The sequence below is a fragment of the Rhodococcus sp. OK519 genome (genome assembly GCF_003051005.1).
Classification (GTDB): Bacteria; Actinomycetota; Actinomycetes; order Mycobacteriales; family Mycobacteriaceae; genus Prescottella.
On the sequence record NZ_QAOW01000001.1, the window covers coordinates 566,963 to 622,752 of the forward strand.

Here is a 55,790-nt window from a genome sequence, read left to right on the forward strand (position 1 = left end):
AGACGTGACCCGAGCGGTTCCCGAACGAGAGCACGACTACGCTCGATGACCGTGCAGCTCACCGAGACGACGGTCACCCGCAGCGGTCACACGATTGCCTACCGCGACAGTGGCAGTTCATCTGGGGCACATCAGGTTCCGGTGATCCTGGTCCATGGGATGGGCGGCGACAGCCGCACGTGGGATCGGTTCGCACGGGCCGTCGCCGCGCAGGACCGGCGCGTGCTGGCGGTGGATCTGCGCGGTCACGGCCGCAGCGCACGTGCCGAGTCGTACCTGTTCGGTGAGTTCGGTGACGACATCCTGGGCCTGTGCGAGGACCTGGCCTTCGATCAGGTGGACCTGGTGGGGCACTCGCTCGGCGGGCACGCCGCCTCGCGGGTGGCGCAGCAGCGGCCGGATCTGGTGCGCCGCCTCGTGCTCGAGGAGGCGCCGCTGCCGCTGCGTCCGGGCGACCCGATCCCGAACTTCGGCGGACGCCTGCCGTCGCTCGTCGAACTGTGGCACGCGACCACCAGCATGCTGCGCAGCCCCCGGGCGGTGTGGGCGTTCGACAGGTCGATGACCGCGTCCGCGCTCACCCAGTTCCACGAGCCCGATCCGTCGTGGTGGGAACGACTTCCGAACATCGAGGCCACGACGCTGATCCTGCGAGGCGGCCCCGCCGGCATGGTCGATCCGGTGCTGCTCGAGGCGGCCGTGGCCGCGATCCGCGACTGCGAGGTGCGGTCGTTCACGAGTGGGCACAGCATTCACCGCGACCGCTATCGGGACTTCGAGGCCGCGGTGTTGCCGTTCCTGAACGCGCGCTGACGTCGGTCCCGCGTGGCAGTATGCGGGACATGGCATGTGCGCGTGCAGATCGGAAACTCATCGCGTGGTCCGCGGTCTTCGTGGTGTCACAGGTCAACATCCTGCGAGACGCAGACGGCGCCGTCGGCGCGGGCGTACACCGCCGTCCTCGACGGCATGGACGACGGCGAGATCGCGCGCTACCGGAGCCACTTCCATCCCGACTTCGTGCACCCGGCCATCTACGCGACGGCCCTGCGGGTCGGGGTCCGGCGCCTCGACGAACTGTCGCCGCTGTCGCCGGCCACCAGGCGGGTACTGCTCGCCGCGCCCGTCGTGTCGGCGGCCGGCGACTACATCGAGAACGTCGCGGGCCTGTACCTGCTCGATCATCGTGACCGCATCGGCGACGGCGTCATCCGGGCGACCACCGCTGTCAGCACCACCAAGTGGGTGCTCGGACTCGGCACGTTCGCATACCTCGCGCAGGGCTTCGTTCGGGCGTGGCGGGGGCGCTGACCAGGGCGCCCCGAGCGGAACAAGTGCTGCGCAAGCATTTCGAGTTCAGAATCGACGGCGGCCGATGAAACCTATTCTCACCGATGGGTTTTCTCGATCAGCAGGATACGTGCCGCGGGGCAGCGCCGGCTTCTCTACGTTCGATCGGTATGAACGTTGAGCGTAGCGAGTGGTCCGATCGCCAGCAGATCCACGACGTCGTAATGCGGTACTGCCGCGGTATCGATCGACTGGATTTCGACCTCGTCAGGTCGGCCTACCATCCGGACGGCGTCGACCATCACACCGGCTTCGAGGGCACCTTGGACGAGTACATCGCCTGGGTCGAGCCCAAGTTGCGGGCCCGGCGCGGCGGGACCATGCACATCCTCGGCAACCATCTGGTCGAACTGCTCGGCGATACCGCGATCAGCGAGACGTACGGGACATCGGTCCACTGGGGAGAACCCGCCGATGACGCCCGAGCGAACTTCACCAGCGGCGTGCGATTCATCGACCACATGGCGTGGCGGGACGGCCGGTGGGCGATCGCCGAGCGGTGGGCCGCCCGGGAGTGGACCAGGTCGGACGCCGGCCGACTGATGCCCAAGGAGGGCGCGGGGCCGTCCGGGAGCAGGGACAGTGACGATCCGCTGATTCGGCTCCAGCGGACGCTGCGCGCAACGGAGGCAGAGGCATGAAGGTTGGAATCAGTTCGCCGATCGTGGCGCTGGCAGGCAAGCGTCCCGACTGGGAGGCCGCGGCGGGTACTGCCGAACTCGTCCGGGTGGCACAGGCAGCCGACCGACTCGGATTCGAGTACATGACGTGTGGGGACCACGTGGCCGTACCGCCGGGATTGCCACGCGGAGAACGCTTCTACGACCCACTCGCTACCTTCTCGTTCCTGGCGGGGCAGACGCGCCGACTCCGGTTTCTGCCGTACGTGCTGGTACTGCCCTTCTATCATCCGTTGGAGATCGCCAAGCGGTACGGGACGCTCGACCATCTCAGCGGCGGGCGACTGATCCTCGGGTTCGGGGTGGGGAATCTCAAGGAGGAGTTCGACATGCTCGGCGCCCCCTTCGAGGACCGTGGGCCGCGCGCCGACGACGCTCTCCGGGCGCTACGGGCGGCGCTGTCGGGGCGCATGGTGTCGTACCAGGGCCCGTACTACTCGTTTCAGGACATGGTGGTCGACCCGCACGCAGTGCAGCCTCGCGTGCCGATGTGGATCGGTGGACACAGTGAGCGCGCTCTGCGCCGCGCGGTCACCCTCGCCGACGGCTGGGCCCCGGCGCCGCAGGCGTTCCGCGGACCCAGCCCCGAGTTGATGCGGCAGATGCTCGACCGGCATGACCTGCCGGAGGGCTTCGACGTCGTCTTCTCCCCGGGTGAACGATTGGACCCCGTCAACGAGCCCGGTCAGGTGGCCGAGGTCATCGACACGGCGGAGAAGGCGGGCGCCACCCGGATCAACCTGAACGTCCGGCACGAATCGCTCGCCCACTACCTGGAGCAGCTCGAGGCATTCGCGGACATTGCGGGACTCGACCTCCAATCGGACTGAGCGAACCCCGGCCGCCAGGTTCCGCAACCTGCCGCCGGTACACAATGACGGGGTGAGTGAATCGGTACCGCAGGCTGGCCCCACGACGTGTTCCGTGCTGTCCGCGGACGAACCACTGCCCGGGACTGCCGCGCAGGTCGCGGGCTGGGTGTGCATCGAGTACCCGGGCGCGTGGGGTCGCGACGTCCTCGACGGGACGGCGCTGGGCGCTGACCTGGCGGGTGTGCTGTCGGAACGAGCCGATGCCGCCGGTGTCCGGATCATGTTCATCCGCCGCCCGGGGCGCAGCGAGCAACTGGGCGGCACCCGGACGGTCCTGCTGGCCAACTCGCACCCCGACCACGCGTGGTGCGAGCGACTCGAGATCGGCGACGTCACCGATCTGCTCGACGTCGATCTCACGAAGATCGCGGGCCCCGCACCGGGATTGGGGGAGCGCGTCGACGAACAGGTGGTGCTGGTGTGCGCGCACGGCAAGCGTGACCAGTGCTGCGCGGTCCTGGGCCGGCCCGTGGCAGCGGCGCTCGCGGACCAGTTCGGCGACGCCGTGTGGGAGTGCTCGCACACCGGCGGACATCGCTTCGCGCCGTCGATGATCCTGCTGCCCAGCGGCAACACCTACGGCCGGCTCACGCCCGCCGAGAGTGTGCTCGCAGTGCGCGCGGCGGCCGACGGCGACGTCTATCTGCCGGGTCTGCGTGGACGCAGCATCTGGGGGCCGCGCGGACAGGTGGCGGAGGTGGCGGTCCGTCAGGTGACGACGGCCGGGACGAACGAGCTGACGGTGGACGAGCACGGTCCCGAACCCGTTGTCGCGCATCGGGACGGTCGACGGTGGCAGGTGTCGGTCGAGCAGCGCGAGCTGTCGGCGCGGCCCGCCAGTTGCGGCGCGGATCCCAAGTCCGTCCGTCCTGTCGTGGCCGTGAACGTGCGCGAACTCCCCGCCGAGGTTCCGGCGGGGAGTTCGATGTAGCTGTCCGTCAGCCCGATTCGGCTACGCGCGCCGCCGGCCGGGCATGCGGCGCCCCGATCGGGATCACCTTGCGCGGCGAGCGGGCGGGGGCCGGCGTTTCGATTCCGAAGTCGTTGTCGAGGAACGATTCCGCCGAATCGTCGAGGATATTCATCCACTCGTCGTGCAGCGGGGGTGCCACGGACCCGGTCAGCGTCGAAACGTAACTGCAGTTCCGGTAGCCCATGATGTCGCTCTTCTTGTCCTTCTTCCACTGCTTGAAAAGCTCGCCCTGCTTCTCGACATGGAATTCGGGATAGTCGGTTCGATCCACCAGGTCGCGAATATAGGCCGCCTGGAAATCGATCTCCTCGGTAGCGGTCCGGAGTTTCTCCTCGCGGCTACGCCACTCGTCGATGTCGCGTTCACGGGTTTCCATGTCCGGCAATTCGATTCGGTTCAAAATGACGTCGCGCACGTACCAGGCCTGTGCGTCGAACATGTTGAACGTGAAGTACTGGTCTTGCATGCCGAGGAAGAACAACTGCGAATTCGCCTGTGAGACGACGCCTTTGTAGATGTCGCGCGGGTACAGGCGGTTGTTCGTGCGCAGGGCCAACTCGTCCGGCAGGAACGGGAAGTGGTGCTGGTATCCCGTGCACAGGACGATCGCATCCACCTCTCGGGTGCTGCCGTCCTGGAAGTGGACGGTGTTACCGCCGATCTCGGTGAGCAGCGGCACCTCGGAGAAGCCCTCGGGCCAGTCGTGTCCCAGCGGCGCCGACCGGTAGCTGAAGGTGACCTCGGCGGCACCGTACTTGAAGCACTGCGTTCCGATGTCCTCGGCGGAGTAGCTGCTGCCGATGAGCAGAAGACGCTTGCCTGTGAATTCCCGCGCGTCGCGGAAGTCGTGCGCGTGCAACACGCGCCCCGGGAAGTCCTCGATGCCCTCGAAATGCGGCACGTTCGGCGTCGAGAAATGTCCCGTCGCAACAATCACGTGGTCGAACAGCTCGGTCTCGAGCGAGCCCGACCGATGGTCGGCGACGGTCACCGCGAACCGGCCTGGCCCGTCGTCCGACGGGATGTGCTCGACCCGCCGGACGGCGGTGTCGAAGCGGATGTACTTGCGGACGTCGTCCTGGTCCACGCGGCCCAAGATGTAGTCGTGCAGCACGGCGCGGGGCGGATACGAAGGAATTGGTCGGCCGAAATGTTCCTCGAAAGAATAATCGGCGAATTCGAGGCATTCCTTCGGTCCGTTGGACCAGAGGAATCGGTACATGCTTCCGTGTACCGGTTCGCCGTGTTGATCGAGACCCGTGCGCCACGTGTAGTTCCACATGCCGCCGAGATCGCTCTGCTTTTCGTAACAAACAATTTCGGGCATCGACCCAAGACCTGATTTACGTGCCGACTCGAACGCCCTCAACTGCGCGAGGCCGCTCGGACCGGCTCCCAAAATCGCGATCCTTGGCGTCAAAGTTCTCTCCCTATTTTCGTCGATCCCTCTATCTTGCTTAGCACAGCGAAAGAAGGTTTGGCCAACTCGAAGAGGCCCCCCGAATCGAAATTCTGTGCGATTCGTGGGGCGAAATACCCGCGGTTACCAGTACAAACGCGTCACCAGTGGGTGCCGGGGATCAGTCGGGTCAGACGGCGGGCGAACCGGGCCGCGGAAGCGGTCGGACCGGTCGGTTGTGGGGCGCGATCGGACGGCTGTGGCGGGAGTTCCGGTACCGGTCCGGCCTCCCCGCGCGCCGCCGGCGAGTCGGGGAACGCGTGATACATCTGCGACAGCGCACGGTCCTTGAGTCGCGGCGCGAAGATACCGCCGAATTCGGCGAGGGTGCCGACCGGAACGTCGATGCGCTTCGGCTTTTCGATCAGCGCTCGCACCACCATTGCGGCGGCCTTCTCGGCGCTCACGGCACGGCCCGCGTTGTACCGGCCGGTCGGTGCAATCATCGGCGTCTCCACCAGTGGCATGTGAATGGTCGTGAAGGTGATGCCGTCCGACAGCGTCTCGATCGCGGCGACGTCCGCGAAGGCATCGAGGGCGGCCTTGCTCGCCACGTATGCCGCGAAGCGCGGTGTCCGAGCCTGTACGCCCGCAGTGCTGATGTCGACGACGTGGCCGAAGCGGCGCTCACGCATGTGTGGAAGCAGTGCCAGCACCATGCGGACCGCTCCGAAGTAGTTGACGGCCATGGTGCGCTCGAAGTCGTGCAGGCGGTCGGTCGAGTGGTACAGGCCACGGCGGATCGAGCGGCCCGCGTTGTTGACCAGCATGTCGACGTGATCATGATCGGCCAGAATCGATTTGACGGTGCGTTCGACGGCCTCGCTGTCGGTGATGTCGCACTGATAGGCGTGCGCGGATCCGCCGGCCTCGTGGATCTGTGACACCACGGCATCGAGTTCGTCGACACGGCGCGCGAGCAGCAGCACCGTCCCGCCCTTCGACGCGGTCGCGATCGCGGCCGCGCGTCCGATGCCGGAGGAGGCCCCGGTGATGACGACGTTCCGGTTCACCAGCGGTCCTGCAGGGTCGTTGCGGCGAGCGCGGTCGGGGTCGAGATTCTCGCGCCAGTACGACCACAGCTTCGCCGCGTACGACGGGAAGGGGGGCACTGAGATTCCGCTGTCCTGCAGGGCCTCTCGCGTTCGGTCGGTCGTGAACCGGGTCGGCAGGGTGAGATGGTCCAGGATGACCGGGGGGATGCCCATTCGGCGCAGGGCGACGTCGCGAACGCCGCGCACACGAGTGGGTGGTTCGACCAGAGGCCGGGCCAGGGCGCCGGGCAGGTCGGCGACCGGGGTGGGCGCGTGAGCGGCCTTCGCGAGCGCCGCGTAGATCGCGCGGACGGGCTGGGCGTCGGGGGAGACGAGATGAAACGTCCGCCCGTCGAGCCCGGGGCGCAGCATCAACTCGACGATCGCGGCGGAAACGAAGTCCACCGGAACCACGTTGGTGTAGCCCAGTTTCGGGACCGCGACCGGCAGCGCGGACGGCAGTTTCGCGAGCGCGGCGAGGGCGGGGAACAGGTAGTAGGGGCCGTCGATCTTGTCCATCTCGCCGGTGACCGAACTCCCGACCACCGCCGCGGGGCGGTACACCCGCCACGGCACGTCCGACGTCCGCACCAGGCGTTCGGCCTCGAACTTGGTGCGGTGGTACGGGGTCAAGAAGTGCTGACCCAGATCGAAGTCGTCCTCGGTGAAACGGCCACGATGATCGCCGGCCACCGCGATCGACGAGACGTGGTGCAAGGTCGCGCCCACTCGGGCTGCGAGGTCGATCACCGCCCGGGTGCCGTCGATATTGGTCGACGCCTGCTCCTCTCCGGCGGTGAGGTCGTAGATCGCGCCGAGGTGCAGGACATGCTCGGCCGCGGGCGGGGCGGCCTCGAGTCCCAGGCCGGGCTCGGTGAGGTCGCCGACGAGAGCGTGGACCCGGTCGCCGGAGTTCCAGGTTCGGGCCAGACGTTCGAGCTTCGACAGCGATCCGGGGCGCACCAGGACGTGGACCTGCGCGGACGGATCCCGCTCGAGTAGCCGTTCGATCGTGTGCCTGCCGAGGAACCCGGTGCCGCCCGTGACGATGTACGTGGCCATACCCCGGAACTTACTCCGAAGTAAGGAGCGTCACCAGGGGCGGACGAAATCTCAGTGTCCGAGGCCGACGCGTTCGTGCACGCGGCGCATCCACTTCGGTGCCCACCAGTTGGCCTCACCCATGAGTTTGACCACGGACGGCACCAGCAGCATCCGCACGACGGTGGCGTCGATGATGAGCGCGAGGATCATGCCCACGCCGAGGAACCGCATGATCGACAACCCCGACACCGTGAACGCACCGGTCACTACGATCAGCAGCATCGCGGCGGCGGTGACGACCCGGCCGGTGCGTTCGGCGCCGATCCGTACGGCCTCCTCGGTGGTGGCGCCGGCGGCCCGGGCCTCCACCATGCGCGACATCAGGAACACCTCGTAGTCGGTGGACAGCCCGAACACGACCGCGAGGATGAGCACCACGAATGTCGCCTCGAGTGGTGCCGGTGTCACCCCGAGTAGTTCCGCGCCGTGGCCCTCCTGGAACACCCAGGTGAGGACGCCGAACGTCGCGGCGAGGCTCAGGCCGGCCATCGCCACCGCCTTGATCGGCAGCACCACCGACCCGAATGCGAGGAACATCAGCACCAGCGTGGAGCCCACCATGATCGCGATCATCGCGGGCAGCCACTTCACGATCGAGGCGTTGCCGTCGTCGACGGTTGCCCGGCCGCCGCCGACCAGCAGTTCGGTGCCCGATGGCGCATCGATCGCCCGCAGCCCCTGCACGGCGTCCCCGGCCGCGGCGCCCTCGACGCCTTCCGCATAGAGCGCCTGGATCGCGGTGACGTCGTTCTCCGTCGCGAGCACGACGGCCTGTGCGATCCCGTCCACCTGCTTCGCCGCCGCGACGACCTTGGACAGATCACCCGGCGAGGCCGGTGCGCCGTCGGGGCCGCGCAGCACCAGCGTCGCGCCCTCGCCGGTGGACGGGAACTCGGTGGCAAGGGTCTCGGTCGCGATGCGCGCCGAGTCGTCGACGGGCAGTGCGGTGTAGGTGATCTCGCCGAGCGTCGCCTTCGTCAGCGGCGCCGCGAGCACCAGCAGGCCGGCGGTGATGCCCACCGCGACGACTGCCGGACGGCGCATGACGCGCGTGACGACCCCGCCCCAGAATTGCCGGGCGCGTTCCTCTCCGCGCTGCGCCGCCCCCTTCCGCCACGACAGCGCGTCGATGCGGTGCCCGAGGATTGCCAGCAGCGCCGGCACGACGGTCAGCGACAGCACGGCTGCGCCCGTCACGGCGGCGATCGCGCCGAAGCCGAGCGAGCGGATCACGGCCTGCGGGAACACGAGCATGCCCGCGAACGCGCACGCCAGCAGTAGACCCGAGAACAGCACGGTGCGCCCGGCGGTGAGCACGGTCCGGCGGGCCGCGTCGGCGGGTTCGGACCCGTTGGCGAGTTCCTCGCGGAAGCGGCTGACGATGAACAGGCCGTAGTCGATCGCGAGGCCCAAGCCGATCAGTGATGCGACGTTGAGGGCGAACGAACTGACCTCGGTGACCTCGGTGAGCAGACGCAGGATGCCGAGTGAACTGAGCACCGAGAGCAGGCCCACGAACACCGGGACCGAGGCCGCGACCAGGCCGCCGAAGACGAACACCAACAGCACCAGCGTGATCGGGATCGCGATCGCCTCGGCCCGGATGAGGTCGGCCTGCAGCCGATTGCTGAGTGAGACGCCGACCACGGACCCGCCCGCGAATTCGGATTCCACGCCGTCGATTTCGAGTTTCGGCAGCAGATCCGCGAAGTTGGCCACCGTCACGTGTGCGTCGGGTGAGAGCACGATGGACGCGGCCACCTTGGCGCCGTCGCTCGACAGCAGCAACTGTTTCGCCGGTGGAACCGCGGACCAGTACGAGGTCACCGACTGCGTCGGCACCTCGGCGCGGAATCGATCGAGCGTCTCGGTGACGGCCGGCTCCAGGTCGGCGAGCGTCTTGCCGGTCGGCACCGTGTAGATCGCGACGATGTCGGGGTCCTGCCGGCCGAAGGTGTCGTCGACGATCCGCGACACCTCCGCCGACTCGCTGCCCGGGTCGGTGTACCCGCCAGAGCTGAGCTTGGAGAACACGCCGGCGCCCCACACTCCCGCGACGATCACGGCGATCAGAACCACCGCCACTACCCACCACTTGCGTGCAACGACGATCGAGGCCCAGCGTGTCATTCCCGCGACTCTAGCGACATGTGCTGGCGGTCACTTCGATCCGGATCGGACCGAGGCGCCGGCACTCGGCCTGGCCGTCCATTCCGCGGGCGTCGCGGCAGGATCCCGTCGCACTGGTTGAAGAGTGGGCGCTGAGGCTCGATCTCGTGTTGCCGGCACCATCGTGCGCATGGATGGTGACGTGCGGGTGTGCTTCGTCGGCGATTCTTTCGTTGCAGGGGTGGGTGATTCCGACTTCCTGGGCTGGGCGGGCAGGGTCGCGGCGGCAACATCGGGGGATGTGGCGCTGACGGTGTACAACCTCGGGGTGCGACGTCAGACGTCGAGCGAGATCCGCTCCCGCTGGCTCGCCGAGTGCGTTCAGCGACTCCCCGAGGAGAGCGATGGCCGGGTGGTGTTCTCGTTCGGCACCAACGACACGACCGTGGAACATGGTGCGCCGCGTGTCGATCCGGACGTGTCCGTGCAGAACCTCGTCGTGATGCTGCGGGAGTGCGCGGCGATCGGGTGGCCGGTGCTGGTCGTCGGGCCGCCGCCGATCGGTGACATCGAGCAGAACGCGCGCACGGCCGAGTTGTCGGCGCGGTTCGCCGACGTCTGCGCGTCGGTCGGCGTCGAGTATGTTCCGGTATTCGACGCGCTGGCCGCCGACGCGGTCTGGATGCAGCAGGTGCGTGATGGAGACGGTGCCCACCCGGACCGCGGCGGGTATCGGGCGTTGGCTGCGCTGGTGCGGCCTGTGTGGGAGCGGTGGACACCGGCGCGCTGATACCTATGCTGGGCCGATGACGCGGACGCCGAGCATCGCTTCGCCCGAGGTCGTGACGTACGACGGACTGCCCGCGTCCGCCGGCGGTGCGCACTCGCTGCGCGCCAAGCGTCCCGACAAGGCGTTCGGGCATCTGCAGGGCTTCATGGGTGCCTGCATCGAACCGGTGTCGTCGCCGTCGTGGGTGTTCGAGATCGCTGCCGGGGGAGAGGCTGCCCCGACGGCGTCATTGGTGGGGCTCGCGTCCGAGCGCTTCGGCGGACCTCGCCATCGCTCTCGGACACACACGGAATGGAACGTTCGACCCGATGTGGTCAACGACGCGCTCGAGGTGCTCGCCGCCGCCGGACCCGACGCGGTCACGACGCACGGCCGTTCCCTCGCTGCGCTGACCTGCAGCACGCCGGTGCGTCTCGTCGACCCGGATGTGGGGGCGCCTTATCCCGACATCACTCCCGACGCCTTCGGATGTTTCGTGGTGGACGGGTATGGCCGGATTCTGGGCGACTCAGGGATCCGTGCCACCCTCGGCACCGCGGGATCCTCGCTGTCGCTGTGGCTGAACCTGCCCGCGGACGAACGGTTGGCCGCCGGCGCACGTCATCTGCAGGACAATCTCCCGTTCCGGCTGTCGGCCAAGCACTGGCGAGTCTGGCGCCCGACCCGATCCGGCGACTCCTATCGCTCCACCAGGATTCCCTCACCCCTGTAGTCCCGGGTCCGCGTTGACCCCGCGCGGCGCACGTGCCAAACTCGAACATGAGTTCGAAAGATGCGTCTTCCCCTCCGCATCTTCCCGTGCACGCAGGCCTGTGTCCTGCGGGAAGGTGACAGCTGAATGGGTTGGGGAAACGGTCCGCCGACGTGGGCGGAGATGGAACGGGTGCTGTCGGGGCGGCCGCGCCACGAGTCGCAGTTCCCGGGCGACGGCAGCGACAGTCCGGCGTGGTCCCGCAAGCGCGGCGAGTATCGCGGTGAGACGTCGCGGCCAGTCGGCGCCACCGTGCCCTACGCCGAACTGCACACCCACTCCGCATTCAGCTTCCTCGACGGCGCCAGCCCGCCCGAGGAGCTCGTGGAGGAGGCGGTGCGCCTCGGCCTGGACGCCATCGCCCTCACTGACCACGACGGGATGTACGGCGTGGTCCGGTTCGCGGAGGCGGCCAAGGAACTGGGCATGCGGACGGTCTTCGGGGCCGAACTGTCCCTGGATGCCACCCCGCGCACCGGCACCCCCGACCCGGACGGCACGCACCTGCTGGTGCTGGCCCGCGGACAGGAGGGATACAGGCGGTTGTCGCGGCAGATCGCGGCCGCGCACCTGGCCGGCGGGGAGAAGGGCAAGCTCCGCTACGACTACGACGCGCTCACCGAGGCGGCCGGCGGACACTGGCAGATCCTCACCGGTTGCAGGAAGGGGCACGTGCGCAGCGCGCTCGCCGCGGGCGGACCCGACGCCGCGGAGACAGCGCTGGCCGATCTCGTCGACCGGTTCGGCGTCGACCGGGTCACCGTCGAGCTCACCCACCGCGGACTGCCCGAGGACGACGAGGTCAACGCGCAGCTCGCGGAAATCGCGGCGCGACAGTCGCTTTCCGTGATCGCCTCCACTGCCGCGCACTTCGCGGGCCCGTCCCGGCGCCGGCTCGCGATGGCGATGGCCGCGGTGCGGGCCCGCCAGAGCCTCGACGAGGCCGCGGGCTGGCTCGCGCCCACCGGGGGCGCGCACCTGCGGTCCGGGGCCGAGATGGCGCGGCTGTTCGCGCGCTACCCCCGGGCCGTCGCGGGGGCTGCCGAGTTGGGGCTCGAGTGCGCGTTCGACCTGCGGCTCATCGCGCCGAAACTGCCGCCGTTCGACGTCCCGGACGGGCACACCGAGGCGAGTTGGCTACGCGAGCTGACCATGCAGGGCGCACGGCGGCGCTACGGTCCGCCGTCGTCGGACCCGGCGGCGTACGCGCAGATCGAACACGAACTCGGGATCATCGAGCGGCTCACCTTCCCGGGCTACTTCCTCGTGGTCCACGACATCGTCTCGTTCTGCAGGGAGAACGACATCCTCTGTCAGGGAAGAGGGTCGGCCGCCAACTCGGCGGTCTGCTACGCGATCGGCATCACCAACGTCGACCCCGTGCGCAATCAGTTGCTGTTCGAGCGGTTTCTCTCACCCGCGCGCGACGGTCCGCCCGACATCGACGTCGACATCGAATCCGACCGCCGCGAGGAGGCCATCCAGCACGTCTACGCCAAGTACGGTCGCGAGTACGCCGCGCAGGTCGCCAACGTCATCACCTACCGCGGCAAGTCGTCGGTGCGGGACATGGCGCGGGCGCTCGGCTTCTCGCAGGGACAGCAGGATGCGTGGAGCAAACAGGTCAGCCGCTGGAGCGGCGTCGGTCAGGAGACCGACACCGACATCCCGCCGGCGGTGCTGGAACTGGCCGCGCAGATCGAGGGCTTCCCCCGGCACCTCGGCATCCACTCCGGCGGCATGGTGATCTGCGACCGGCCCATCGCCGACGTGTGCCCGGTCGAGTGGGCGCGCATGGAGGATCGCAGCGTTCTGCAGTGGGACAAGGACGACTGCGCCGCAGTGGGATTGGTGAAGTTCGACCTGCTGGGCCTCGGCATGCTCTCGGCCCTGCACTACATGATCGACCTGGTCGCCGAGCACAAGGGACTCGAGGTGGACCTGGCGAGACTCGATCTGTCCGAGCAGGCGGTCTACGAGATGCTGCAGCGGGCAGACTCGGTGGGCGTGTTCCAGGTGGAGTCGCGCGCGCAGATGGCGACGCTGCCGCGGCTGAAGCCCCGCAACTTCTACGACCTCGTCGTCGAGGTCGCGCTCATCCGGCCCGGGCCGATCCAGGGCGGTTCGGTGCACCCCTACATCCGTCGCCGCAACGGCCGCGAACCCGTCGTCTACGACCATCCGTGCCTCGAGAAGGCGCTCAGTCGCACGCTGGGGGTGCCGCTGTTCCAGGAGCAACTCATGCAGATGGCGGTCGATGCCGCCGGATTCACCGCCGTGGAGGCCGACCAGTTGCGGCGCGCGATGGGCTCCAAGCGGTCGCCCGAGAAGATGGAGCGGCTGCGCGGACGACTCTACGACGGCATGCGGGAGTTGCACGGCATCACCGGCGACGTGGCCGACCGCATCTACGAGAAGCTGTACGCATTCGCGAACTTCGGTTTCCCCGAAAGTCATTCGCAGAGTTTCGCGTCGCTCGTCTTCTATTCGTCGTGGTTCAAACTGCATCATCCGGCGGCCTTCTGCGCGGGACTGCTGCGGGCCCAGCCGATGGGCTTCTATTCGCCGCAGTCGCTGGTCGCCGACGCCCGACGGCACGGCGTGCGGGTGCACGGGGCGGATGTGAACGCGAGCCTCGCGCACGCGACGCTGGAAGCGGGCGGCACCGAGGTCCGGTTGGGGCTGGGGGAGGTGCGCGGCATCGGCGCCCCGCTCGCCGAACGCATCGCCGCGGCCCGAGCGGAGGACGGGCAGTTCACGTCGATCCTGGACCTGACCGGACGGATCGAGTTGACCACCGCGCAGGTCGAATCCCTCGCGACCGCCGGTGCTCTCGGCTGTTTCGGTCACTCCCGGCGCGAGGCGTTGTGGGCGGCCGGCGCAGCGGCGGGGGAACGCCCGGACCGGCTGCCGGGGATGGGGGCATCCACTCGGGCGCCCGCGCTGCCCGGCATGAGCGACCTCGAACTCGCTGCCGCCGACGTGTGGGCCACCGGGGTCTCGCCGGACAGCTATCCGACGGAGTTCCTGCGCCCGCAACTCGATGCGCTGGGAGTGCTCCCGGCGTCGCGACTGCTGGACGTCCCGGACGGGGACCGAGTGCTGGTCGGAGGAGCGGTGACGCACCGGCAGCGGCCGGCGACTGCGGCCGGGGTGACCTTCGTCAACCTCGAGGACGAAACCGGAATGGTCAACGTCGTGTGCTCGGTTGGACTGTGGGCGAAATATCGCAAGCTCGCGACCAGCGCACCGGCGCTGCTGGTGCGCGGGCGGGTGCAGAACGCGGAGGGTGCGGTGACGATCGTCGCGGACCATCTCCAGCTCATGGACCTGCGGATGTCGAGCAGATCGCGGGACTTCCGCTGAGAGCAGCCTCACAGCGCGAGGCGTCCGATCGGATACCCCCTGGGGTATAGTTGATCGCAACATCGAGGAGGTAGATCGTGAAGGTTGTCATCGTCGGGGGTGTCGCCGGCGGAATGTCTGCGGCCACTCGCATGCGTCGGCTGGACGAGTCGGCGGAGATCGTCGTCTTCGAGCGCGGTGCGCACGTGTCGTTCGCGAACTGCGGCCTGCCGTACTACGCCGGTGGCGTCATCGAGGACCGTGACGAGCTACTGCTGCAGACGCCGGAGAGTCTCGGCGCCCGCTTCCGTCTCGACGTCCGTGTTCGCAGCGAGGTCGTCGCGATCGACGCGGACGCCCGCACCGTCACGGTTCGCAACCTCGAATCGGGGGACACCTACGTCGAGAGCTACGACGAACTGGTCCTGAGCACCGGCGCCAGCCCCATCGTGCCGCCGTTGCCCGGCGTCGAACGCGCCCTGATCCTGCGTGATGTCGAGGACGTCGACCGGCTGGTGGCGCAGATCGAGTCAGCGCAGACGTCCGGGGCGCCCAGCGCTGTCATCGTCGGCGCCGGATTCATCGGCGTCGAACTGGCCGAGAACCTGCGTCACCGCAATCTCGACGTCACAGTCGTCGAGCTTGCCGATCAGGTGCTGGCCCCGCTCGACCCGGAGATGGCGGCTCCCGTCGCCGATCGCATGCGCGAGAACGGGGTGCGCCTCGAACTCGGCACCCAGCTCACCTCGATCGGTGCGACCACCGCCGAACTGGCGGATGGGCGCACCGTCCCCGCCGACGTCGTCGTCATGGCGATCGGCGTCCGGCCCGAGACCGCGCTCGCCACGATGGCCGGGCTGACGGTCGGGGAGCGAGGCGGCGTCGTGGTCGACGACCAGATGCGCACCTCCGTCCCGCACATCTTCGCGGTCGGCGACGCCGTCGAGAAGCGTGACGCGGTCGGCGGTGGCGTCGCGATGATCCCGCTCGCCAACCCGGCGAACCGGCAGGGTCGTCTCGTTGCCGACGTCATCGCCGGACGTCCGGTGCGTGCGACGGCGTCGTCGGGCACCGCGGTCGTCGGGGTGTTCGGACTGATCGTCACGGCCACCGGCTGGAACGAGAAGCGACTGCGCGCCGCGGGCCGTCCCTACCGGGCGATTCACACGCATCCGCAGTCGCACGCCGGGTACTACCCGGGCGCCCAGCAGATGGCGATCAAGCTGCTCGTCGATCCCGAGTCCGACGCCATCCTCGGCGCCCAGGCCGTCGGCGGCGAGGGCGTGGACAAGCGCATCGACATCATCGCCACAGCGATGGCCGGTGGGCTCACCGCGTCGGACCTGGCCGACCTCGAACTGGCGTACGCGCCGCAGTTCGGTTCGGCCAAGGATCCGGTGAACATGCTCGGCTACATCGCCGACAACCTGCGCACCGACTCCACCCGCACGGTCCAGTGGCACGAACTCGATACCCTGGTCGCCGGTGGTGCGTCGCTCGTCGACGTCCGCACCGCCGACGAGTTCGCGGCCGGCGCCATCCCCGGCGCCGTGAACGTCCCGCTCGATGAGCTCAGGGATCGGGTCGGCGAACTGCCGGCCGGTGACCTGATCGTGCACTGCCAGGTGGGCCAGCGCGGCCACACTGCGGCACGCCTGCTCGGACAGTTGGGGCGCCCTGCGGCCAACCTCGACGGCGGCTACAAGACGTGGGATGCGGGTCTGCGCGCGAACGCGCCGGTCGGCGTCTCCTGAACACAGAATCTCCGGAAGGAACCCCATGCGCGAAATTGACGTGACCGAACTCGAAGCGGTGCTCGCCACCGGCGCCCCGCTCGTCGACGTCCGCGAGGCGGACGAGTTCGCCGAGGCGCGGGTGCCCGGCGCGGTCTCGATCCCGCTCAGCGAGTTCGTCGCTCGCGTCGACGAGGTTCCGGCCGACGGCACCGTGTACATGATCTGCGCGGCCGGTGGACGCAGCGCCCAGGCCGCGCAGTACCTCGAGGCCCGTGGCGTCGACGCCGTCAACGTCGCCGGCGGCACCATGGCCTGGCTGCAGTCCGGCCGCGCTGTCGAGTCCGGCAACTAGCTCCACCCGAACCCGGTCGAAACCGAGTGGTTCTCGACCGGGTTCTCTTTTCACTTCCATATACCCCCTCCCGTATTTCCCCTTCGCGCGTTCTGCGCACTTATCGCGCGAATCCCGCCCCGGAAACCGCGACAAGTGCGCAAAACGCGGGGGAGTCGGACCAGAAGAAACACGACTACGAAAGGCATCTCCCATGACCACCACCGGACAGCGGCAGGACTCCCCGCCGCCACCCACCGAGTCCGTCGGCGGACCACTCGCCCGACTCGGTGCCGCGATGGCCGACAACTTCAAATGGGTGATCACCGCGTGGCTCGTGCTCGTCGTCGCCCTCGGTGCCGCGGCACCGTCGGTGTTCAGCTCGCTGGCCGGTGCCGGCTGGCAGGCCAACGGCTCCGAGTCGGTGCAGGTGCGCGAACTCGCGCAGGAGCACTTCGGCGGCAACGCGTCGTCGGCGATCCAGGTCGTCGTCCACTCGGACGACAAGCCACTGGACGACCCGGCCGTGCAGCAGGTGCTCGGCGAGGCGACGTCGGTGCTCACGGCCGACGCCCGCATCGGCGAGGTGATCCCGCCGCAGCCAGGCATGACCATCAGCCCCGACGGGCACACCGGCATCCTCATCGCCGGCGCGAACGCGAACACCGATGACATGGTGCGTGCGGTCGACGATCTCGGCGGTGATCTGACGGCACTCTCGGGTGACGGCATCGACGTCTACCCGACCGGCGCTTCGGCGCTGTGGAGCGACTTCAACAAGGCGAACCACGACGCGATGATCAAGGCCGAGATGATGTCGTGGCCCGTCACGCTCGGCGTCATGGTCCTCGCGTTCGGATCCCTCGTCGCCGCGGGGCTGCCGCTGCTGCTGACCCTCGCCGGTCTGGTCGCGTCCGCAGGCGGTCTGGTGCTGCTCAACGAGATCACTCCGATCTCGGTGTGGGCCATGAATTTCGCGATGATGTTCGCGCTGGCACTCGGTATCGACTACGCGCTGTTCCTCGTCGTCCGCTTCAGGGATGCGCTGCGCAAGACTGCGAATGCGCGCCTCGCGGTCGCCGAGACGATGGACACTGCCGGTAAGGCCGTGCTGCTGTCGGGTCTGACGGTGCTGGTGAGTCTGTCTGCCGTGCTGCTGGTGCCCGCACCCGCAGTCCGGACGATGGCTGTCGGCATCATGCTCGCGGTCGCGTTCGTCCTGGCGGCGACGCTGACACTGTTGCCCGCGGTCCTGGCCAAGCTGGGCCGCAAGGTCAACGCCGGTTCGCTGCCGTACGCCAAGAAGCAGCAGAACGAGACCGACGGCTCGCCGCTGTTCACCAAGTGGGGCAAGCTGCTCGACCGGCACCCGTGGCCGTTCGCGGTCGGTGCCGTCGCGATCCTGATCGGACTCGCGATCCCGGTGCTCGGGCTGAAGGTCGCGATGCCGTCCATCCAGGTGGTGCCCGAGGACGCCGCCGTGCGCCAGGGATACGAACTGGTGCAGGAGCAGATGGGCATCGGCGCACCGGGCGCACTGCAGATCGTCGTCCCGGCCGCCGATGCGCAGGCCGCAGCCGAGGCCGCGGCAACCGTCGACGGTGTGGCCGCGGTGACCCCCGCGATGCCGGCGTCGGACGGCTCGGACCTGGTGATGCTGCAGGCGCTGCCGACGGTCGACCCGTCGGATCCGGCGCTCGGCGGAACGCTCGACACGCTGCGCGGCGAACTGCCCGACAGCGCCCTGATCGGCGGTGCACCGGCGGAGAACCTCGATCTGCAGCAGGCGCTGAACGACTACCTGCCGATCGTGATCGTCGTGATCCTGCTGCTCGGCTTCCTGTTGCTGCTCGTGGCGCTGCAGGCCCCGCTGGTCTCGCTGATCGGCACCGTCGTGAGCCTGCTCTCGACCGCCGCGGCGTTCGGTGCGTCGAAGCTGATCTTCCAGGACGGGCACCTGTCCGACCTGCTCGGCTTCACCCCGCAGGGCTTCCTCGACGGCTGGGGTCCGGTGTTCTTCTTCGCGATGATCTTCGCGATCGCGATGGACTACACCGTGTTCCTGCTCTCGACCGTCAAAGAGCAGTACGAGAAGACCGGTAGTGCGCGCGGCGCCCAGATATCTGGCATGGCGCACTCCGGACGGGTCATCTTCGCGGCCGCGGCCGTCATGGTGGGCGTGTTCTTCAGCTTCGCGCTGGCCGAACCGCTGCCGCCGAAGGAGATGGGCATCCTGCTCGGCATCGCCGTCCTGCTCGACGCCGTCCTGATCCGCCTCGTGCTGCTGCCGGCCCTGCTGCGGTTGACCGGCAACGCGGCCTGGTGGTCGCCGAACTGGCTGCGCAAGGCGCTGCCGAACATCACGTTCTCGCACGGGTGATTCCGGTGCCGGATCCGGCTGATGATCGTGGTCACAGCCGGATCCGGTCGGATACCCCTGCGGGTAATCTGGAAGTAGAACTAGGAGGTCTCATGACCGGAGACGAAGAGAGCATCGCGTTGGTGCTCAACCGACTGCGCCGCGCGCAGGGACAGCTGGCGGGCGTCATCTCGATGATCGAGAGCGGCCGCGACTGCAAGGACGTCGTCACGCAGTTGGCGGCGGTGTCCCGGGCCCTCGACCGGGCCGGTTTCAAGATCGTCGCGACCGGCCTGCGTGAATGCCTGGCCGGGGATGGCACGGCGTCCGAGCCGCTCACCGAGGCCGAGTTGGAGAAGCTGTTCCTGGCGCTTGCCTGAGCGCCGGGCCGAACACCGGTAAACCGAACGGACAACCGTAAGGAGTCACTGATGGAACTGGGAATCTCGACGCGTCTGAACACCGAGTTCGACGACGCCATCGCCAAGACACGGGCCGCCTTGCAGGAGCAGGGTTTCGGTGTCCTCACCGAGATCGACATGCAGGCGACGCTGAAGGCGAAGATCGGCGCCGAGATGGAGCAGTACGTCATCCTCGGTGCCTGCAATCCCCAGCTCGCGCACCGCGCCGTCGGCGTCGACCGGCAGATCGGTCTGCTGCTGCCGTGCAATGTCGTCGTCCGCGCCGACGGTGACGGCGTCGTCGTCGAGGCCATGAACCCGGCGCTCATGGTCGAGGTGACCAAGGAGCCCGGGCTCGAGGCGGTCGCCGCCGAGGCGACTACCCGCCTCCAGGCCGCGATCGACGCCCTGTCCTGAGATTCGCGGGTCCGATCGATTCCGGCTCAGGCCGGAGCAGGCAGCGCCCTGGTACGAACCCGGCGTGCGGTGTGCACCGCGACCACACACCAGGCGACTACCAGGGCGCACAGCAGTCCGGCCGACAGCAGACGCGGAATCTCGAAGTCGCCCGCGACACCGAATGCCCCCATCCCGACCGCGCAGGCGCCGACCGGGAAGGTGAAGCTCCACCAGCTCATGGTGAACGTCAGCCCGCTGCGGAACGCGCGCACCGTGACGACACCGACCGCGGTGAGGGCGACGATCATGATCGTTCCCATGAACAGTCCGTAGCCCAGGCCGAACACGTGCAGGGTGTGCGCGACGCCGCCGCCGACGGCGTGCTGCGCCGCGGTGCCGAGCAGGTTCGCTGCCGCGACGGACTGACCCACGATGCCGAGCGGAATCCACATCGTCGGCAGAGCCTGCAGCGGCGGCAGCCCGCTCTCGCTGATCTCCCGCGTGACCATCGCGACGATGAACAGCGCGAACACCAGTGCGAGCGTGAACAGCGCATAGCAGCCGGTCAGCATCGCGACCCGCGGCCAACCCTCGGGCAGATGGTTCACCAGCGCGGCACCGGTCGCGGCCGACACCATCGGCGGGACCACCGGCATCAGCCAGGCAGGGGTCGGGTTGCCGCGATCGGCGACGGCACGCAGTCGCATCCCCATCACCGCTGCGGTCAGCAGGCCGGCGGCGGTGCCGATCGCCCACAGGGCTCCCGCGATCCCGAACGCGAGACTCGGTGCGATGACGGTCGAGCCCACCGCGGCGGTGCCGGCGCCGACGGTGAGCACCGCCATCGGCAGCGCTCCGTAGAACGGGAACATCGTGACGCTGCGCGCGTACCCGCGGGCGTGCTCGGTGTGCCGGATCCAGTGGACGGCGAACGCGGCCACGAGCACCGCGAGCAGGGCCACCGCGAGAATCCAGAACGTGAGCGCGATTCCGCGTCGCCCCGGCAGATTCACCGGAAGCGACGACGTGGCGACGGCGATGATGCCGGTACCCATCACGACGGCGAACCAGTTGGGTGTGAGGTGGGCGAGACGTGGAGCGGTAAGCATGAATACAACTCTTGTATTTTTACGTCTTTCCCGGTAGGAGTCTTGGCCTGGATGGGGTACAAACACCGTTTGTGGGTCTAGCCTTGGTGGTATGCCGCTTTCGAACCGCGTACCCGAACTCGCCGCGCTGGATGTGCTGGTCGCAGTGGGCAGGCTCGGCAGCATGGGGGCGGCGGGACGCGAGCACGGACTGAGTCAGCAGGCCGTCAGCGCTCGGGTGCGATCCGCCGAACGGCAGCTCGGGATCCGGGTGTTCGATCGCGGTGCGGGCGGTGTCCAGCCCACCTCCGAGGGGGCACTGATTCTGGAGTGGGCGTCGGCGATCCTCGACTCCGCCGAGGAACTGGCGTCCGGGGTGGCCGCCCTGCGCGGCGAGCGGGACGCCAATCTCACCGTGGCCGCGAGCATGACGATCGCCGAATACCTCGTTCCGGGCTGGACGGTCGCGATGCGCCGCAAACACCCCACCGTCGTCACATCGGTGCGACTGCTGAACTCCACCGACGTCGCCGCCCAGGTGCGGGCCGGTGAGGCCGATCTCGGATTCGTCGAAGGGCCGGTCGCCCCGGACGGTCTCCGATCCGTCGAAGTCGCCCACGACGAACTGGTCGTGATCGTCCCGCCCGGGCACAAGTGGATCGCGCGGGCGCCCATCGACACCGGCGAACTCGCGGCGACGCCGCTGATCCAGCGGGAGCCCGGATCCGGCACCCGCACCACCCTCGAACATGCGGTGCCCGGCTGCGTGGAACCGCTGCTCGAGCTCACGTCGTGCACCGCGGTCAAGGCCGCCGTCGTCGCCGGAAACGCGCCGGCGGTCGTCTCGTCACTCGCGGTCGAGGCCGATCTGCACGACGGACGGCTGGCATCCGTTCAGGTCGACGGCCTGCACATGCCGCGACGACTCCTCGCGGTGTGGGACGGATCCCGCGGACTGCGCGGCGCCGCACGCGACTTCCTCGACATCGCGCGCGGCGGCTGCTGAGACCTCCGGAAGGGCCGTCTACGCGTCAGATGCCCATCGAGCGCGCCAGAAGCGGCCACGACTGGTGCAGGTCTTCCTGCCAGTAGCCCCACGAGTGGGTGCCGGTGGGGTTGAAGTCGAAAGTCGCCGGGATGTTCAGCGTGCGAAGGCGATTCGCGAGGTTCCGGGTGCACACGTTGGTGGCGGCCTCGATCAGGCCACCGACGACGACCTGACGGCCGAACGCGATCAGGTCGCCGTCGACGCCCGGTGCGCCCATGTGGTCGAACTGCCCCGGCAGGCCGGAACCGGAGGAGATGAACAACTCGGTGCCCCGCAGCTTCTCCGCGTTGCGCACCGGGTCGTTGGCGTGTCGCGCCGGGCTTCCGGGCGGGCCCCACATGTTCACGGGGTCGCCACCGGCCGTCGAGCTGACTACCAGGTCGACGAACGCCGATCCCATCGGCGTGCTCGTCTCGGCGCAGCCGCTGTACGACCCGACAGCCTTGTACAGGCCGGGGGCGGCGATCGCGAGGTTCAGGACGGAAGTCGCGGTCATCGAGATCGCGGCAATCGAGTTGCTGCCGTTGCCGCCGAACTCGGCGTCGATGATCGGCGGGAGTTCGCGCGTGAGGAACGTCTGCCACTTGTTGCGTCCCAGAACCGGGTCGTCGCGCTCCCAGTCGGTGTAGTAGCTGGCGGTGCCCCCCATCGGCGTCACGACGTTGACCTGCTTGTCGGCGAAGAACTCGGTGACATCCGTGTTCGCCTGCCACGTCGCATTCGTCTCGCCGCCGCCCGCACCGTTGAGCAGGTAGAGCGTCGGACGCGGACGTGACGTGTCGGCAGGCAGCAGGATCCGGATCGGGACGATGCGGTCCATCGACGCCGAATAGACCTGAGCGGTGACCGCCCGCGAACCGGAGTCGTCCACGCGGTCGACGTGCGACGCCGGCCGGGCGGACGCGACGGCGGTGTCGGTCACGAGGGGAGCGGTCAGCAATGCCGTCAGGGACAGTGCCACCGCGGCGCACGCCTTACGTGCGCGGCGAAGTGCTCCAGTTCGCATGAATGGTGGTCCTTCGAGGGTTCCGAGAGTCTGGACCCGACATACCCGAAACGCCCCGTAACATGCATTTCCCCTGATACATCCGGTTTTTCGAGGGCACTGTATCGCGCGTCACTCGATGCGCCTGCACCGGATCTGGTCGAGCGTCCGAACAATCCTCAGATGCCGCCGGCGAAGCCGTGCTGACGCCACGCCTCGTACGTGACGACCGCGGCGGCATTCGACAGATTCAGAGACCGGCGACCCGGGACCATGGGGATCCGCACGTGCTCCGTGACGTGCGGATCCGCCAGCACCTCCGGCGACAGGCCGGTGGGCTCGGGGCCGAAGAGCAGGACGTCACCGGCCTGGTAGGCGACGTCCGCGTACGACGTCGATGCGTGTGCGGTGAACGCGAACACCCGATCGGGATTCAGCGCCGCCCACGCGGCCTCGAGATTCTCGTGCACCGTGACCGACGCGAGGTCGTGGTAGTCGAGACCCGCCCGCTTCAGCTTCGGTTCGGACAGGTCGAACCCGAGCGGGCCGACGAGATGCAGTTCGCAGCCAGTGCCCGCGACCATGCGGATCGCGTTTCCCGTGTTGGGTGGGATGCGGGGCTCGTGGAACATCACTCGGAACACGACGTTCAGCTTGCCAGGCGTGCCCGGTGCATCGCCGAGCGGATCGCGGCAGTCGAAATTGTCGGTACACGGGGGCAGCATGGGACCCATGACGGGAGAACTCGTGGAGATCGTGGGGGAGGACTTCTCCGACGTCCGCTTGTCGCGGGAGAAGTGGAGTCGGCGGCACTACACCGCGTGCTCGTTCCGGGACGCGGACCTTTCCGAGTTGACCACCGAGTACGCGGTCTTCACCGAATGTGACTTCACCGGTGCCGACCTCACCGACTCGCACCATCACGGCAGCGCCTTCCGGTCGTGCATGTTCGCGCGGACCACGATGTGGCACAGCAGCTTCCGTGGCTGCAGCATGCTCGGCTCCGTCTTCGTCGACTGCCAACTGCGGCCCCTCGTGGTCGAGGAGGTGGACTTCACGCTGGTATCGATGGGCGGTGCCGACCTGCGGGGGCTCGATCTCACGGACTGCCGGTTCCGTGAGGCCAATCTGGTGCAAGCGGATCTCCGGGGCGCCGTGCTGCGCTCGGTGAACTTGTCGGGGGCGCGGGTGGAGGGGATGCGCCTCGAGGGCGCGGATCTGCGTGGCGCGCATGTCGATCCCGGCCTGTGGACCGCCGCGAAGCTCGACAAGACCCAGGTGGAGCTGACTCAGGCGGTCGGGTATGCGGCCGCGCACGGGCTGGTCGTCGAACCGTGGTGAGGCTGCCTGTCAGCGCACCAGATCACGAGCCAGCAGGTCCATCATCAGCCCGTCCCGCCACACCCCATCTGCATCTTTGGAGTACTCGCGCATGACGCCCACCTCCTGGAATCCCACCTTGCGGTAGCACGCGATCGCCCTCGAATTCGCAGCTTCCGGGTCGATGACGATGCGGTGGAAGCCGAGGTTGTCCACCAGGTGAGTGCACAGCGTCCGGACCACCTCTGTCCCCAGCCCCCGCCCGTGCACGGCGTTGTCGAGGAACAGATCCACACCGGCATGCCGGAACTGGGGGTCCGGCTCCTGGTACCACTGCGCGAAACCGACGACGGAACCGTCGAGCAGCACTGCATAGGCGACGGTTCCGGGTTCGGGTGACGGCCAGTCGTCGGCCGGATCGTTCCACCATCGACGCACCGCGGGGGAACGGTGGATCTCGCGTAACCGTGGGTGATGAACTGTCCGGACCGGGGTCAACACGACACGTGGACCACGAAGATCCGGAGCCGATGACATGCAGCGACCCTAGCCTGGAACAATGGTCGCCGTGACTGCAACGATCCTGGATGGCAAAGCAACCCGCGACGAGATTTTCAAGGACCTCGAGGTCAGGGTGGCAGCCCTGAAGGAGAAGGGCATCACGCCCGGACTCGGGACGATTCTGGTGGGTGAGGATCCGGGCTCGGCCGCCTACGTCCGCGGCAAGCACAACGACTGCGCCAAGGTCGGCATCACCTCGATCCGCCGTGACCTGCCGGCCGACATCACCCAGGACGAGCTCGAGGCCACCATCGACGAGCTCAACGCCAACCCCGAGTGCACCGGCTACATCGTCCAGCTCCCGCTGCCCAAGCACCTCGACGAGAATGCCGCCCTCGAGCGCATCGACCCGGAGAAGGACGCCGACGGCCTGCACCCGGTGAACCTCGGCCGACTGGTCCTCGGCAAGGAGGCGCCGCTGCCGTGCACCCCGCGCGGCATCGTGCACCTGCTGCGCCGCTACGAGGTTCCGATCGCCGGCGCCCACGTCGTCGTCGTCGGGCGCGGCGTCACCGTCGGGCGTCCTATCGGTCTGCTGCTCACCCGCCGCACCGAGAACGCGACGGTCACGTTGTGCCACACCGGAACCCGTGACCTCGCCGCGCAGGTGCGTCAGGCCGACATCGTGATCGCCGCGGCCGGAGTGCCGGGCCTCATCACGGCCGACATGGTCAAGCCGGGCGCTGCCGTCCTCGATGTGGGTGTCAGTCGCACCGCCGACGGCCTGCGCGGTGACGTGGCCGACGACGTCCGCGAGGTCGCCGGATTCATTTCCCCGAACCCCGGTGGCGTCGGACCGCTGACCCGCGCATTCCTGCTCAGCAACGTCGTGGAGCGGGCCGAGCTGCTCGCCGGACTGCCCGGCTAGGCAGCGTCCGTGACGCAGTTCGTGCGCAGGAACCTGCCGTTGGTCGTCGTCCTCATCGTGGTGGCGGCGGCCTTCGTGCTGGTGCTCGCCGATCGCTGGCGGCGTGGCGCCCTCGTCCTCGGGGGCGCCATGGTGCTCGCGGCTCTTCTGCGTGCTGTGTTGTCGCCCGACAAGGTCGGGCTGCTGGCCGTGCGCAGCAGGGGATTCGACGTGGGCGCGATGGCGCTCGTCGGCGCGACGATCATCGCGCTGGCAGTGTCGATCGACCCGCTGGGAACCGACTGACCCGCTGGGAACCGACTGACTCGCTGGGAACCGACTCACCCGCTGGGAACGGAGCGAGGCGTGCGGGTGCCCGCGCTCAGCCCCGGCGGGCCTCGCGCGCCAGTTCCATCGTCTCCTTCAGCAGTTCCGCCACGGCGTCCGCTTCGGTGAGGAAGCCGTCGTGGCCGTCCTTCGACGCGAGGACGCGCAACCGGTCGCAACCGCGAAGCCCGTCTGCGAGTTCTTGCTGCTGTCGCAGCGGATAGAGCCGATCGGAGTCGACGCCGCCGACGATGGTCGGAACGTTCGTCGACGCCAGCGCTGCGGCGACACCGCCGCGACCGCGGCCCACATCGTGGCGGTTCATCGCCTCGGTGAGCAGCACGTAGGTGGCGGGGTCGAACCGGGAAACCAGCTTGTCGGCTTGGTGTTCGAGGTAGCTCTGAACCGCGTAACGGCCGCCGGTCCAGGGGTTCTCGTCGGCCTGCGCGTCGTTGGCGAAGCGGGAATCCAGTTCGGACTCGGTGCGATACGTCAGGTGCGCGATCCGGCGGGCGAGGCCCAGCCCGGTACGCGGGATCCGACCGGTGCCGTAGTAGTCGCCGCCCTGCCAGTCCGGGTCGCTCCGGATCGCGGCGATCTGAGTGGTCTGCGTACCGATCTGGTCGGCGGTGGCGCGCGCGCCCACCGCGAGAATGAGAGCCGAGTCGACTCGGTGGGGATGGCCGACGACCCACTCGAGGGTCCGCATGCCACCCATCGACCCACCGACGACCGACGAGAAACGCTCGATGCCGAGCACGTCGGCGAGCGCGACCTCTGCAGCCACCTGATCGCGGATGGAGATCTCGGGGAAACGTGAACCCCACACCGCGCCGTCGGCGGCAATGGAACCGGGGCCCGTCGTGCCACGGCAGCCGCCGAGCACGTTGGTGGCGATGACGCACCACTCGTTCGTGTCGATCGGGGCGCCCGGGCCCACCATGCCGTTCCACCAGCCGGGGGAGGGATGCTCGTCGTCCGACGGTCCCGTGACGTGGGAGTCGCCGGTGAGGGCGTGCTCGATGAGGATCACGTTGTCCCGGTCGGTGGCCGGCTCGCCCCACCGCTGGACCGCGATCGTGACGTCGGGCAGAACCACACCGCTCTCGAGCTCGAGCGAGCCGATGTGGACAAAACACAACTGCCCGTCCGGCGGGGGGAATCCCGCCGGACGGGTGTTGCGGACAGAGCTGACGGTCAAGACGCCGCCGCAGCCGCGAATCCGGCATCGAGATCGGCGAGGATGTCGTCGATGCCCTCGATGCCGACGGCGAGCCGGACCAGACCCGGGGTGACACCCGACGCGAGCTGCTCCGCGGGGGTGAGCTGCGAGTGGGTGGTCGAGGCCGGGTGGATCACCAGCGAGCGCACGTCACCGATGTTGGCGACATGGCTGTGCAGGGAGAGCGCATTGACGAACTTCTTGCCCGCGTCGACGCCGCCGGCCAGTTCGAAGGCGACGATCGCGCCGGTGCCACGCGGGGCCAGCGTCTTACCGCGTTCGTGCCACGGCGACGACGGCAGGCCGGCGTACGAGACCGACGCGACCTCGGGACGCGCGTCGAGGTACTCGGCGACGGCCTTCGCGTTCGCCACGTGCCGTTCCATGCGCAGGCTCAGCGTCTCGAGTCCCTGCGCGATGAGGAACGCGTTGAACGGCGAGACGGCCGCACCCAGATCGCGCAGCAACTGCACGCGGGCCTTGAGCGCGAACGCCGGTGCACCCAGATCGGCGTAGACGACGCCGTGGTAGCTGGGGTCCGCGGTGGTGAAGTTGGCGTGGCGACCCTGCGTCCAGTCGAAGTTGCCACTGTCGACGATCACGCCGGCGACCGCGGTGCCGTGGCCGCCGAGGTACTTGGTGGCCGAGTGGACGACGATGTCCGCGCCGTGCTCGAACGGACGGATCAGGTACGGCGTCGCGACGGTGTTGTCGACGATCAGCGGGATGCCGTTCTCGTGCGCGACCTTCGAGATGCCCGGGATGTCCAGGATGTCGTTGCGCGGGTTCGAGATCGACTCGCCGTAGAACGCCTTGGTGTTCGGTCGGATCGCGGCGCGCCACTGCGCGATGTCGTCCGGATCCTCGACGAACGAAACCTCGATGCCCAGCTTGCGCAGCGAGTAATGGAACAGGTTGTACGTGCCGCCGTACAGGCGCGGGCTCGACACGATGTGGTCGCCGGCCTCGGCGAGGTTGAGGATCGCGAACGTCTCGGCGGCCTGGCCCGAGGCGAGCAGCAGGGCGGCGACGCCACCCTCGAGCGCCGCGATGCGCTGCTCGACGGCGTCCTGCGTCGGGTTCATGATGCGGGTGTAGATGTTGCCGGGCTCGGCCAGTCCGAACAGAGCCGCCGCGTGGTCGGTGCTGTCGAACGTGTACGACGTGGTCTGGTAGATCGGCAGCGCGCGCGCGTTGGTCGCGCCGTCGGGCAGCTGACCCGCGTGAATCTGCTTGGTCTCGAAGCTCCAGTCGGCCTTCGGGTCCGTGATTTCGGTCATGAGTCGTCTACTCCTGGTTCGGGAGATATTCGTCAGGTGAGGTGGCGCAGCGCCGTGCGCGCGCGTGGGGACCGGCTACTCGTGACAACTGCACATGATGAACCTCCGGTGGGGCATGGCCCGGTCAGTGGGTCCGTCCCAGCGGACCCGCGCTTGTCTCCCGGCTCGCGCCGGAAAACCTGGTCATCACCCGGGGCACCCCACCGCGGATGGAGGGTTGCCGGCCAGCGAGCCGGGGCTTGACGCTGACACTCATGACCTGGCCGTGATCTTAGCGCCAGAATCGGGCACACGGGAAGGAGGGGGCGGAACTTTCAGCCCGGGGTGTGGGAAAACGTCCAAAGTTACCGGTAGGTAGGCATGTGGGCGCAGGGGGCGTGGTTGCGCTCCGAAGCAATAGCAGTACGCTCGTCATGTTTGGGTCGTCCCTGCCGAGGGGGATCCCGAACGTCTACGTTTGATAATTGAACCGTTGGCGGGTCCGCTCACAAAGTGGCCCGCGCACCCCCCCAGTACCCAGGGAACGGAACCAGGGACACTTCCTAGGAGGACGCGAAGCCCCCATGTCCAAGATCAAGGTCGAAGGCAAGGTCGTCGAACTCGACGGCGACGAGATGACCCGCATCATCTGGCAGTTCATCAAAGACAAGCTGATCCATCCCTACCTGGATGTCGATCTCGAGTACTACGACCTGGGGATCGAGCATCGCGATGCCACCGACGACCAGGTCACCATCGACGCTGCAGAAGCGATCAAGAAGCACGGCGTGGGCGTCAAGTGCGCCACGATCACCCCGGACGAGGATCGGGTCGAGGAATTCGGCCTGAAGAAGATGTGGCGTTCGCCGAACGGCACCATCCGTAACATCCTGGGTGGCACCATCTTCCGTGCGCCGATCCTGATCTCCAACGTCCCGCGTCTGGTCCCCGGTTGGACCAAGCCGGTGATCGTCGGACGTCACGCATTCGGTGACCAGTACCGCGCCACCGACTTCAAGGCTCCCGGCGCCGGCACCGTCACGATCACGTACACCCCGGACGACGGCTCCGAGCCGATCCAGCACGAGGTGTGCCGTCTGCCCGAGGACGGCGGCGTCGTCATGGGTATGTACAACTACAAGAAGTCCATCCAGGACTTCGCCCGCGCCTCGCTCGCGTACGGCCTGCAGCAGAACTACCCGGTGTACCTCTCCACGAAGAACACCATCCTCAAGGCCTACGACGGCATGTTCAAGGACGAGTTCCAGAACATCTACGAGGCCGAGTTCAAGGCCGAGTTCGACGCTGCGGGTCTGCACTACGAGCACCGCCTCATCGACGACATGGTCGCCTCCTCGCTCAAGTGGGAGGGTGGCTACGTCTGGGCCTGCAAGAACTACGACGGCGACGTCCAGTCCGACACCGTTGCGCAGGGCTACGGCTCGCTGGGTCTCATGACTTCCGTGCTGATGACGCCGGACGGACGCACGGTCGAGGCGGAGGCCGCACACGGCACCGTCACGCGCCACTTCCGCCAGCACCAGCAGGGCAAGCCCACCTCGACGAACCCGATCGCGTCCATCTTCGCGTGGACCCGGGGTCTCGAGCACCGTGGCAAGCTGGACAACACCCCCGAGGTCATCGAGTTCGCGCAGCAGCTCGAGGATGTCGTCATCAAGACCGTCGAGAGCGGCCAGATGACCAAGGACCTCGCACTGTTGGTGGGCCCGGATCAGGCCTGGCAGACCACCGAGGAGTTCCTCGCGACCCTCGACGAGAACCTGCAGAAGGCGCGCGCGTAATCGCGTAACCCTTCACCGAAACGGGACGTTCCCCTCGTGGGAACGTCCCGTTTTCATTTCATCGACAAGCTTTGCTCGTCAGCTGTTCCTCCGTTCGGAAGGTCTCGCTTCTTGACCATCTCGACGACCGCGCCTGCGCCCTCGAGCACAATCCAGTCGCCTGCCGGACGTCGTCGCGCGATGCTCGCGCTCGCGATGGGCGGGTTCGGCATCGGCACCACCGAATTCGTCGCGATGGGTCTGCTGCCGCAGATCGCCGGCGGCCTGGGGATCGCGGAGCCCACCGCCGGACATGTCATCACCGCGTACGCACTGGGCGTCGTCGTCGGTGCCCCGCTGATCGCGGCGCTCACGGCGCGGGCCCCGCGCAAGACGTTGCTCATCGCGCTGATGGTCGCGTTCACGGTGGGCAACGCCGCGACGATCGTCGCCCCGAGCTACAGCGGGCTGCTGGTCGCGCGGTTCGTTGCGGGACTGCCACACGGCGCGTACTTCGGTGTCGCGTCCCTGGTTGCGGCGCATCTCGCGGGACCCGGGCACCGCGCGAAGGCCGTCGCGATGGTCATGAGCGGCCTCGCCGTCGCCAACGTCGTCGGCGTGCCCGCGGCCACCTGGATCGGGCAGGGCCTCGGCTGGCGCAGCGCGTTCGCGGTGGTCGCCGTCATCGGCGCGGTCACTGTCGCGGCCATCGCCGCGTGGGTCCCGCCGCTGCACGACGTGCGCACCACCGACCCGAGAACCGAACTCGCCGCGCTCCGGCGTGGGCAGGTGTGGCTCACGCTCGTCGTCGCGACGGTCGGGTTCGGCGGCATGTTCGCCGTCTACACCTATGTGGGCTGGACCATGACCGACGTCGCCGGGCTCCCGGTGTCGCTGGTACCGCTCGCGCTCATGGTCTACGGACTCGGCATGGTCGCCGGCAACGTGTTCGGCGGGCGTCTCGCGGACCGGGCACTCACCGGGGGACTGTTCGCGATGCTCGGCGCCCTCGTCGTCCTTCTCGCGCTCTTCGCGGTGGCCGCGCGCAATCCGTACACCGCGATGATCGTGCTGTTCCTCGTCGCCGCGGCCGGGTCGGCGCTCGTGCCGGGCCTGCAGACGCGTCTGATGGACGTCGCCGCCGACGCGCAGACCCTCGCGGCCGCGCTCAACCACTCCGCGCTCAACATCGCCAATGCGTTCGGGGCGTGGATCGGTGGCGTCGTGATCGCCGCCGGTCTCGGCTACACGGCGCCCGCGCTCGTGGGGTCGGCGCTGGCCCTGTCCGGCATCGCGGTGCTCGCCGTCGCGGTGATGACGTCGCGTCGGTGACGTCCGATACGGTTCTTCGCGTGCCGCACATCATCACCACCGTCAACGTCAACGGCGTCCGCGCCGCCGCCCGCAAGGGTCTGCTCGACTGGCTCACCGGTTCGCAGGCCGACGTCGTGTGCCTGCAGGAGACACGGGCGTCGGACAAGCAACTACACGAGACGTTGGCGCCCGCCCTCGATGCGGGCTGGCACGTGGCCTCCGCGGAGCCGTCCGCGAAGGGTCGCAACGGCGTCGCGGTGCTGTCGCGGCGCCCGGCCGACGCCGTGCGCATCGGCTTCGGTGACGACGAGTTCGCCGACGCCGGACGCTACATCGAGGCCGACTTCGACGCACTCACCGTCGGCAGTCTGTACCTGCCCACCGGTGAGGCCGAGACCCCCAAGCAGGAGCAGAAGGAACGCTTCATGGCGTCGTTCGCGGCGCACCTGACGCGCAGCGGCGAGGCCGCGGCGTCCGCCGGACGCGAGGTACTGGTGTGCGGCGACTGGAACATCGCCCACACCGAGCGCGATATCAAGAACTGGAAGGGCAACGTCAAGAAGTCGGGCTTCCTGCCGGGCGAGCGCGCGTGGGTCGACGCCCTGCTCACCGACGGTGCCTGGGTCGACGTCGTCCGCACGCTCCACCCCGACGTCGACGGCCCGTACTCGTGGTGGTCGTACCGCGGCAAGGCGTTCGACACCGACGCCGGGTGGCGCATCGACTACCACCTGACCACGCCGGGTCTCGCGGAGCGCGTGAAGGAGGCCCGCGTCGAGCGGGCCGCCACCTACGCCGAGCGCTGGTCGGACCACGCGCCGGTGACGGTGCAGTTCCGCTGATGGCCGCACCCCGCAAGAGCCCGATCATCGCGCTGTTGGTGGCGCTGTCGGGACTCGCGGTGGCGGTGTTCGTCGGCACGCAGAACGGCAGCGACGTGACGACTCCGGCGGCTCCGTCGGTGTCGGCGTCGGTCAGCACCTCGGCCGTGGGTCAGTCCGCCGCGGTGCCTCGGATCGCCTGGGCCACGCTCACCGCCATCGACGCCGGCCGTTGGCCCCCGGACGACGCCCCCGGCACGCAGGGTGGACGCTCGTTCGGCAACCACGAGGGTCGACTACCGGCCACTGGCGGCGGTCAGAAGGTCCGCTACCAGGAGTGGGACGTCAACCGGAAGCAGAGCGGACGCGGTCGCGACGCCGAGCGGATCGTCACCGGCAGCGACGGATCCGCGTGGTACACCGACGACCACTACGAGACGTTCGTGAGGATGCGCTGATGGTGCCGACCCCTGCCTTTCCCCGTGGTCTGTCGCTCCTGGTCGCCGATCCACGCCGCACCGCCGGCATCGAGGACGACCTGCGCGGCATCCGTCCCGTGCGGCACGTGCGCGGACGTCGCATGCCGACCGTGCACGCGCTGTTCGACGAGTTCGCCGCGGCCCTGCAGTTTCCGTATTACTTCGGCCGCAACAAGGACGCGTTCGACGAGTGCTTCGGCGACATCGCCGACACCGTGGGCGACGGCGCGGTCGTCGTCGTGCTCGACGCCGACGCGCTGCTGAACGAACAGCGGGCGGAGCTGTCGTGGTTCGTCGCGGCCGTCGGACACACGGCCGCGTCAATTGTGTTGCAGGTGCGGCCCGGACAAGTCGATGCCGCCGTCGACCGCTTTGCGGCCGTCGGCGCGGACCTCCCTCGCATCGCCGATCCCGGCGCGTGAAAGTATCGAGAACCATGTCGAGCACTGCAGAAACCCCCGAGACGAACCCCGCAGCCCCGTCGCAGCCCAAGCCGCGCGTGCTGTCGGGTATCCAGCCCACCGCCGACTCGTTCCATCTCGGCAATTTCCTCGGTGCGCTGCAGCAGTGGGTGCCCTTGCAGGACGACTTCGACGCCTTCTACTTCATCCCCGACCTGCACGCCATCACGGTGCCGCAGGACCCCAAGGAACTGCGTCAACGCACTCTGGTCGCCGTCGCACAGTTGCTGGCCCTCGGCATCGATCCGGAGCGCGCGACGCTGTTCGTGCAGAGCCAGGTGCCCGAGCATGCGGAACTCGCGTGGGTTCTCAACTGCATCACCGGTTTCGGTGAGGCCAGCCGCATGACGCAGTTCAAGGACAAGTCCGCGCGCCAGGGCAGTGACCACGCCAGCGTGGGACTGTTCACCTACCCGGTGTTGATGGCGGCCGACATCCTGCTCTACCGCCCGCAGCGGGTGCCGGTGGGCGAGGACCAGCGCCAGCACCTCGAACTGGCCCGCGACCTCGCCGGACGGTTCAATACGCGCTTCGGCAAGACGTTCGTGATCCCTGAACCGCAGATCATCAAGGGCACCGCCAAGATTTACGACCTGCAGGATCCGACGTCGAAGATGAGCAAGTCCGGCCCCACCCCGGCCGGTCTGATCAATCTGCTCGACGACCCCAAGGTCTCTGCCAAGAAGATCAAGTCGGCAGTCACCGACAACGAGCGCGAGATCCGCTACGACCCCACGAACAAGCCGGGCGTCAGCAACCTGCTCACGATCCAGTCGGCGCTGTCCGGCAAGGACATCGACGATCTCGTCGCCGGCTACGAGGGCAAGGGCTACGGCGACCTCAAGGCGGACACCGCCGAGGTGCTCGGCGAGTTCGTCACCCCGCTGCGCGCGAAGGTGGACGGCTACCTCGCCGACCGTGCCGAGCTGGACCGGATCCTCGCGTCGGGCGCCGATCGGGCCCGCGAGGTCGCTGCCCGGACACTCGGCCAGGTCTATGAGAAGGTGGGATTCCTGACAACCAGGAGGTAGTCCGTACATGGCCGACGGTGCGCCAAGCTTTCTCGACAAGCAGCGAGCGGCGCGTCCGTGGCTGGATCACCTCTTCCGGGCGGGCGGGCGCTACCAACAGCAGAAGGGCGACTACTACGCCGCCGGGATCACCTACTTCACGATCCTCGCGATCGTGCCGATCCTGATGGTCGCGTTCGCCGTCGCGGGTTTTGCGCTCGCCGGAAATCCCGAGTGGGTCACCGAGATCCAGGACCAGGTCAGCAAGAACATGCCGAGTGGGCTCGGTGAGACGGTCAACAACCTCATCGATTCGGCAATCTCGGCGCGCACCAGCGTCGGAGTTCTCGGCCTCCTCGGTGCCGCGTATGCTGGCATCGGCTGGATCACCAACCTGCGGGACGCGTTGACGGCGATGTGGGAACACACCCACGAGGCCGGGAATTTCATCGTCACCAAGCTCAAGGATTTCGGGGCGCTCCTCGGCCTGGGTGTGGCGATGGTCGTGACGTTCGGGCTGTCGGCACTGAGCAACGGCCCGGTCGCTCGACAGGTCGTCGAATGGCTCGGTGCGGAGCACGTGACCGGCGTGGGCGTGGTGCTGAGAATCGCGTCGTTGGTGATCAGCCTGCTCGCGACGTGGGCACTGCTGTCCTGGGTGATCGCGCGGATGCCTCGCGAACCGGTGACGTTGCGCAGTGCCGGGCGCGCGGCGTTCGCCGCTGCGATCGTCTTCGAGATCTTCCGCCAGGTGGGCGCGATCTACCTCGAGGCCGTGAGCCAGGGGCCGGCGGGCGCGGCCTTCGGGCCGATCATCGGTCTGCTCGTGTTCGCCAACCTGACCGCGCGGCTCATCCTGTTCGCCACCGCCTGGGCGGCCACAGCGCGCGAGAATCTCGCGAGCGCCTTCGTGCCGCCACCGGACGCCGCGGTCATCCGGCCTCGGGTGCAGGTTCGTGACGGCGTCTCCGCGAAGGAGGCGCTGGCGCTCACGGGTGCGGGGGCCCTCGCCGCGATCGGGCTGGCCGGGCTGTGGCGTCGTAAGGGCGACTGACTGCGCTCGCCGACAGTCCGAGCTCAGCGACGTCGACGGCGGATGAGGACTCCCGCCCAGCCCAGCAGACCCACGACGACACCCGATCCGACGATGCCCACCGCGACGCGTCCGGCAATCTCCGTGTTGGGCAGGTCGGAACCGGACGCCAGATCCATCCCGCCGGGGCCGTGGGTGTCCGGCCCCGCTACCTGCACGACGGGCTCGTCCGATTCGGATCCCGGGTCGACGAGCACGCCCACGGACGTGGCGGGATCGAGCGCCCAGCCGTAGTCGAGTAGACGCGCAACCTGCTCCCACGGCCGGATCGGCAGGACGTCCGCCGCCGTCAACGTGACCGCGAGGCGTCGGCCGTCCCGTTCGGCACCGCCGACGAATGTCTGGCGGGCGTCGTCGGTGTACCCGGTCTTGCCGCCCAACGCGTCCGGATAGTTCGCGAGCAACTGGTTGTCGTTGTAGATCGGGTACGGCTCGACCGGCTTGTCGTCGGGCTTCGTCGGGTCGGCAGGATGTCCGGGGTACATCACCGTGTCCGTGGTGATCAACTGTGCGAACGTCGGATTCTGCATGGCGGCCCGGAAGAACAGCGCGAGGTCGTAAGGCGACGTCGACATGCCCGGGCCGTCGAGACCGGAGACCGACGCCGTCCGAGTGTCCAATGCGCCCAGGGACGCGGCTTTCGCGTTCATCTTGTCCACCGTGGCCTGCTCGCCGCCGAGTTGCTGTGCGAGGGCCTGAGCGGTGTCGTTGCCCGAGCGCATGACCAGGCCCTGCATCAGTTGGAGGTTGGTATACGTGCCGCCGGCGCCGAGGCCCACCGAACTACCTTCCATGGAAGCTGCCTCGGCGTCCGCGACGATCGTCGTGTTCAGGTCGAGTTCGTCGAGCGCGACGAGTGAGAGCAGCACCTTGATGGTGCTGGCCGGCCGGTAGCGGCCGTGCGGGTCCTTCGCGGCGAGGACGTGCCCGGTGTCGAGATCGGCCAGGACCCACCCGGTCGCCGAGATCTCGGCGGGCAGGGGCGGGGTGCCGGGAGCGGTGACGATGCCGCAGTTGCCGAGGGCCTCGCCGCCGACCGGTTCGTCCGGCACCGGTACGGGGGCCGGCGCCGTCTCACCAGGGCGGGGCACCTCCGACAGATCGATCGCGGGCGGTGGCGACACGCGGTGCGGGCAACTGTCCGTGTTGGGGGTGCTGAACGGGGGAGTGGTCGTGGGTGTGACGCCCAGATCCGCTGCCAGCGGTGGCTGCGCGGCAACGGGTAGCGCAGCCGCGGGAGCGACCCCCGCACCGAACGCGAGTGCGGAGGCTGTGGCGGTCAGGAGGATTCGCCGCCGTGCGGACTTCGGGTGAGCAGCCATAACGACATTCCAGGGTAGGCCCTGAAACGCATTTTGCGCACTTGCCGCTGTCCCGAACGGGTCGGGAACAGCGACAAGTGCGCAAAACGGGGTCGTGCGTCAGCCTACGAAGGCATCACTTGCGGGCGAACAGCAGCGCGCGCTTGACTTCCTGGATCGCCTTCGTCACCTGGATGCCACGGGGGCACGCGTCGGTGCAGTTGAAGGTCGTGCGGCAGCGCCACACGCCGTCCTTGTCGTTCAGGATGTCGAGACGCTCGGAAGCGGCCTCGTCACGGCTGTCGAAGATGAAGCGGTGTGCGTTCACGATCGCGGCCGGGCCGAAGTAGCTGCCGTCGCTCCAGTACACGGGGCACGACGTGGTGCAGCACGCGCACAGGATGCACTTGGTGGTGTCGTCGAACCGGGCGCGGTCAGCCTGCGACTGGATCCGCTCGCGGGTCGGCTCGTTGCCCGTGGTGATGAGGAACGGCTTCACGGCGCGGAACGCGTCGAAGAAGGGCTCCATGTTGACCAGCAGATCCTTCTCGACCGGCAAACCCTTGATGGGCTCGATGGTGATCGTGATCGGGCGGCCGTCCTTGGGCAGCATGTCGCGCATCAGGACCTTGCAGGCCAGACGGTTGACGCCGTTGATCCGCATCGCGTCCGAACCACACACGCCGTGCGCGCAGGACCGACGGAACGTCAGCGTGCCGTCCAGGTAGCCCTTCACGTACAGCATCAGGTTCAGCAGACGGTCGGTCGGCAGGGTGGGAACCTGGAAGCTCTCCCAGCGCTGGCCCTCGCCGTCCTCCGGGTTGAACCGGGCGATCTTGAGGGTGACCATGACCGCGCCCTCAGGAACGGGCGGCAGCGCGGGTGCTTCCTTGTCCATGACAGGTGCGGACATCAGTACTTACGCTCCATCGGCTCGTAGCGGGTCTGGACAACCGGCTTGTAGTCCAGACGGATCGGCGAGATGAGGTCCGATCCCTCCTTGTACGCCATCGTGTGCTGCATGTACTCGGCATCGTTGCGATCCGGGTAGTCCTCGCGGGCGTGGCCGCCGCGCGATTCCTTGCGGTTGAGCGCACCGACGACCGTGACCTCGGCCATCTCGAGCAGGAAGCCCAGCTCGACGGCCTCGAGCAGGTCGCTGTTGTAGCGCTTGCCCTTGTCCTGGACCGTGATGTGGTTGTAGCGCTCCTTGAGCGCGAGGATGTCCTTCAGCGCCTGGGACAGGGTCGCCTCGGTGCGGAACACCGACGCGTTGTTGTCCATCGACTGCTGCAGCTCGGTGCGGATATCCGCGACGCGCTCGTGGCCGTGGTCGGACAGGATGACCTCGAGCCACTTCTCGACCTTCTCGGCCGGGTTCTCGGGCAGCTCGACGAAGTCGGACTTCTCGGCGTGCTCCGCGGCGGCGATGCCGGCGCGACGACCGAAGACATTGATGTCGAGCAGCGAGTTGGTGCCGAGGCGGTTGGCGCCGTGCACCGAGACGCACGCGCACTCGCCGGCGGCGTACAGGCCGGGGACGTGGTCCTCGTTGTTGCGCAGCACCTCACCGTTGATCTTGGTGGGAATGCCGCCCATCACGTAGTGGCACGTCGGGTACACCGGAACGAGCTCGGTGACCGGGTCGACGCCCAGGTAGGTGCGCGCGAACTCGGTGATGTCGGGGAGCTTCTCCTCGAGCACGTCCTCGCCGAGGTGCGTGACGTCGATGTAGACGTAGTCCTTGTTCGGACCTGCACCGCGACCTTCGAGCACCTCGAGCACCATCGAGCGGGCGACGATGTCACGCGGCGCGAGGTCCTTGATGGTGGGGGCGTAGCGCTCCATGAAGCGTTCGCCGTCGGCGTTGCGGAGGATGCCGCCCTCGCCTCGCACAGCCTCGGAGATGAGGATGCCGAGCCCGGCGAGACCTGTCGGATGGAACTGGTGGAATTCCATGTCCTCGAGCGGCAGGCCCTTGCGGAAGATGATGCCCATGCCGTCACCGGTGAGGGTGTGCGCGTTGGACGTCGTCTTGTACATCCGGCCCGAGCCGCCCGTGGCGAAGACGATCGACTTCGCGTGGAAGACGTGGATCTCGCCGGTCGACAGCTCGTAGGCGATGACACCGGTGGCGACGGGGCCCTCGGGGGTCTCGGTCAGCGCGATGTCGAGCGCGTAGAACTCGTTGAAGAACTCGACGTCGTGCTTGACGCAGTTCTGGTAGAGCGTCTGCAGAATCATGTGGCCGGTGCGGTCGGCGGCGTAGCACGCGCGGCGGACCGGGGCCTTACCGTGATCGCGAGTGTGACCACCGAAACGGCGCTGGTCGATCTTGCCCTCGGGGGTGCGGTTGAAGGGGAGACCCATCTTCTCCAGGTCCAGCACCGCATCGATGGCTTCCTTGGCCATGATCTCGACCGCGTCCTGGTCGGCGAGGTAGTCGCCGCCCTTGACGGTGTCGAAGGTGTGCCACTCCCAGTTGTCTTCCTCGACGTTGGCCAGCGCGGCGCACATGCCGCCCTGAGCAGCGCCGGTGTGGCTGCGAGTGGGGTACAGCTTGGTCAGGACCGCGGTGCGGGCGCGGGGGCCGGACTCGATGGCTGCGCGCATGCCAGCGCCACCGGCGCCGACGATGACGACGTCATAACGATGTTCCTGCATGAAGTCTCTGCTCCCCTAGCTCGCCGAGATGTTGGGGTCGAAGGTGAAGATGACGTAGGTACCCAGGCCCATGATCAGGATCATCGACACGACCAGGATCGTGTTGAGCCAGAACCGGGTGGAGTCCTTACGCGAGTAGTCCGCGATGACCGTGCGCAGGCCGTTACCGCCGTGCAGCTGGGCGAGCCAGAGCATGGTGAGGTCCCACATCTGCCAGAACGGGCTGGACCAGCGACCCGCGACGAACGCGAAGTTGATGCGGTGCACGCCGTCGTCGAGCATCAGCATGATGAACAGGTGACCCAGGACCAGGACGATGAGCGCCAGGCCCGAGAAACGCATGAACAGCCACGCGTAGAGCTCGAAGTTGTTCTTCGCCGCCTTGCGCGGCGAGCGGGGGTTGTCCAGGCTGGCGGGGCGATCGAACGCCTTGCCGAGCGACTTGGCTTCTGTCGTCATGTCAGTGCCCCGCAAACATGTTGTAGAAGATGCGACCGGCGCCCGGGATCATGACCACGAACCAGATCGCAATGATCACCCAGAGCATGACGCGCTGGTACTGCGGGCCCTTCGACCAGAAGTCCACGAGCATGACGCGCACGCCGTTGAGTGCGTGGTACAGCACCATGGCGACGAGTGCGAGCTCCATGAGGCCGACAAGGGGGTTCTTGTAGGTCTCGATGACTCGGTCGTACGTGTCCGGGTTGACGCGCACGAGCGCGGTGTCCAGGACGTGGACGAAAAGGAAGAAGAATGTCGCTACGCCCGTGATCCGGTGCAGAACCCAGGACCACATGCCGGGGTCGCCCCGGTAAAGCGACCGGGTGCGCTCCTTCGCGGGAGCGGCTTCTGTCGTGCTGCTCATCGAGTGCTGTGCCTCCAACGTCTTTGGTGGGCGCGTCGAGCCTGCACAACTTTTCGGGTATCCCGCAGCTCGGGCTCGACGAGAACCTAAACCGACTTCTGTGAACTCTAAACCCAACGGAAACCGGGAACTAATTCCCTTCGCGGTTCGTACGGCATCGAAAATGGTTGTTAGGTTTGCCTTCCCATATCGGTTCCGGCGACGTCAGGCGATTATCTGCATGCATTCAGTAACCGGGTCCGGGTGGGGATCAAGGGCCCTGGATTGTCGGAAGTTGTTGCGCGACAATGCTGATGGGTCGGAGTGGGGCCGTGAAGTCGTCGGTCGGGGGGCCGGTGTCCAGTGGACGCGCCGCTGGTCGGGAGGCCTTCTTCCTACAGATGCAATGTGGAAAATGTCTCACACGGTCTGTGATGCGGCTTCGGATGTCTACTCACCGGTAACATCATTTGGCGTGGTTACGGCCGTCATCTCCTGTGGCAGGAGTGGTCGGGAACCGTGCGCCGGCGCTCGTCGGCCCGACATTCCGCGTTCCGCCACCGGGCATGTCGATGTCACCCGATCGACAGGCGTCGCGGCTACCGTCTAGCCATGACAGCGCCGTTGGATCTGGACTATCTCCGCCGCGCGCCGAAGGCGCTGCTGCACGATCATCTCGATGGCGGTCTGCGGCCCGCCACCGTCGCGGAACTGGCCGAAGAATGTGGCTACACCGAATTGCCGGCCGACACACCCGACGAACTCGCCGCCTGGTTCCGGGAAGCCGCCGACAGCGGCTCGCTGGAGCGCTATCTCGAAACCTTCGCGCACACGGTCGCGGTGATGCAGACACCGTCCGGTCTGCGTCGAGTGGCACGTGAGTGCGCCGAGGATCTGGCCGCCGACGGCGTCGTCTATGCCGAGGTGCGTTTCGCGCCCGAGCAGCACCTCGAGGGCGGGCTGAGCCTCGACGAGGTCGTCGAGCACGTCCTCGAAGGATTCCGTGAGGGTGAGCAGACTGCCCGCGCGGCCGGGCACGACATCCGGATCGGCTGTCTGCTCACTGCGATGCGGCACGCGGCCCGCTCGCGGGAGATCGCCGAACTGACGGTCCGGTTCCGTGACCGTGGCGTCGTCGGATTCGACATCGCCGGCGCGGAGGCGGGATACCCGCCGAGCCGGCACCTCGACGCATTCGAGTACATGCGCACGTGCAACGCACACTTCACGATCCACGCGGGCGAGGCGTTCGGGCTGCCGTCGATCCACGAGGCCATCGCATTCTGCGGAACCGACCGGTTGGGGCACGGGGTCCGCATCACCGACGACATCACCGTCGGCCCCGACGGCGAGGTCACACTCGGCCAGCTCGCGAACTATGTGCGCGACAAGCGGATTCCACTCGAGTTGTGCCCCAGTTCGAATGTGCAGACCGGGGCGGTCGCAAATCTCGAGGAGCACCCGTTCGACCTGCTGGCGAGGTTGCGGTTCCGGGTCACGGTCAACACCGACAACCGTCTGATGAGCGGCACCACGATGAGTCGCGAGATGCTCGCGCTCGTGAACACGTTCGGATACGGCTGGAGCGATCTGGAACGGTTCACGATCAACGCGATGAAATCTGCGTTCATCCCGTTCGATCAGCGACTGGCGCTGATCGACGACGTCATCAAGCCCGGTTATGCAGTGCTGATCGGCTGAGAGTTGACCGGCTGAGCCCCCGGTGGGGGGCTACTCGGGACGCAGGCGCGTCTCGAACTCGTTCTCGAGCGCGCGCCACGACTCCGCCTCGGCCTGGAACGGCGGGCTCGGCATCATGCGTCCGGGGTCGGGTTCGAGGATGTACGAGACGTACCAGCCCAGCGGCGTCGACGCGGCCAGCGCGGCATCGGTGGCGTCGTCCTTGGCGAAGTCCGCGGCGTCGGTGAACAACTCGACGGCCAACTCGAGCTGGTCGGCGTCGACGGCGTCAGGTCCGTCCGCGAGATCGTCGGCCAGTCCGGGAAGGACATAGACGTTCTGGTCGGTTACCTGGATGTCGAGCGAGCCGTCGACCGCCGCGTTCTGGACCTGGTCGTACGTGCTGACCTGTGCCAGGGCGTGATCGTGGTTGTCGGCGAGGTAGCGGGCCATCGCCCGCTCGGATGCGAACACCGAGATCTTGCCGCCGCGGCCGAGGAACACGGCCCGGTCGTCGAGGTAGCAGCGCAGCGAGTAGTAGGTGGTCTCGGAGGTGATGATCTGGATCGGGTCGATACCGACCTCGGTCCAGAAGGTCTCCTCTTCCTCTGTCTCGGCGGCCTCGGTGTCGTATTCGTCGAGGTCCTCGTCCGCCTCGGCGTCGTCGTCCGCGTCGACGACGTTCTCCTCTGCCGCGAGCACCTCGGCCTCGGCGACCGACAGGGACTCCGCGTCGACAGCGGGGGTGGAGACGATCGCGTCGACGGAGTCGATCACCGCGTCCCAATCCTTGGCGACCGCGGTCCCGATGCGGTCCCACAGCTCCTCGCCCTCACGGCCGACGAACACGTCCGTCCCACCGCGCAGGTAGTTCAACTCGGGGTGGTTCTCGAAGAACTTCACGACGGGCTGGAGGTCGCAGACCTCGCCGAGGTTGCGCACCATGTCGAGGGTGTTGTGGAGCTCGGCAACGACGAGGGCCTCCGGATCGCCGGCCGCCAGTTCTGGGACACCGACGAGGTCGAACGCGTGCGCGTCGTCCGGCTCGAGTTCCGGCGCCGCGAGCCGGGAGACGGTCGCCCACGCCGGGTGATCGACGAGGTCGTTGTTGCCGTTCGTCCGGATGAACGCCGCGAGTTCGGCGACCGTCGGGAAGCCGAAGAGATCCTCCTCGTGACCGAGGAAGGCCTCCCACTCGTCGTCGCCCTCACGCCAGCTCGGGGCCCAGAGTGTGACGAGGTCGCCTCGGGTGAGCCCGAGTTCGATCGGGACGATGTCTCCAGCCATGGCCGGAAGCCTAGCCAGCCGAGGCGCAAAGATATAGCTGGACGCCGTCACCGCGTCGCGAGCGTGTCGAAGAGGCCGGACGTGATCCGGTTTCGCTCCTCGGCCGCTGCGGCTGCAGCGAGGTGCGCAGTGCGGGTGATCGTTCGCGCCAGGGCTGCCGAGTCGACGCCGAGCAGGGAGTCGCTGAGCCACAGCCCGGTCGGGCTGCCGTTGCCGTCGACCTCGACCCTCACGTGCCCGTCGTCGCTCACGACTTCCGCCCGAAGGGACTCCAGCGCCGACAGGGCGCCGTCGAGAACATCCAGTCGTGCTGTCGCCTGGTCCACCAGTGCGTCCATTTCTCGCCCGCTCATGCCGGTCGCATCCAAGTGGTCGGGGCCGGCTGACTCTCGTCCTCGGTGTGCTCCATCGCGGCGACCTGTGCCCGGGTGGGCAGGCCGAGCCGATCGAGCACCCCGGCGGGGACGCCGTCGCGAGCGAGCTGCTCGCGACGCCGGGTCCCGGCCTCGCGGCCCGCCTCGCCGCACAGACGCAGGATTTCCGCCGCGAGACGTTCACCGCCGTAGCGCAGTTCGCGGCGGTCGATCCGGATGTCGAGCGGCAGCCCGGTCTCGGTCGCGCTGACCGCAACGGTGTGTGCGCGGTTGACGGCGGTCGCCGAGCAGGACGCGGGCGGTGGGAAGGGTTCGGTGGTCATGTCTCTCCGATGATTCGACGACGACTATTCGGTGGGGCGGAAGAAGCCGTGGAAGCCCATGCCGCTGTTGGCGGTTCGGATCGCGCTGACCGAGACGGGGTCGCCCGCCTCGACCATCTGCCCGTTGCCGATCACCATCGCGACGTGGCCGTCCCACACCGCGAGGTCGCCCGGCATGAGGTTGTCCTGGTCGACGGGGATGCCCACGCTCTGTTCCTGCGCCAGGCGGGGCAACTCGACTCCGGCCTCGCCGTACGCCCACTGGGTCAGACCGCTGCAGTCCAGGCCCTGCCCGGGCGTCGTGCCGCCCCACTGGTAGGGCACGCCCTGCTGGGTGAGGGCGTTGCGCACGGCGCCGGCGGCTTCCTCGTTGGGGGCGACCGTGGTGCTGCCGTCGGGCAGCACGATCTCGACGCCGCTGCCGCCGAACCGGGGATCGTACGAACTCGAGCCGCCGGCACTTCCGGTCTCGGTGGAGGTCACGGCCGAGCCGGAACCGTATGAGGCGGACTCGTCGCCGATCGACGACTCGAACGATCCGAACGACGACCCCGCGGGGGATCCCGTGAACGCCGACAGCACTCGACCCGCGACGTCGACCTGCGATGCGGCGGGCGCCGGGTCGGGCGCCGTGAGTGCCACGATCTTCGCGGTATGTACGGCCAGTTCTCCGCGGACCCGCTCGACGACGGCCAGCGCACGACCCAGGTGTTCGATCGCGGCCCCGATCAGCATCATCTGCCCCGCAGGTGTCGCCAGCGCGGGCAGCGCGGATGACGCGAGCGAGAGAAAGGACTGCAGGATCGCCGCGAGTTCGGCGTTGCCGGCCCGCACGCATTCGGACGCAGCCTCGACCACTCCGGCGATCTCCCGGCCGCGATCGGACAGGTGCACCGACGCGGACTGGGTCGCCTCGGCCTTGCTCACCGCGGCGTCGGCCGCGGCGCCGGTCCAGACGCCGCCGAGTTCGCTGATTCCGATCCGGCCGAGCGCGTGGACGGCGTCGATGGCATCGGACGCCGCCCTCAGGGAGGCCGCGGGAGACCCGCCCGGCAGGGCTCCCGAGCCGAACGCGGCGAGGAGGTCGACGACGGGCCGCGCGAGCACATCGATCACGACAGCCCACTGACGGCGGCGGTGAGCGTGTCCGCGTTGCCGGCATCGGTCGTGTCGTATGCCGCGGCGGTGTTCGCGGCGGCCTCACTCATCCCCGACCAGGCGGAGGCGAGGTGCCCCAATTCGGTGACGTGCGCCGACTGCGCCGTCGCGAACGCGGCCACGAATGTGCCCCCGATCAGCCCGAACGCTGGTCCGAGCAGTACCGGGCCGGCGGCCGCGGCGCCTGCTCCCGCGGTCTCGACCCGCGCGGCCAGAGTGGCCGCTGTGGCGCCGAACGCCGCGATACCTGCAGTGTGTGCCGAGAACTCACCCATACGGTTTCCCCCCGTCGAAAAGAATTCCGTCGAAGGGTTGGACGCGGGGAGGAGCCGTTCGGTTCCCTGCGAGTTCAGGGAGGCGCGAGCGGCGCACTATCCTGTGAAATCATGGAAACGCGCGTGGTCGACCATCCTCTTGCAGCTGCCCTCCTGACGACGATGAGAGACGAACGCAGCGACAGCCCGACGTTCCGCTCCGCCCTGCGTGAGCTGACCCAGATGTTGATCTACGAGGCCATCCGCGATGCCCCGGTCGAGGCGTTCGATGTGAAGACGCCGGTCGCGGTGACGACGGGTTACCGCCTGGCGCATCCGCCGCTGTTGGTGCCGGTCCTGCGTGCGGGTCTCGGCATGGTCGATCAGGCCAGCCTGTCCATCCCGCAGTCCAGGGTCGGGTTCGTCGGCATGGCCCGCGACGAGGAAACACACCAGCCGGTGCCGTACCTCGAGTCGCTGCCCGCCGACCTGTCGGGCATCCCGGTCTATGTGCTCGATCCGATGCTCGCCACCGGTGGCTCGATGGTCCACACGATCGAGCTGCTCGTCGCGCGTGGCGCCGCGGACATCACTGCGGTGTGCGTGGTCGCGGCGCCGGAGGGCGTGGACGCCCTCGCGAACTCGGGTCACCCTGTGCGCCTGGTCACCGCGACCGTCGACGAGGGCCTCGACGAGAACGCCTTCATCGTGCCGGGCCTCGGCGACGCCGGCGACCGCCAGTTCGGTCCGCGCTAGCGCGTCGTGTTCTGCAGGACGCGGCCGGTGACCGCGTCGACGTCCACCGCGCGCTGCGCGCCGGAGGCGTCGATCACGTCGGCCTCCCACACGTAGGTGCCGCCCTTCTCCACGACGAACCGCAGGTCGGTGATGCGGCCGCCCGGGACCTCGGTGAGCACGACGCCGGTGGCGGCGGTGTAATCGAGCTTCGCTTCCTCGGCACCCGGGTTCGGTTCTCCGGTTGCCGAGGGGCCCGCGATCACACGGTCACCGTCGGGGGAAACACCGACCTGGATTGCGACGCCGTCGGAATTGACGAGGTCGACCACCCAACTGCCGTCACTGTTCTCCTCGATGGAGACCAGCGAGCTGCCGGGGACCGCCGCAATCGCGGTCCGGCCGGCGTGCTCGAAGATCTTCGCGCTCCAACCGGGCGCCAGGGAGGGTGCCGACTGCGCGGATGACGCCGCCGGTGCGGACGATGCGTCGGCGTTCGCGGAAGCCGCTGCCGCAGAAGCTTTCGCGGAGGTGCTCGTCGCCGTAGCGCTGGTGGACGTGGTCGTCGTGCTGCTTGCGTCGTCGCTGCTGCAGCCTGCCAGGGCCACCACTGCGACGCCGATCACGGCCGCCGCCCCCACCTTCGTCGCCACACTGTCGCGGAAAACGCTCATATCGCCGAAACCCCTCAAATCGCCAGACTGATGTCAGACGTTTGTACCAGAGTTCGACTCAGCGTCCGCTCGTGTTCGCCAGGACCTGTCCGGTGGCAGCGTCGATGGTGACTTCGTGCTTCGTGCCGGCGCCGTCGATCACGTCGGCCTCCCAGACGGTGGTGCCGTTGTCGTTGTCGAGGTTGAGTTCGGTGATGGATCCGCCCTGGACCGCGGTGAGGACGGCGGCCGCGGCAGCGGTGTAGTCGAGGGTCGCGGCCTGTACGCGGTCGCGGTGTTTCGCCCGATCGCTCTCGTCCTCGTTGTCGATCCGCGGTGCCCCGATGACGGTGGCGCCGTCGGCGGAGACGTCGACGTGGTGCTCGACGCCGTCGGACGTGACGACCTGTGCCTCCCACGTCTGATCGTGCTCGGATTCGATCGATATGAGGACGCTGCCCGGCACCGCCGCGACTGCGGTGGCTCCCGCTCGCTCGAGCGCCTGCGTGCTCGGGGCAGCGCTGCCCGAGCCACTGCTGTTCGGCACACTGCTGTTCGGCACACTGCTGCCGGCAACGCTGGTGGTCGTGTTCGTGGTGGTGTCGTGTGAACTGTCGTCGTCGTTGCCGCAGCCGGCGAGCGCGACGAGTGCGGCGCCCGCGAGTGCGAACGCTGTCGTCCTGGTTCTCGATGCGGAACCGTTCCGGATAGCCATCCTGTTTCTCCGTTCCGTAGTCGCCTTCGGGTGGGAGTTCTCGACCTTCAGGATGTGCCGGGTCGATCGCCTGCCGCAAGTCGGGTTCGGACCACGTCGACGCGGGCCCGCGCGACGGCCCGTGCCGACGCGAGTTCCGTCGCCGACGGCACCGGTTCGATCACCTCGAAGTAGGCCTTGAGCTTCGGTTCGGTGCCCGACGGCCGGACCGTGATGTGGAGCCCGGGTCCGGAGAGGGTCACGGCATCGGTCCGAAGAGGTCCCGGGGCGGCGAGATCGGTTGCCTCGACGTCGATTCCGGCGATGGCGGTCGGCGGGTGGGCACGCAGACAGTCCATCACACGACCGATCTCGTCGAGGTTCTCGAAACGGCGCGACACCTGACCGGTGACGTGGAGACCGAACTCGACTGCGAGGGCGTCGAGCACGTCGAGCACGGTGCGTCCGTCCGCCGCGAGGTCGGCGACGAGGTCGGCGATCAGCACCGCCGCCGAGATGCCGTCCTTGTCCCGCACGACGTCCGGGTCCACGCAGTGCCCGACCGCCTCCTCGTACGCGTAGACCAGGCCGTCCCCGGCGCGGACCAGCCACTTGAACCCGGTGAGGGTTCGGGTGGAGCGGAGACCGCGGGCGTCGGCGATCTTCCCGAGCAGCGTCGACGACACGATCGTGGTGGCGACGAGCGCGTCCCCGGTCGCGTGCGCGAGGATCCGGTCACCGAGGAGGGCGCCCGTCTCGTCGCCCGTGAGCATCCGCCAGCCGTCGGGGCCGGGAATTCCGACGGCGCAGCGGTCGGCGTCGGGGTCGAGCGCGATTGCGACGTCGGCACTCACCTCGGCGGCCAGCGCCAGCAGGGCGTCGGTGGCGCCGGGTTCTTCCGGATTGGGGAAGGCGACGGTGGGGAAGTCGGGGTCCGGCGTGAACTGGGACGCGACGACGTGGACGTCGGTGAATCCGGCCGCTGCGAGCGCGGCGACGGCGGTCGCGCCGCCCACTCCGTGCAGTGGTGTCAGCGCGATCCGGACGTCGCGCCGATTGCCGAACGGCAGCGTCGCGACGCGGGCGAGGTACTCGTCGACGAGCGTGTCGTCAGCCGGGGCGATCGCGGCGCGCCGAATCTGCGCCACCCGGTCGGTCGCGTCCTCGATTTCTCGGTCGGCCGGCGCGGCCAGCGGAGTCCCGCCGTGCACGTACACCTTGTAGCCGTTGTCGGCGGGCGGATTGTGCGACGCGGTGATCTGGACGCCGGCGACCGCGCCGAGTCGGCGCACCGCGAACGCGACGAGGGGAGTGGGCAGCGGGCGCGGCAGCAGCACGACCTCGAAGCCCTCGGCGGCGAGCACTTCGGCCGCGGCGACCGCGAACTCCTCCGACCCGTGGCGGGCGTCGCGGCCGACGACCACGACACCACCGGCGAGACACCGATCGCGCAGCCACTGCGCGAGACCCGCTGTCGTGCGTTCGACGACGCCCACGTTGATGTACCCGGGTCCGTCCCCCACCGGGGCGCGCAGGCCGGCGGTGCCGAAGCGGAGAGCGGTCACAGGCGGGCCAGCAGTTCTCGGAGCAGTTCGCCCATGCGCGTCGCCGAGGCCTGACCGGCGGCCAGCACCTCGGCGTGGTCGAGAGGTTCGCCGGTGATGCCGGCGGCGAGGTTGGTGACCAGGGAGACCCCGAGGACCTCGGCGCCCAGTGCCCGCGCCGCGATGGTCTCGTGGACGGTCGACATGCCGACGAGGTCGGCGCCGATCGTGCGCAGCATGCGGATCTCCGCGGGTGTCTCGTAGTGCGGGCCGGGCAGTCCCGCGTACACGCCCTCGGTCAGCGACGGATCGATCTCGCGAACCAGCGCGCGCAGGCGCGGACTGTAGGCGTCGACGAGGTCGACGAACTGTGCGCCCACGAGCGGGGATCGCGCGGTGAGATTGAGGTGATCGCTGATCAGGACGGGTTGCCCGACGCCCATACCCACGCGGATCCCGCCCGCCGCATTGGTGAGGATGACGGTTTCGGCTCCTGCCGCAATGGCGGTGCGCACCGGGTGCACTACACGGGCGAGGTCGTGGCCCTCGTAGGCGTGCGCGCGGCCCAGTAGGACCAGGACCGGTGTCGCGCCGACGCGCACGGACAGCACGGTTCCGGCGTGGCCGGACGCGGACGGTGTGGCGAACCCGGGCAGGTCGGCCATCGGGACGGTCGTCGTGGGTTCGCCGAGCGCGTCGGCGGCGGCCTGCCAACCCGATCCGAGGACGACGGCGGCGTGGTGCTTCGCTATCCCGGTGCGGTCGGCGAGGACGTCCGCGGCCTGCTGCTCGAGTGTGCCCATGAAGGGACACAGTAGTGGCGGCACGCGATATTACTCGCGGGTAGTATCGCGCCCATGCCATACCTGAATCGCCAAGGCGACGTCTTCGTCCTGTACCTCGGCAACGAAGGGGAGACGGACAACGAGAACCGATTCCACCCCGACTGGATCGACGCCACGCACGCGTTGCTGGACGAGGTGGAGGCGCACGAGGGGCCCGCCGCCCTGGTCACGACAGCGACCGGCAAGTTCTACACCAACGGCCTCGACACCGACTGGATCTTCGGCAACCTGGACAAGCTGCCGGGATACCTGGATCGTGTGCACACGATCTTCTCGCGACTGCTGACCTTCCCGATGGCGACCATTGCGGCGGTACAGGGACACGCATTCGGAGCCGGCGCAATGCTCGCCGTCTCGCAGGATTTCCGGGTCATGCGCAGCGACCGTGGCTACTACTGCCTGCCCGAGGTCAACCTGAGCATGCCGTTCACGGTGGGTATGTCAGCACTGCTGACCTCTCGCCTGGTGCGGCAGACGGCGGTCGAGGCGATGACGACGGGACGACGCTACGGCGGCGCGGACGCGCTCGCGGCAGGAATCGTCGACGACGCGGTCGAGGGCGATCTGGTGCTCGACGCCGCTGTGGCCCGGGCATCGGCCCTCGTCTCGACGCGCGGAGCGAACCTCTCCGGCATCAAGCGGGGAATCCACCGCGACGTGCTCGAGGCGCTCGACACGAAGACCGACGAGAGCAACTTCAAGTTCGGTTGACGGGCCGGATCCGGCGGAAATGAGAGACTGGGACCTGTGAGATCAGGATCCCCGTCGGCCGCCCTGTCCGCCTCGGTGTCGGACACCGTACTGGCGGCGCGATCCGACCTGGTCGGGTTGTCCCATTCCCTCCACGCCGAACCCGAACTCGCCTTCGAAGAGCATCGCAGCGCCGCCAAGGTCGCCGAGGTGTTGCGAGACTGCGGCTTCGAGGTGCGCACGGGCATCGCGAACTTACCCACCGCGTTCGATGCGACCTTCGGCAGCGGTGAACTGGTGGTCGGGATCCTCGCCGAGTACGACGCGTTGCCCGAGATCGGTCATGCTTGCGGGCACAACATCATTGCGGCGTCCGCAGTGGGAGCGGGCCTCGCGCTGGCACCGCTCGCGGACGCGCTCGGGATCACCGTCCGGGTCATCGGGACACCTGCCGAAGAGACCGGCGGTGGCAAAGTGCTGATGCTCGAGCGCGGCGTGTTCGACGACGTGGCGGCGGCACTGATGGTGCACCCCGGCCCCTTCGACATCGTGGGGGCGACGTCGCTCGCACTTGCCGACCTCGCGATCACCTTCACTGGACGCGAGGCGCATGCTTCGGCCGCACCGGAATTCGGACGCAACGCCGCCGACGCCATCACCGTCGCACAGGTGGGGCTCGCGCTGCTCCGCCAGCACCTCGTGCCGGGTCAGCAGTTGCACGGCATCGTCAGCGACGGCGGTGCCGCGCCCAACATCGTGCCGGCACACGCCGAGATGCTGTACTACCTGCGCGCACGGACCGCAGAGTCCCTGGGTGAACTGACCACTCGCGCCGAGGCGTGCTTCGCGGCCGGGGCTCTCGCGACCGGGTGCACGCACCAGATCCGCACCGTCTCTCCGCCGTACACCGAGTTGCGGCCCGACTCCTGGCTGTCCGGCGCGTACCGCGACGAGATCGTCGATCTCGGCCGCACCCCGTTGCCCACGGAACTGGAAGCCTCTCGTCCGCTGGGCAGTACGGACATGGGCAACGTCACGCACGTGCTTCCGGGGATCCATCCGGTCGTCGGGCTCGATTCCGGTGGTGCGGTGACGCATCAGCCGGAGTTCGCCGCGGCCTGTATCACCGAGTCGGCCGACCGTGCAGTACTCGACGGTGCGATCGCTCTGGCACGCACGACGGTTCGCGCCGCGCTCGACGACGATCAGCGGGCTCGGTTGATCGAGGGGGTGGAACGCCGGTGAACGACGACATCGAGAAGTGGCTCGCCGCACACACGATGGATCTGTCGCGGTGGCGTCGGCATTTCCACGCCAACCCGGAGTTGGCCCGGCAGGAGTTCGCGACCACCACGTTCGTCGCCCGCCAACTGTCGGCGGCCGGCATGTCCCCGCTGCTGCTGCCCGGCGGCACGGGCGTCATCTGTGACGTCGGGCCGGGCGGGATGCGGATCGGTCTGCGCGGCGACATGGATGCGTTGCCGATCCAGGAGGCGACGGGCGCGCCCTACTCGTCGACGGTGCCCGGCGTGGCGCACGCGTGCGGGCACGACGCGCACACCGCCATCCTGCTCGGGACCGCGCTGGCGTTGAACTCGTTGCCGCAGTTGCCGATCGGTGTGCGGTTCATCTTCCAGCCAGCCGAGGAAGTCATGCCGGGCGGTGCGATCGACGTCGTGGCGGCCGGCGGGATGCAGGGCGTTTCGCGGATTTTCGCGCTGCACTGCGACCCGCGACTGGAGGCGGGCAAGGTGGGGGTGCGGGTCGGCGCGATCACATCGGCGGCCGACACCGTCGAACTCGTCCTCGACTCGCCGGGCGGTCATACATCGCGTCCGCATCTGACAACCGATCTGGTGTACGCGATCGGCACCGTCATCACCGGGCTTCCCGGCATGCTGAGCCGTCGCATCGACCCGCGCAGCGGCACCGTGATGGTGTGGGGCGCGGTGAGTGCGGGGCAGGCGCCCAACGCGATCCCACGCAGCGGCGTCCTCACCGGAACGGTCCGCACCGGCGACCACGACACGTGGGCGCTGCTCGAGCCGACCGTCCGGGAGATCGTGCACGGACTGCTCGCGCCCACCGGCGTGCGCTACGAACTCAACTACCGCCGAGGTGTGCCCCCGGTCGTCAACGACGAGATCTCGGCACGGATGTTCGAGGACGCGGTGCGGGCGATCGGGCCGGACGCGCTGGCCGACACCCCGCAATCAGGCGGCGGCGAGGACTTCTCCTGGTATCTCGAGGAGGCGCCGGGTGCGATGGCCCGGCTCGGGGTGTGGTCCGGGCACGGCCCGCAATTGGACATCCACCAGCCGACGTTCGACCTGGACGAGCGCGCACTGGTCACGGGCGTCCAGGTATTGACGAATCTGGTGCTGCAGTCCTGAGCGCCGGCTACGTCGTGCCGGGGCCCACGTTGCGGCTGTTGCGGGTGCGCAGGTTCCGGACGTAGTCGGACGGGGCACCCGCGATCTCCGCGGCCTCGGCCATCACACCGAGATAGCGGGCGGACGGCAGACCGCCCTCGTAGGCGTCCAGCACGTACAGCCAGGCCAGGACGGCGCCGTCGGCGGTGTCGACGCGGAGCCGAATCTTGCGGTGGATGCCCAGCTCGGAGCCCTCCCAGCGGTCCAGCCGCTCCGCGTCCTCGGTGGGCACGTCGTAGAGGACGACGAACACTGCGGCGTCCGGATCGTCCTGATCCTCGACGACGGTCGCGAGCGCGCCTTCCCAACCGATGTCGCCGCCGCTGAACGTCAACCGCCAGCCCCGGAGCCACCCGGTGCCTGCCATCGGCGAATGCGGGCAGCGTTCGAGCATTTGTTCCGGGTGCATGTTGGACCCGTAGGCGGCATAGATCGGCACGGCGGCAAGCCTAATCCGTCTGCTCGGAACTCGGGAAGCGGGAGAACCGTCCGGCGCAGGATCCGCCGTGTCCGGCGCTCGGCCGGGCCCCTGTAGGGCCCCATTGCCTGCGTGTTCCCGGTCACTGGAATAGCGTTGTACGCGGGCCTGGCTGGAGATCCTGGCCATCTCGGCAAGCTTGGAGGACGAATGACCCGGATCGTGATCGTCGGTGGCGGACCTGCCGGATACGAGGCGGCACTGGTGGCAGCCCAGCACGGCGCCTCGGTGTCCTTGATCGATTCGGACGGCATCGGCGGCGCATGTGTGCTGTTCGACTGTGTGCCCTCGAAGACTTTCATCGCGTCGACCGGCATCCGCACCGACATGCGCCGCGCCACCGACCTCGGCATTTCCCTCGATCCTGCGAGCGCGACGATCTCGCTCCCGCAGATCAACTCCCGCGTCAAGAATCTCGCGCAGGTCCAGTCCTCCGACATCCGCGCCCGCCTCCAGAGCGTCGGCGTGCAGTTGCTCTCCGGCAAGGCCGAGCTGATCGACCGCCAGATCGGCATGGCCGCGCACCAGGTCCGTGCGACGCTCAGCACCGGTGAGGAGAAGGTTCTCGACGCCGACGTCGTCCTGATCGCGACCGGTGCCAGTCCGCGCGTGCTGCCCGGTGCCGTGCCGGACGGCGAGCGAATCCTCACGTGGCGCCACCTGTACGACCTCGACGAGTTGCCGTCGCACCTGGTGGTCGTCGGCTCCGGTGTCACGGGTGCCGAGTTCGTGTCCGCGTACACCGAGATGGGCGTCAAGGTCACGCTCGTGTCGAGCCGCGACCGCGTCATGCCGCACGAGGACGCCGACGCCGCGCTGGTTCTCGAGGACGTTCTGAGCGAGCGGGGTGTGACGCTCGTCAAGCACGCACGGGCCGACGCCGTCGAGCGGACGGAGGACGGCGGGGTCGTCGTCAAGCTGTCGGACGGTCGCACCGTGCACGGCAGCCACGCGCTCATGGCGGTCGGTTCCACCCCCAACACCGACGGTCTCGGACTCGAGAAGGTCGGCATCGAACTCGACAACGGTGGCTATCTGCGGGTCGACCGCGTCTCGCGGACCACGGTGTCGGGTGTCTACGCCGCCGGTGACTGCACCGGCCTGCTGCCGCTCGCGTCGGTCGCCGCGATGCAGGGCCGCATCGCGATGTACCACGCGCTCGGCGAGGGCGTGAGCCCGATCAAGCTCAAGACGGTGGCCTCGGCCGTCTTCACGCGTCCCGAGATCGCCAACGTCGGCGTGAGCCAGGCGGCCATCGACAACGGCGAGGTCCCCGCTCGCACCGTCATGCTGCCGCTCAACACCAACCCGCGCGCCAAGATGTCCGGCCTGCGCCGCGGCTTCGTGAAGATCTTCTGCCGTCCGGCCACCGGTGTCGTCATCGGCGGCGTCGTGGTCGCGGCGAGCGCGTCGGAGCTGATCCTGCCCATCGCGATCGCGGTCCAGAACAACCTCACCGTGAACGACCTGGCGCAGACCTTCTCGGTGTACCCGTCGCTGTCGGGCTCGATCACCGAGGCGTCGCGTCAGCTGATGCGCCACGACGACCTGGACTGATCCGGTTCGATCCTGACATCTGAGACGCAATTTCCATATGGTGGACCGACTGTGAAATGATGCGAGGGGCCGAGAACCATCGGCCCCTCGCATCGCTCTCCGCCCCGTCGACCCGGGACGATCTGGGTGTTCCTGCCTTCGTCCTCACGCTGTCGCCCAGCGACGGCGCACCCGTCGACCGCGGAGTTGATTCCATGGCGTTCGATACGTCCCCCTCGTTGTCGTCGCGGATGTCCGAGCTGCGTAGCTCGGCCATCCGCGACCTGCTGACCCTCACCGCCCGACCCGAGGTGATCAGCCTCGCTGGTGGCCTTCCGGCCACCGAACTCGTTCCGCGCGAACGAATTGCCGACGCCGCGCAGCGCGCGCTCGCCGATCCGCGCTCCGTCCAGTACGGCGAGACGTCCGGCTGGGCCCCGTTGCGCGTGGCCGTCGCCGCCCGGGAGAGCAGCAAGATCGGCCGACGCGTCGATCCGTCCGAAGTGGTGATCACCCACGGCTCGCAGCAGGCGCTGAGCTTGCTGGCGCAGGTGCTGCTCGACCCGGGCGACACCGTGGTGGTCGAGGAACCCGGCTACACCGGTGCGCTGCAGGTGTTCCGCATCGCGCAGGCGGCGCTGGTGCCCGTCGCGCTCGATGCGGACGGCATGGACACCGCTGCCCTCGAGCGGGCGCTGCGAGAAGGATTGCGACCGAAAGTCGTTCACACCGTCAGTAACTTCCACAACCCGCGCGGCGTCGTGCTGTCCGCGGAGCGTCGGGCTCACCTGGCCCTGCTCGCCGACCGGTACGGCTTCTGGATCATCGAGGACGATCCATACGGCGAGTTGTGGTTCGACGCGCCTGCGCCGGCGCCGATCGCGACACACTCCGACCGGGTGATCCGGCTGTCCAGCGGGTCGAAGACTCTCGCGCCGGCCCTGCGGATCGGCTGGCTGCACGGCGACCGTCGCGTGTGCGAGGCCGTC

General features: G+C 68.4%; 55 protein-coding genes, 1 pseudogene and 1 riboswitch (2 of these 57 running past the window's edge). Of the genes and pseudogenes, 32 read left to right on the forward strand and 24 right to left on the reverse strand.

Going from position 1 to position 55,790, the window contains the following annotated elements; translation table 11 throughout:
- The 6 genes and pseudogenes from C8K36_RS02705 to C8K36_RS02730 form a co-directional block, all read left to right on the forward strand.
- Positions 1–49 carry the 3' end of a heavy metal translocating P-type ATPase gene (locus tag C8K36_RS02705; protein WP_107982884.1) on the forward strand. The gene continues 2,120 nt to the left of window position 1, outside the view, so only the last 49 of its 2,169 coding nucleotides appear in the window; the start codon falls outside the window, past its left edge; its stop codon occupies positions 47–49.
- Positions 46–813 (forward strand): alpha/beta fold hydrolase, encoded by a 768-nt coding sequence (locus C8K36_RS02710; protein ID WP_107982885.1) that lies wholly within the window; start codon positions 46–48, stop codon positions 811–813. The genes C8K36_RS02705 and C8K36_RS02710 overlap by 4 nt, the downstream gene beginning before the upstream one ends.
- A gap of 29 nt (positions 814–842) precedes the next feature.
- Positions 843–1,311: pseudogene (locus C8K36_RS02715) on the forward strand (hypothetical protein).
- A gap of 149 nt (positions 1,312–1,460) precedes the next feature.
- Positions 1,461–1,991 (forward strand): nuclear transport factor 2 family protein, encoded by a 531-nt coding sequence (locus C8K36_RS02720; protein WP_107982886.1) that lies wholly within the window; start codon positions 1,461–1,463, stop codon positions 1,989–1,991.
- Entirely contained in the window at positions 1,988–2,860 is an 873-nt protein-coding gene (locus C8K36_RS02725) for an LLM class F420-dependent oxidoreductase (RefSeq protein WP_107982887.1), read from the forward strand. The genes C8K36_RS02720 and C8K36_RS02725 overlap by 4 nt, the downstream gene beginning before the upstream one ends.
- Positions 2,861–2,912: 52 nt before the next feature.
- Positions 2,913–3,833 carry a sucrase ferredoxin gene (locus C8K36_RS02730; RefSeq protein WP_181319329.1) on the forward strand — a complete coding sequence of 307 codons (921 nt, stop codon included), beginning with the start codon at positions 2,913–2,915 and terminating at the stop codon, positions 3,831–3,833.
- 7 nt (positions 3,834–3,840) lie between these two features.
- On the opposite strand, the gene C8K36_RS02735 is transcribed toward C8K36_RS02730, so the two are convergent.
- The 3 genes from C8K36_RS02735 to C8K36_RS02745 form a co-directional block, all read right to left on the reverse strand.
- On the reverse strand, positions 3,841–5,295 hold the full coding sequence (locus C8K36_RS02735) for a flavin-containing monooxygenase (RefSeq protein WP_107982888.1): 1,455 nt from the start codon (positions 5,293–5,295) through the stop codon (positions 3,841–3,843).
- A 140-nt stretch (positions 5,296–5,435) separates the two neighbouring features.
- Complete coding sequence (locus C8K36_RS02740; RefSeq protein WP_107982889.1) at positions 5,436–7,430, reverse strand: SDR family oxidoreductase; 1,995 nt, start codon at positions 7,428–7,430, stop codon at positions 5,436–5,438.
- Between the two features lie 51 nt (positions 7,431–7,481).
- Positions 7,482–9,602 (reverse strand): MMPL family transporter, encoded by a 2,121-nt coding sequence (locus C8K36_RS02745; protein WP_107982890.1) that lies wholly within the window; start codon positions 9,600–9,602, stop codon positions 7,482–7,484.
- Positions 9,603–9,771: 169 nt separating this feature from the next.
- Here C8K36_RS02745 and C8K36_RS02750 point away from each other — a divergent pair, with 169 nt between their 5' ends.
- The 8 genes from C8K36_RS02750 (at position 9,772) to C8K36_RS02785 (ending at position 19,711) form a co-directional block, all read left to right on the forward strand.
- Positions 9,772–10,371: a GDSL-type esterase/lipase family protein gene (locus tag C8K36_RS02750; RefSeq protein WP_181319331.1), complete on the forward strand. Its 600-nt coding sequence runs from the start codon at positions 9,772–9,774 to the stop codon at positions 10,369–10,371.
- Positions 10,372–10,387: 16 nt separating this feature from the next.
- The gene (locus C8K36_RS02755; protein WP_107982892.1) at positions 10,388–11,083 is read left to right on the forward strand and encodes a hypothetical protein; all 696 of its coding nucleotides are present in this window, start codon (positions 10,388–10,390) and stop codon (positions 11,081–11,083) included.
- A 126-nt stretch (positions 11,084–11,209) separates the two neighbouring features.
- On the forward strand, positions 11,210–14,488 hold the full coding sequence (locus C8K36_RS02760; protein WP_107982893.1) for an error-prone DNA polymerase: 3,279 nt from the start codon (positions 11,210–11,212) through the stop codon (positions 14,486–14,488).
- 74 nt (positions 14,489–14,562) lie between these two features.
- Complete coding sequence (locus C8K36_RS02765) at positions 14,563–16,221, forward strand: FAD-dependent oxidoreductase (RefSeq protein WP_219909990.1); 1,659 nt, start codon at positions 14,563–14,565, stop codon at positions 16,219–16,221.
- Positions 16,222–16,246: 25 nt separating this feature from the next.
- Positions 16,247–16,555, forward strand: a complete 309-nt coding sequence (locus C8K36_RS02770; protein WP_107982895.1) for a rhodanese-like domain-containing protein — start codon at positions 16,247–16,249, stop codon at positions 16,553–16,555.
- A gap of 193 nt (positions 16,556–16,748) precedes the next feature.
- Positions 16,749–18,914, forward strand: a complete 2,166-nt coding sequence (locus tag C8K36_RS02775; RefSeq protein WP_107982896.1) for an MMPL family transporter — start codon at positions 16,749–16,751, stop codon at positions 18,912–18,914.
- 92 nt (positions 18,915–19,006) lie between these two features.
- Positions 19,007–19,273 (forward strand): metal-sensitive transcriptional regulator, encoded by a 267-nt coding sequence (locus tag C8K36_RS02780; RefSeq protein ID WP_107982897.1) that lies wholly within the window; start codon positions 19,007–19,009, stop codon positions 19,271–19,273.
- Positions 19,274–19,324: 51 nt separating this feature from the next.
- Positions 19,325–19,711: a DUF302 domain-containing protein gene (locus tag C8K36_RS02785; RefSeq protein ID WP_181319333.1), complete on the forward strand. Its 387-nt coding sequence runs from the start codon at positions 19,325–19,327 to the stop codon at positions 19,709–19,711.
- Positions 19,712–19,737: 26 nt separating this feature from the next.
- Here C8K36_RS02785 and C8K36_RS02790 read toward each other — a convergent pair whose 3' ends face one another.
- The gene (locus C8K36_RS02790) at positions 19,738–20,802 is read right to left on the reverse strand and encodes a TDT family transporter (RefSeq protein ID WP_107982899.1); all 1,065 of its coding nucleotides are present in this window, start codon (positions 20,800–20,802) and stop codon (positions 19,738–19,740) included.
- Positions 20,803–20,893: 91 nt separating this feature from the next.
- Between C8K36_RS02790 and C8K36_RS02795 the strand changes: the two genes are divergently transcribed.
- On the forward strand, positions 20,894–21,787 hold the full coding sequence (locus C8K36_RS02795; protein ID WP_107982900.1) for a LysR family transcriptional regulator: 894 nt from the start codon (positions 20,894–20,896) through the stop codon (positions 21,785–21,787).
- 25 nt (positions 21,788–21,812) lie between these two features.
- On the opposite strand, the gene C8K36_RS02800 is transcribed toward C8K36_RS02795, so the two are convergent.
- Positions 21,813–22,835: an alpha/beta hydrolase gene (locus C8K36_RS02800; protein ID WP_107982901.1), complete on the reverse strand. Its 1,023-nt coding sequence runs from the start codon at positions 22,833–22,835 to the stop codon at positions 21,813–21,815.
- Between the two features lie 158 nt (positions 22,836–22,993).
- On the reverse strand, positions 22,994–23,458 hold the full coding sequence (locus C8K36_RS02805) for a tRNA (cytidine(34)-2'-O)-methyltransferase (RefSeq protein WP_107983713.1): 465 nt from the start codon (positions 23,456–23,458) through the stop codon (positions 22,994–22,996).
- A 79-nt stretch (positions 23,459–23,537) separates the two neighbouring features.
- Here C8K36_RS02805 and C8K36_RS02810 point away from each other — a divergent pair, with 79 nt between their 5' ends.
- Entirely contained in the window at positions 23,538–24,155 is a 618-nt protein-coding gene (locus C8K36_RS02810) for a pentapeptide repeat-containing protein (protein ID WP_107982902.1), read from the forward strand.
- A gap of 9 nt (positions 24,156–24,164) precedes the next feature.
- On the opposite strand, the gene C8K36_RS02815 is transcribed toward C8K36_RS02810, so the two are convergent.
- On the reverse strand, positions 24,165–24,671 hold the full coding sequence (locus C8K36_RS02815) for a GNAT family N-acetyltransferase (RefSeq protein ID WP_107982903.1): 507 nt from the start codon (positions 24,669–24,671) through the stop codon (positions 24,165–24,167).
- A 31-nt stretch (positions 24,672–24,702) separates the two neighbouring features.
- Between C8K36_RS02815 and C8K36_RS02820 the strand changes: the two genes are divergently transcribed.
- Positions 24,703–25,563 (forward strand): bifunctional methylenetetrahydrofolate dehydrogenase/methenyltetrahydrofolate cyclohydrolase, encoded by an 861-nt coding sequence (locus C8K36_RS02820; RefSeq protein WP_181319335.1) that lies wholly within the window; start codon positions 24,703–24,705, stop codon positions 25,561–25,563.
- A gap of 9 nt (positions 25,564–25,572) precedes the next feature.
- A complete protein-coding gene (locus C8K36_RS02825; protein WP_107982905.1) occupies positions 25,573–25,848 on the forward strand; it encodes a DUF3017 domain-containing protein in 276 nt (91 codons plus the stop codon).
- Between the two features lie 76 nt (positions 25,849–25,924).
- Here C8K36_RS02825 and metX read toward each other — a convergent pair whose 3' ends face one another.
- Together metX and C8K36_RS02835 are read right to left on the reverse strand one after the other, a co-directional pair.
- Positions 25,925–27,070: a homoserine O-acetyltransferase MetX gene (gene metX / locus C8K36_RS02830; protein ID WP_181319336.1), complete on the reverse strand. Its 1,146-nt coding sequence runs from the start codon at positions 27,068–27,070 to the stop codon at positions 25,925–25,927.
- Positions 27,067–28,371 (reverse strand): bifunctional o-acetylhomoserine/o-acetylserine sulfhydrylase, encoded by a 1,305-nt coding sequence (locus C8K36_RS02835; protein WP_107982906.1) that lies wholly within the window; start codon positions 28,369–28,371, stop codon positions 27,067–27,069. The genes metX and C8K36_RS02835 overlap by 4 nt, the downstream gene beginning before the upstream one ends.
- Positions 28,372–28,515: 144 nt before the next feature.
- Positions 28,516–28,631, reverse strand: a riboswitch (SAM riboswitch).
- 303 nt (positions 28,632–28,934) lie between these two features.
- Here C8K36_RS02835 and C8K36_RS02840 point away from each other — a divergent pair.
- The 7 genes from C8K36_RS02840 to yhjD all read left to right on the forward strand — a co-directional run bounded on the left by C8K36_RS02840 (position 28,935) and on the right by yhjD (position 35,270).
- Positions 28,935–30,152, forward strand: coding sequence for an NADP-dependent isocitrate dehydrogenase (locus tag C8K36_RS02840; RefSeq protein WP_107982907.1), 1,218 nt, complete (start codon positions 28,935–28,937; stop codon positions 30,150–30,152).
- Between the two features lie 111 nt (positions 30,153–30,263).
- Positions 30,264–31,463, forward strand: a complete 1,200-nt coding sequence (locus C8K36_RS02845; protein WP_107982908.1) for an MFS transporter — start codon at positions 30,264–30,266, stop codon at positions 31,461–31,463.
- A gap of 20 nt (positions 31,464–31,483) precedes the next feature.
- Complete coding sequence (locus C8K36_RS02850) at positions 31,484–32,287, forward strand: exodeoxyribonuclease III (RefSeq protein WP_181319338.1); 804 nt, start codon at positions 31,484–31,486, stop codon at positions 32,285–32,287.
- Positions 32,287–32,724 carry a ribonuclease domain-containing protein gene (locus C8K36_RS02855; protein WP_107982910.1) on the forward strand — a complete coding sequence of 146 codons (438 nt, stop codon included), beginning with the start codon at positions 32,287–32,289 and terminating at the stop codon, positions 32,722–32,724. Before C8K36_RS02850 ends, C8K36_RS02855 begins: the two co-directional genes overlap by 1 nt.
- Positions 32,724–33,167 (forward strand): barstar family protein, encoded by a 444-nt coding sequence (locus C8K36_RS02860; protein ID WP_107982911.1) that lies wholly within the window; start codon positions 32,724–32,726, stop codon positions 33,165–33,167. Before C8K36_RS02855 ends, C8K36_RS02860 begins: the two co-directional genes overlap by 1 nt.
- A 14-nt stretch (positions 33,168–33,181) precedes the next feature.
- Entirely contained in the window at positions 33,182–34,237 is a 1,056-nt protein-coding gene (gene trpS / locus C8K36_RS02865) for a tryptophan--tRNA ligase (RefSeq protein ID WP_107982912.1), read from the forward strand.
- A 7-nt stretch (positions 34,238–34,244) separates the two neighbouring features.
- A complete protein-coding gene (yhjD, locus tag C8K36_RS02870) occupies positions 34,245–35,270 on the forward strand; it encodes an inner membrane protein YhjD (protein ID WP_107982913.1) in 1,026 nt (341 codons plus the stop codon).
- Between the two features lie 23 nt (positions 35,271–35,293).
- On the opposite strand, the gene C8K36_RS02875 is transcribed toward yhjD, so the two are convergent.
- The 5 genes from C8K36_RS02875 to sdhC form a co-directional block, all read right to left on the reverse strand.
- Positions 35,294–36,631 (reverse strand): D-alanyl-D-alanine carboxypeptidase family protein, encoded by a 1,338-nt coding sequence (locus C8K36_RS02875; protein WP_107982914.1) that lies wholly within the window; start codon positions 36,629–36,631, stop codon positions 35,294–35,296.
- 115 nt (positions 36,632–36,746) lie between these two features.
- Positions 36,747–37,523 (reverse strand): succinate dehydrogenase iron-sulfur subunit, encoded by a 777-nt coding sequence (locus C8K36_RS02880; RefSeq protein ID WP_107982915.1) that lies wholly within the window; start codon positions 37,521–37,523, stop codon positions 36,747–36,749.
- The gene (gene sdhA, locus C8K36_RS02885) at positions 37,523–39,274 is read right to left on the reverse strand and encodes a succinate dehydrogenase flavoprotein subunit (protein WP_107982916.1); all 1,752 of its coding nucleotides are present in this window, start codon (positions 39,272–39,274) and stop codon (positions 37,523–37,525) included. The genes C8K36_RS02880 and sdhA overlap by 1 nt, the downstream gene beginning before the upstream one ends.
- A gap of 15 nt (positions 39,275–39,289) precedes the next feature.
- Positions 39,290–39,733, reverse strand: coding sequence for a succinate dehydrogenase hydrophobic membrane anchor subunit (locus C8K36_RS02890; protein WP_107982917.1), 444 nt, complete (start codon positions 39,731–39,733; stop codon positions 39,290–39,292).
- A 1-nt stretch (position 39,734) separates the two neighbouring features.
- A complete protein-coding gene (gene sdhC, locus C8K36_RS02895) occupies positions 39,735–40,139 on the reverse strand; it encodes a succinate dehydrogenase, cytochrome b556 subunit (protein ID WP_107983715.1) in 405 nt (134 codons plus the stop codon).
- Positions 40,140–40,730: 591 nt separating this feature from the next.
- Between sdhC and C8K36_RS02900 the strand changes: the two genes are divergently transcribed.
- Complete coding sequence (locus tag C8K36_RS02900) at positions 40,731–41,819, forward strand: adenosine deaminase (RefSeq protein ID WP_107982918.1); 1,089 nt, start codon at positions 40,731–40,733, stop codon at positions 41,817–41,819.
- Positions 41,820–41,849: 30 nt separating this feature from the next.
- Here the strand turns inward: C8K36_RS02900 and C8K36_RS02905 are convergent, their stop codons facing one another.
- The 5 genes from C8K36_RS02905 to C8K36_RS02925 are packed head-to-tail and all read right to left on the reverse strand — an operon-like array spanning position 41,850 to position 45,215.
- Positions 41,850–43,085, reverse strand: a complete 1,236-nt coding sequence (locus C8K36_RS02905; RefSeq protein ID WP_107982919.1) for a primosomal protein — start codon at positions 43,083–43,085, stop codon at positions 41,850–41,852.
- Between the two features lie 47 nt (positions 43,086–43,132).
- Positions 43,133–43,438 carry a YbaB/EbfC family nucleoid-associated protein gene (locus C8K36_RS02910; RefSeq protein ID WP_107982920.1) on the reverse strand — a complete coding sequence of 102 codons (306 nt, stop codon included), beginning with the start codon at positions 43,436–43,438 and terminating at the stop codon, positions 43,133–43,135.
- The gene (locus C8K36_RS02915) at positions 43,435–43,782 is read right to left on the reverse strand and encodes a hypothetical protein (RefSeq protein WP_107982921.1); all 348 of its coding nucleotides are present in this window, start codon (positions 43,780–43,782) and stop codon (positions 43,435–43,437) included. Before C8K36_RS02915 ends, C8K36_RS02910 begins: the two co-directional genes overlap by 4 nt.
- Positions 43,783–43,806: 24 nt before the next feature.
- A complete protein-coding gene (locus tag C8K36_RS02920) occupies positions 43,807–44,898 on the reverse strand; it encodes a C40 family peptidase (protein ID WP_107982922.1) in 1,092 nt (363 codons plus the stop codon).
- Positions 44,895–45,215 carry a type VII secretion target gene (locus tag C8K36_RS02925; RefSeq protein WP_107982923.1) on the reverse strand — a complete coding sequence of 107 codons (321 nt, stop codon included), beginning with the start codon at positions 45,213–45,215 and terminating at the stop codon, positions 44,895–44,897. The genes C8K36_RS02920 and C8K36_RS02925 overlap by 4 nt, the downstream gene beginning before the upstream one ends.
- 111 nt (positions 45,216–45,326) lie before the next feature.
- Here C8K36_RS02925 and upp point away from each other — a divergent pair, with 111 nt between their 5' ends.
- Positions 45,327–45,950 carry a uracil phosphoribosyltransferase gene (gene upp, locus C8K36_RS02930; protein ID WP_107982924.1) on the forward strand — a complete coding sequence of 208 codons (624 nt, stop codon included), beginning with the start codon at positions 45,327–45,329 and terminating at the stop codon, positions 45,948–45,950.
- On the opposite strand, the gene C8K36_RS02935 is transcribed toward upp, so the two are convergent.
- From C8K36_RS02935 to C8K36_RS02950, 4 genes are read right to left on the reverse strand one after another with little or no spacing between them, the layout of a single operon-like run.
- On the reverse strand, positions 45,947–46,603 hold the full coding sequence (locus tag C8K36_RS02935; protein ID WP_107982925.1) for a PepSY domain-containing protein: 657 nt from the start codon (positions 46,601–46,603) through the stop codon (positions 45,947–45,949). The genes upp and C8K36_RS02935 overlap by 4 nt on opposite strands.
- A 58-nt stretch (positions 46,604–46,661) precedes the next feature.
- Positions 46,662–47,297 (reverse strand): PepSY domain-containing protein, encoded by a 636-nt coding sequence (locus C8K36_RS02940; RefSeq protein WP_107982926.1) that lies wholly within the window; start codon positions 47,295–47,297, stop codon positions 46,662–46,664.
- Positions 47,298–47,344: 47 nt separating this feature from the next.
- Complete coding sequence (locus C8K36_RS02945) at positions 47,345–48,841, reverse strand: phospho-sugar mutase (RefSeq protein WP_107982927.1); 1,497 nt, start codon at positions 48,839–48,841, stop codon at positions 47,345–47,347.
- Entirely contained in the window at positions 48,838–49,623 is a 786-nt protein-coding gene (locus C8K36_RS02950) for a purine-nucleoside phosphorylase (RefSeq protein ID WP_107982928.1), read from the reverse strand. Before C8K36_RS02950 ends, C8K36_RS02945 begins: the two co-directional genes overlap by 4 nt.
- Before the next feature lie 54 nt (positions 49,624–49,677).
- On the opposite strand from C8K36_RS02950, the gene C8K36_RS02955 reads away from it, so the two are divergent.
- The 3 genes from C8K36_RS02955 to C8K36_RS02965 all read left to right on the forward strand — a co-directional run bounded on the left by C8K36_RS02955 (position 49,678) and on the right by C8K36_RS02965 (position 52,748).
- Complete coding sequence (locus C8K36_RS02955) at positions 49,678–50,376, forward strand: enoyl-CoA hydratase-related protein (protein ID WP_107982929.1); 699 nt, start codon at positions 49,678–49,680, stop codon at positions 50,374–50,376.
- 63 nt (positions 50,377–50,439) lie between these two features.
- Positions 50,440–51,600: a M20 family metallopeptidase gene (locus tag C8K36_RS02960; protein ID WP_107983716.1), complete on the forward strand. Its 1,161-nt coding sequence runs from the start codon at positions 50,440–50,442 to the stop codon at positions 51,598–51,600.
- On the forward strand, positions 51,597–52,748 hold the full coding sequence (locus C8K36_RS02965; protein ID WP_107982930.1) for a M20 family metallopeptidase: 1,152 nt from the start codon (positions 51,597–51,599) through the stop codon (positions 52,746–52,748). Before C8K36_RS02960 ends, C8K36_RS02965 begins: the two co-directional genes overlap by 4 nt.
- 7 nt (positions 52,749–52,755) lie before the next feature.
- On the opposite strand, the gene C8K36_RS02970 is transcribed toward C8K36_RS02965, so the two are convergent.
- Complete coding sequence (locus C8K36_RS02970; protein WP_107982931.1) at positions 52,756–53,226, reverse strand: gamma-glutamylcyclotransferase; 471 nt, start codon at positions 53,224–53,226, stop codon at positions 52,756–52,758.
- Positions 53,227–53,415: 189 nt separating this feature from the next.
- Between C8K36_RS02970 and C8K36_RS02975 the strand changes: the two genes are divergently transcribed.
- On the forward strand, positions 53,416–54,822 hold the full coding sequence (locus C8K36_RS02975; protein WP_107982932.1) for an NAD(P)H-quinone dehydrogenase: 1,407 nt from the start codon (positions 53,416–53,418) through the stop codon (positions 54,820–54,822).
- Positions 54,823–55,016: 194 nt separating this feature from the next.
- On the forward strand, positions 55,017–55,790 hold the 5' portion of the coding sequence (locus C8K36_RS02980) for a PLP-dependent aminotransferase family protein (protein WP_107983717.1). It continues 462 nt past the right edge of the window; only the first 774 of its 1,236 coding nucleotides appear in the window; it begins with the start codon at positions 55,017–55,019; its stop codon lies beyond the right edge, outside the window.

Excerpts from the sequence above, each read along its gene's own strand:
- sdhC (WP_107983715.1), bottom strand. The coding sequence starts at position 40,139 with ATGAGCAGCACGACAGAAGCCGCTCCCGCGAAGGAGCGCACCCGGTCG.
- C8K36_RS02755 (WP_107982892.1), top strand. The coding sequence starts at position 10,388 with ATGACGCGGACGCCGAGCATCGCTTCGCCCGAGGTCGTGACGTACGAC.
- yhjD (WP_107982913.1), top strand. The coding sequence starts at position 34,245 with ATGGCCGACGGTGCGCCAAGCTTTCTCGACAAGCAGCGAGCGGCGCGT.
- C8K36_RS02800 (WP_107982901.1), bottom strand. The coding sequence starts at position 22,835 with ATGCGAACTGGAGCACTTCGCCGCGCACGTAAGGCGTGCGCCGCGGTG.
- C8K36_RS02950 (WP_107982928.1), bottom strand. The coding sequence starts at position 49,623 with ATGGGCACACTCGAGCAGCAGGCCGCGGACGTCCTCGCCGACCGCACC.
- C8K36_RS02900 (WP_107982918.1), top strand. The coding sequence starts at position 40,731 with ATGACAGCGCCGTTGGATCTGGACTATCTCCGCCGCGCGCCGAAGGCG.
- C8K36_RS02940 (WP_107982926.1), bottom strand. The coding sequence starts at position 47,297 with ATGGCTATCCGGAACGGTTCCGCATCGAGAACCAGGACGACAGCGTTC.
- C8K36_RS02880 (WP_107982915.1), bottom strand. The coding sequence starts at position 37,523 with ATGTCCGCACCTGTCATGGACAAGGAAGCACCCGCGCTGCCGCCCGTT.
- C8K36_RS02910 (WP_107982920.1), bottom strand. The coding sequence starts at position 43,438 with ATGAGCGGGCGAGAAATGGACGCACTGGTGGACCAGGCGACAGCACGA.
- C8K36_RS02955 (WP_107982929.1), top strand. The coding sequence starts at position 49,678 with ATGCCATACCTGAATCGCCAAGGCGACGTCTTCGTCCTGTACCTCGGC.
- C8K36_RS02840 (WP_107982907.1), top strand. The coding sequence starts at position 28,935 with ATGTCCAAGATCAAGGTCGAAGGCAAGGTCGTCGAACTCGACGGCGAC.
- C8K36_RS02745 (WP_107982890.1), bottom strand. The coding sequence starts at position 9,602 with ATGACACGCTGGGCCTCGATCGTCGTTGCACGCAAGTGGTGGGTAGTG.
- C8K36_RS02780 (WP_107982897.1), top strand. The coding sequence starts at position 19,007 with ATGACCGGAGACGAAGAGAGCATCGCGTTGGTGCTCAACCGACTGCGC.
- C8K36_RS02890 (WP_107982917.1), bottom strand. The coding sequence starts at position 39,733 with ATGACGACAGAAGCCAAGTCGCTCGGCAAGGCGTTCGATCGCCCCGCC.
- trpS (WP_107982912.1), top strand. The coding sequence starts at position 33,182 with ATGTCGAGCACTGCAGAAACCCCCGAGACGAACCCCGCAGCCCCGTCG.
- C8K36_RS02860 (WP_107982911.1), top strand. The coding sequence starts at position 32,724 with ATGGTGCCGACCCCTGCCTTTCCCCGTGGTCTGTCGCTCCTGGTCGCC.
- C8K36_RS02975 (WP_107982932.1), top strand. The coding sequence starts at position 53,416 with ATGACCCGGATCGTGATCGTCGGTGGCGGACCTGCCGGATACGAGGCG.
- C8K36_RS02905 (WP_107982919.1), bottom strand. The coding sequence starts at position 43,085 with ATGGCTGGAGACATCGTCCCGATCGAACTCGGGCTCACCCGAGGCGAC.
- upp (WP_107982924.1), top strand. The coding sequence starts at position 45,327 with ATGGAAACGCGCGTGGTCGACCATCCTCTTGCAGCTGCCCTCCTGACG.
- C8K36_RS02775 (WP_107982896.1), top strand. The coding sequence starts at position 16,749 with ATGACCACCACCGGACAGCGGCAGGACTCCCCGCCGCCACCCACCGAG.
- C8K36_RS02815 (WP_107982903.1), bottom strand. The coding sequence starts at position 24,671 with ATGTCATCGGCTCCGGATCTTCGTGGTCCACGTGTCGTGTTGACCCCG.
- C8K36_RS02875 (WP_107982914.1), bottom strand. The coding sequence starts at position 36,631 with ATGGCTGCTCACCCGAAGTCCGCACGGCGGCGAATCCTCCTGACCGCC.
- C8K36_RS02720 (WP_107982886.1), top strand. The coding sequence starts at position 1,461 with ATGAACGTTGAGCGTAGCGAGTGGTCCGATCGCCAGCAGATCCACGAC.
- sdhA (WP_107982916.1), bottom strand. The coding sequence starts at position 39,274 with ATGCAGGAACATCGTTATGACGTCGTCATCGTCGGCGCCGGTGGCGCT.
- C8K36_RS02740 (WP_107982889.1), bottom strand. The coding sequence starts at position 7,430 with ATGGCCACGTACATCGTCACGGGCGGCACCGGGTTCCTCGGCAGGCAC.
- C8K36_RS02710 (WP_107982885.1), top strand. The coding sequence starts at position 46 with ATGACCGTGCAGCTCACCGAGACGACGGTCACCCGCAGCGGTCACACG.
- C8K36_RS02915 (WP_107982921.1), bottom strand. The coding sequence starts at position 43,782 with ATGACCACCGAACCCTTCCCACCGCCCGCGTCCTGCTCGGCGACCGCC.
- C8K36_RS02935 (WP_107982925.1), bottom strand. The coding sequence starts at position 46,603 with ATGAGCGTTTTCCGCGACAGTGTGGCGACGAAGGTGGGGGCGGCGGCC.
- C8K36_RS02790 (WP_107982899.1), bottom strand. The coding sequence starts at position 20,802 with ATGCTTACCGCTCCACGTCTCGCCCACCTCACACCCAACTGGTTCGCC.
- C8K36_RS02770 (WP_107982895.1), top strand. The coding sequence starts at position 16,247 with ATGCGCGAAATTGACGTGACCGAACTCGAAGCGGTGCTCGCCACCGGC.
- C8K36_RS02835 (WP_107982906.1), bottom strand. The coding sequence starts at position 28,371 with ATGACCGAAATCACGGACCCGAAGGCCGACTGGAGCTTCGAGACCAAG.
- C8K36_RS02750 (WP_181319331.1), top strand. The coding sequence starts at position 9,772 with ATGGATGGTGACGTGCGGGTGTGCTTCGTCGGCGATTCTTTCGTTGCA.
- C8K36_RS02855 (WP_107982910.1), top strand. The coding sequence starts at position 32,287 with ATGGCCGCACCCCGCAAGAGCCCGATCATCGCGCTGTTGGTGGCGCTG.
- C8K36_RS02795 (WP_107982900.1), top strand. The coding sequence starts at position 20,894 with ATGCCGCTTTCGAACCGCGTACCCGAACTCGCCGCGCTGGATGTGCTG.
- C8K36_RS02810 (WP_107982902.1), top strand. The coding sequence starts at position 23,538 with ATGGGACCCATGACGGGAGAACTCGTGGAGATCGTGGGGGAGGACTTC.
- C8K36_RS02925 (WP_107982923.1), bottom strand. The coding sequence starts at position 45,215 with ATGGGTGAGTTCTCGGCACACACTGCAGGTATCGCGGCGTTCGGCGCC.
- C8K36_RS02785 (WP_181319333.1), top strand. The coding sequence starts at position 19,325 with ATGGAACTGGGAATCTCGACGCGTCTGAACACCGAGTTCGACGACGCC.
- C8K36_RS02760 (WP_107982893.1), top strand. The coding sequence starts at position 11,210 with ATGGGTTGGGGAAACGGTCCGCCGACGTGGGCGGAGATGGAACGGGTG.
- C8K36_RS02725 (WP_107982887.1), top strand. The coding sequence starts at position 1,988 with ATGAAGGTTGGAATCAGTTCGCCGATCGTGGCGCTGGCAGGCAAGCGT.